General features: G+C 65.2%; 63 protein-coding genes (2 of these 63 only partly in view). 10 read left to right on the top strand and 53 right to left on the bottom strand.

The window, feature by feature from the left end:
• The 6 genes in view from cpaB to ACNQPB_RS03160 are tightly spaced (at most 8 nt apart) and all read left to right on the top strand, a layout consistent with a single transcriptional unit that may run on beyond the window.
• Positions 1–25 carry the end of a Flp pilus assembly protein CpaB gene (gene cpaB, locus ACNQPB_RS03185; protein ID WP_498749002.1) on the top strand. Its footprint begins 743 nt before the window's first position, so 25 of the gene's 768 nt are visible here — the last part of the coding sequence; the start codon falls outside the window, past its left edge; the stop codon is at positions 23–25.
• On the top strand, positions 22–1227 hold the full coding sequence (locus tag ACNQPB_RS03180; RefSeq protein WP_498749001.1) for a CpaE/TadZ family protein: 1206 nt from the start codon (positions 22–24) through the stop codon (positions 1225–1227). Before cpaB ends, ACNQPB_RS03180 begins: the two co-directional genes overlap by 4 nt.
• Positions 1224–2705 carry a TadA family conjugal transfer-associated ATPase gene (locus ACNQPB_RS03175; protein WP_498749000.1) on the top strand — a complete coding sequence of 494 codons (1482 nt, stop codon included), beginning with the start codon at positions 1224–1226 and terminating at the stop codon, positions 2703–2705. Before ACNQPB_RS03180 ends, ACNQPB_RS03175 begins: the two co-directional genes overlap by 4 nt.
• Positions 2702–3655, top strand: coding sequence for a type II secretion system F family protein (locus ACNQPB_RS03170; protein WP_498748998.1), 954 nt, complete (start codon positions 2702–2704; stop codon positions 3653–3655). The genes ACNQPB_RS03175 and ACNQPB_RS03170 overlap by 4 nt, the downstream gene beginning before the upstream one ends.
• 8 nt (positions 3656–3663) lie before the next feature.
• Positions 3664–4539 carry a type II secretion system F family protein gene (locus tag ACNQPB_RS03165; protein WP_498748996.1) on the top strand — a complete coding sequence of 292 codons (876 nt, stop codon included), beginning with the start codon at positions 3664–3666 and terminating at the stop codon, positions 4537–4539.
• Positions 4536–4745 (top strand): Flp family type IVb pilin, encoded by a 210-nt coding sequence (locus ACNQPB_RS03160; protein WP_498748995.1) that lies wholly within the window; start codon positions 4536–4538, stop codon positions 4743–4745. Before ACNQPB_RS03165 ends, ACNQPB_RS03160 begins: the two co-directional genes overlap by 4 nt.
• A 220-nt stretch (positions 4746–4965) precedes the next feature.
• Here the strand turns inward: ACNQPB_RS03160 and ACNQPB_RS03155 are convergent, their stop codons facing one another.
• From ACNQPB_RS03155 to ACNQPB_RS03075, 17 genes are all read right to left on the bottom strand, one after another.
• Positions 4966–5460 carry a hypothetical protein gene (locus ACNQPB_RS03155; protein ID WP_498748993.1) on the bottom strand — a complete coding sequence of 165 codons (495 nt, stop codon included), beginning with the start codon at positions 5458–5460 and terminating at the stop codon, positions 4966–4968.
• Entirely contained in the window at positions 5457–6560 is a 1104-nt protein-coding gene (locus ACNQPB_RS03150) for a WXG100 family type VII secretion target (protein ID WP_498748991.1), read from the bottom strand. The genes ACNQPB_RS03155 and ACNQPB_RS03150 overlap by 4 nt, the downstream gene beginning before the upstream one ends.
• A 71-nt stretch (positions 6561–6631) precedes the next feature.
• On the bottom strand, positions 6632–7540 hold the full coding sequence (locus tag ACNQPB_RS03145; protein WP_498748990.1) for a tRNA pseudouridine synthase A: 909 nt from the start codon (positions 7538–7540) through the stop codon (positions 6632–6634).
• Positions 7541–7572: 32 nt separating this feature from the next.
• Positions 7573–8127 (bottom strand): 50S ribosomal protein L17, encoded by a 555-nt coding sequence (gene rplQ / locus ACNQPB_RS03140; RefSeq protein WP_498748988.1) that lies wholly within the window; start codon positions 8125–8127, stop codon positions 7573–7575.
• Positions 8128–8190: 63 nt separating this feature from the next.
• A complete protein-coding gene (locus tag ACNQPB_RS03135) occupies positions 8191–9201 on the bottom strand; it encodes a DNA-directed RNA polymerase subunit alpha (protein ID WP_011692778.1) in 1011 nt (336 codons plus the stop codon).
• Between the two features lie 136 nt (positions 9202–9337).
• Complete coding sequence (gene rpsK / locus ACNQPB_RS03130; protein ID WP_021472435.1) at positions 9338–9739, bottom strand: 30S ribosomal protein S11; 402 nt, start codon at positions 9737–9739, stop codon at positions 9338–9340.
• 44 nt (positions 9740–9783) lie between these two features.
• On the bottom strand, positions 9784–10161 hold the full coding sequence (rpsM, locus tag ACNQPB_RS03125) for a 30S ribosomal protein S13 (protein WP_011775569.1): 378 nt from the start codon (positions 10159–10161) through the stop codon (positions 9784–9786).
• A 199-nt stretch (positions 10162–10360) separates the two neighbouring features.
• Positions 10361–10474, bottom strand: a complete 114-nt coding sequence (rpmJ, locus tag ACNQPB_RS03120; RefSeq protein ID WP_011775570.1) for a 50S ribosomal protein L36 — start codon at positions 10472–10474, stop codon at positions 10361–10363.
• Positions 10475–10541: 67 nt separating this feature from the next.
• Positions 10542–10763, bottom strand: a complete 222-nt coding sequence (gene infA, locus ACNQPB_RS03115) for a translation initiation factor IF-1 (protein ID WP_009358723.1) — start codon at positions 10761–10763, stop codon at positions 10542–10544.
• Between the two features lie 210 nt (positions 10764–10973).
• The gene (locus tag ACNQPB_RS03110; RefSeq protein ID WP_498748985.1) at positions 10974–11939 is read right to left on the bottom strand and encodes a P1 family peptidase; all 966 of its coding nucleotides are present in this window, start codon (positions 11937–11939) and stop codon (positions 10974–10976) included.
• 102 nt (positions 11940–12041) lie between these two features.
• Positions 12042–13097 carry a sugar phosphate isomerase/epimerase family protein gene (locus ACNQPB_RS03105; RefSeq protein ID WP_498748983.1) on the bottom strand — a complete coding sequence of 352 codons (1056 nt, stop codon included), beginning with the start codon at positions 13095–13097 and terminating at the stop codon, positions 12042–12044.
• Positions 13098–13182: 85 nt separating this feature from the next.
• Positions 13183–14817 (bottom strand): ABC transporter substrate-binding protein, encoded by a 1635-nt coding sequence (locus ACNQPB_RS03100; protein WP_498748982.1) that lies wholly within the window; start codon positions 14815–14817, stop codon positions 13183–13185.
• Between the two features lies 1 nt (position 14818).
• A complete protein-coding gene (locus tag ACNQPB_RS03095; RefSeq protein ID WP_498748981.1) occupies positions 14819–15664 on the bottom strand; it encodes an ATP-binding cassette domain-containing protein in 846 nt (281 codons plus the stop codon).
• On the bottom strand, positions 15661–16722 hold the full coding sequence (locus tag ACNQPB_RS03090; protein WP_498748979.1) for an ABC transporter ATP-binding protein: 1062 nt from the start codon (positions 16720–16722) through the stop codon (positions 15661–15663). The genes ACNQPB_RS03095 and ACNQPB_RS03090 overlap by 4 nt, the downstream gene beginning before the upstream one ends.
• Positions 16722–17738, bottom strand: coding sequence for an ABC transporter permease (locus tag ACNQPB_RS03085; RefSeq protein WP_498748978.1), 1017 nt, complete (start codon positions 17736–17738; stop codon positions 16722–16724). The genes ACNQPB_RS03090 and ACNQPB_RS03085 overlap by 1 nt, the downstream gene beginning before the upstream one ends.
• Before the next feature lie 8 nt (positions 17739–17746).
• Complete coding sequence (locus ACNQPB_RS03080; protein ID WP_498748976.1) at positions 17747–18634, bottom strand: ABC transporter permease; 888 nt, start codon at positions 18632–18634, stop codon at positions 17747–17749.
• Entirely contained in the window at positions 18631–19722 is a 1092-nt protein-coding gene (locus ACNQPB_RS03075) for a sugar phosphate isomerase/epimerase family protein (RefSeq protein ID WP_498748974.1), read from the bottom strand. The genes ACNQPB_RS03080 and ACNQPB_RS03075 overlap by 4 nt, the downstream gene beginning before the upstream one ends.
• 97 nt (positions 19723–19819) lie before the next feature.
• On the opposite strand from ACNQPB_RS03075, the gene ACNQPB_RS03070 reads away from it, so the two are divergent.
• From ACNQPB_RS03070 to ACNQPB_RS03060, 3 genes are read left to right on the top strand one after another with little or no spacing between them, the layout of a single operon-like run.
• Positions 19820–20497, top strand: coding sequence for a FadR/GntR family transcriptional regulator (locus ACNQPB_RS03070; protein WP_498748973.1), 678 nt, complete (start codon positions 19820–19822; stop codon positions 20495–20497).
• On the top strand, positions 20494–21954 hold the full coding sequence (locus ACNQPB_RS03065; RefSeq protein ID WP_498748971.1) for a chlorohydrolase family protein: 1461 nt from the start codon (positions 20494–20496) through the stop codon (positions 21952–21954). Before ACNQPB_RS03070 ends, ACNQPB_RS03065 begins: the two co-directional genes overlap by 4 nt.
• Before the next feature lie 28 nt (positions 21955–21982).
• Positions 21983–22540 carry a 2-oxo-4-hydroxy-4-carboxy-5-ureidoimidazoline decarboxylase gene (locus ACNQPB_RS03060; RefSeq protein ID WP_498748970.1) on the top strand — a complete coding sequence of 186 codons (558 nt, stop codon included), beginning with the start codon at positions 21983–21985 and terminating at the stop codon, positions 22538–22540.
• 124 nt (positions 22541–22664) lie between these two features.
• Here the strand turns inward: ACNQPB_RS03060 and map are convergent, their stop codons facing one another.
• The 28 genes from map to rpsJ form a co-directional block, all read right to left on the bottom strand.
• Positions 22665–23495 carry a type I methionyl aminopeptidase gene (gene map / locus ACNQPB_RS03055; RefSeq protein ID WP_498749091.1) on the bottom strand — a complete coding sequence of 277 codons (831 nt, stop codon included), beginning with the start codon at positions 23493–23495 and terminating at the stop codon, positions 22665–22667.
• A 28-nt stretch (positions 23496–23523) separates the two neighbouring features.
• Positions 23524–24450, bottom strand: coding sequence for an NAD-dependent epimerase/dehydratase family protein (locus ACNQPB_RS03050; protein ID WP_498748968.1), 927 nt, complete (start codon positions 24448–24450; stop codon positions 23524–23526).
• Entirely contained in the window at positions 24447–26189 is a 1743-nt protein-coding gene (locus tag ACNQPB_RS03045; RefSeq protein WP_498748966.1) for a class I adenylate-forming enzyme family protein, read from the bottom strand. The genes ACNQPB_RS03050 and ACNQPB_RS03045 overlap by 4 nt, the downstream gene beginning before the upstream one ends.
• Positions 26179–27399, bottom strand: a complete 1221-nt coding sequence (locus tag ACNQPB_RS03040; protein WP_498748964.1) for a cytochrome P450 — start codon at positions 27397–27399, stop codon at positions 26179–26181. The genes ACNQPB_RS03045 and ACNQPB_RS03040 overlap by 11 nt, the downstream gene beginning before the upstream one ends.
• Positions 27396–28196, bottom strand: coding sequence for a glycosyltransferase family 2 protein (locus ACNQPB_RS03035; protein WP_498748963.1), 801 nt, complete (start codon positions 28194–28196; stop codon positions 27396–27398). The genes ACNQPB_RS03040 and ACNQPB_RS03035 overlap by 4 nt, the downstream gene beginning before the upstream one ends.
• Complete coding sequence (locus ACNQPB_RS03030; RefSeq protein ID WP_498748961.1) at positions 28193–29218, bottom strand: 3-oxoacyl-ACP synthase III family protein; 1026 nt, start codon at positions 29216–29218, stop codon at positions 28193–28195. Before ACNQPB_RS03030 ends, ACNQPB_RS03035 begins: the two co-directional genes overlap by 4 nt.
• A 104-nt stretch (positions 29219–29322) precedes the next feature.
• The gene (locus ACNQPB_RS03025) at positions 29323–29892 is read right to left on the bottom strand and encodes an adenylate kinase (protein ID WP_498749090.1); all 570 of its coding nucleotides are present in this window, start codon (positions 29890–29892) and stop codon (positions 29323–29325) included.
• Positions 29893–29897: 5 nt separating this feature from the next.
• A complete protein-coding gene (gene secY, locus ACNQPB_RS03020; RefSeq protein ID WP_498748959.1) occupies positions 29898–31208 on the bottom strand; it encodes a preprotein translocase subunit SecY in 1311 nt (436 codons plus the stop codon).
• Positions 31209–31410: 202 nt separating this feature from the next.
• Positions 31411–31890 carry a 50S ribosomal protein L15 gene (gene rplO, locus ACNQPB_RS03015; RefSeq protein WP_070350376.1) on the bottom strand — a complete coding sequence of 160 codons (480 nt, stop codon included), beginning with the start codon at positions 31888–31890 and terminating at the stop codon, positions 31411–31413.
• Positions 31890–32096 (bottom strand): 50S ribosomal protein L30, encoded by a 207-nt coding sequence (gene rpmD, locus ACNQPB_RS03010; protein ID WP_115790334.1) that lies wholly within the window; start codon positions 32094–32096, stop codon positions 31890–31892. Before rpmD ends, rplO begins: the two co-directional genes overlap by 1 nt.
• Before the next feature lie 2 nt (positions 32097–32098).
• A complete protein-coding gene (gene rpsE, locus ACNQPB_RS03005; protein ID WP_171906558.1) occupies positions 32099–32773 on the bottom strand; it encodes a 30S ribosomal protein S5 in 675 nt (224 codons plus the stop codon).
• A 29-nt stretch (positions 32774–32802) separates the two neighbouring features.
• On the bottom strand, positions 32803–33186 hold the full coding sequence (rplR, locus tag ACNQPB_RS03000; protein ID WP_498748957.1) for a 50S ribosomal protein L18: 384 nt from the start codon (positions 33184–33186) through the stop codon (positions 32803–32805).
• Between the two features lie 3 nt (positions 33187–33189).
• Positions 33190–33726, bottom strand: coding sequence for a 50S ribosomal protein L6 (gene rplF, locus ACNQPB_RS02995; RefSeq protein ID WP_498748955.1), 537 nt, complete (start codon positions 33724–33726; stop codon positions 33190–33192).
• 18 nt (positions 33727–33744) lie between these two features.
• Entirely contained in the window at positions 33745–34143 is a 399-nt protein-coding gene (gene rpsH / locus ACNQPB_RS02990) for a 30S ribosomal protein S8 (RefSeq protein ID WP_498748954.1), read from the bottom strand.
• An 82-nt stretch (positions 34144–34225) separates the two neighbouring features.
• Positions 34226–34804, bottom strand: coding sequence for a 50S ribosomal protein L5 (gene rplE, locus ACNQPB_RS02985; RefSeq protein WP_070350370.1), 579 nt, complete (start codon positions 34802–34804; stop codon positions 34226–34228).
• Positions 34804–35166, bottom strand: coding sequence for a 50S ribosomal protein L24 (gene rplX / locus ACNQPB_RS02980; protein WP_498748952.1), 363 nt, complete (start codon positions 35164–35166; stop codon positions 34804–34806). The genes rplE and rplX overlap by 1 nt, the downstream gene beginning before the upstream one ends.
• Before the next feature lie 3 nt (positions 35167–35169).
• Entirely contained in the window at positions 35170–35538 is a 369-nt protein-coding gene (gene rplN, locus ACNQPB_RS02975) for a 50S ribosomal protein L14 (protein WP_074587806.1), read from the bottom strand.
• Between the two features lie 343 nt (positions 35539–35881).
• A complete protein-coding gene (gene rpsQ / locus ACNQPB_RS02970; protein ID WP_070350367.1) occupies positions 35882–36178 on the bottom strand; it encodes a 30S ribosomal protein S17 in 297 nt (98 codons plus the stop codon).
• On the bottom strand, positions 36175–36495 hold the full coding sequence (rpmC, locus tag ACNQPB_RS02965) for a 50S ribosomal protein L29 (protein WP_498748950.1): 321 nt from the start codon (positions 36493–36495) through the stop codon (positions 36175–36177). The genes rpsQ and rpmC overlap by 4 nt, the downstream gene beginning before the upstream one ends.
• Before the next feature lie 2 nt (positions 36496–36497).
• Entirely contained in the window at positions 36498–36914 is a 417-nt protein-coding gene (gene rplP / locus ACNQPB_RS02960) for a 50S ribosomal protein L16 (protein WP_076801229.1), read from the bottom strand.
• On the bottom strand, positions 36915–37736 hold the full coding sequence (gene rpsC, locus ACNQPB_RS02955) for a 30S ribosomal protein S3 (protein WP_498748948.1): 822 nt from the start codon (positions 37734–37736) through the stop codon (positions 36915–36917).
• On the bottom strand, positions 37737–38102 hold the full coding sequence (gene rplV, locus ACNQPB_RS02950) for a 50S ribosomal protein L22 (protein WP_074587810.1): 366 nt from the start codon (positions 38100–38102) through the stop codon (positions 37737–37739). It lies immediately after the preceding gene.
• A gap of 38 nt (positions 38103–38140) precedes the next feature.
• Positions 38141–38422 carry a 30S ribosomal protein S19 gene (gene rpsS, locus ACNQPB_RS02945; RefSeq protein WP_003803803.1) on the bottom strand — a complete coding sequence of 94 codons (282 nt, stop codon included), beginning with the start codon at positions 38420–38422 and terminating at the stop codon, positions 38141–38143.
• Between the two features lie 12 nt (positions 38423–38434).
• Entirely contained in the window at positions 38435–39274 is an 840-nt protein-coding gene (rplB, locus tag ACNQPB_RS02940) for a 50S ribosomal protein L2 (RefSeq protein ID WP_074587812.1), read from the bottom strand.
• A 29-nt stretch (positions 39275–39303) separates the two neighbouring features.
• Positions 39304–39609 (bottom strand): 50S ribosomal protein L23, encoded by a 306-nt coding sequence (gene rplW / locus ACNQPB_RS02935; RefSeq protein ID WP_070350360.1) that lies wholly within the window; start codon positions 39607–39609, stop codon positions 39304–39306.
• A complete protein-coding gene (rplD, locus tag ACNQPB_RS02930) occupies positions 39606–40223 on the bottom strand; it encodes a 50S ribosomal protein L4 (RefSeq protein WP_498748946.1) in 618 nt (205 codons plus the stop codon). The genes rplW and rplD overlap by 4 nt, the downstream gene beginning before the upstream one ends.
• A 4-nt stretch (positions 40224–40227) precedes the next feature.
• Entirely contained in the window at positions 40228–40878 is a 651-nt protein-coding gene (gene rplC, locus ACNQPB_RS02925; RefSeq protein WP_074587815.1) for a 50S ribosomal protein L3, read from the bottom strand.
• A 17-nt stretch (positions 40879–40895) separates the two neighbouring features.
• A complete protein-coding gene (rpsJ, locus tag ACNQPB_RS02920; RefSeq protein ID WP_003803825.1) occupies positions 40896–41204 on the bottom strand; it encodes a 30S ribosomal protein S10 in 309 nt (102 codons plus the stop codon).
• Between the two features lie 381 nt (positions 41205–41585).
• Here rpsJ and ACNQPB_RS02915 point away from each other — a divergent pair, with 381 nt between their 5' ends.
• A complete protein-coding gene (locus tag ACNQPB_RS02915) occupies positions 41586–43034 on the top strand; it encodes a GH1 family beta-glucosidase (RefSeq protein WP_498748943.1) in 1449 nt (482 codons plus the stop codon).
• Between the two features lie 38 nt (positions 43035–43072).
• On the opposite strand, the gene ACNQPB_RS02910 is transcribed toward ACNQPB_RS02915, so the two are convergent.
• From ACNQPB_RS02910 to ACNQPB_RS02875, 8 genes are all read right to left on the bottom strand, one after another.
• Entirely contained in the window at positions 43073–43207 is a 135-nt protein-coding gene (locus tag ACNQPB_RS02910; protein ID WP_498748941.1) for a hypothetical protein, read from the bottom strand.
• 100 nt (positions 43208–43307) lie between these two features.
• On the bottom strand, positions 43308–46580 hold the full coding sequence (locus tag ACNQPB_RS02905; RefSeq protein WP_498748940.1) for a hypothetical protein: 3273 nt from the start codon (positions 46578–46580) through the stop codon (positions 43308–43310).
• Positions 46526–47365 carry a hypothetical protein gene (locus tag ACNQPB_RS02900; protein ID WP_498748939.1) on the bottom strand — a complete coding sequence of 280 codons (840 nt, stop codon included), beginning with the start codon at positions 47363–47365 and terminating at the stop codon, positions 46526–46528. The genes ACNQPB_RS02905 and ACNQPB_RS02900 overlap by 55 nt, the downstream gene beginning before the upstream one ends.
• 163 nt (positions 47366–47528) lie before the next feature.
• Positions 47529–48719 carry an elongation factor Tu gene (gene tuf, locus ACNQPB_RS02895; RefSeq protein ID WP_498748938.1) on the bottom strand — a complete coding sequence of 397 codons (1191 nt, stop codon included), beginning with the start codon at positions 48717–48719 and terminating at the stop codon, positions 47529–47531.
• A gap of 233 nt (positions 48720–48952) precedes the next feature.
• Positions 48953–51067 (bottom strand): elongation factor G, encoded by a 2115-nt coding sequence (fusA, locus tag ACNQPB_RS02890; RefSeq protein ID WP_498748937.1) that lies wholly within the window; start codon positions 51065–51067, stop codon positions 48953–48955.
• 67 nt (positions 51068–51134) lie between these two features.
• Positions 51135–51605 carry a 30S ribosomal protein S7 gene (rpsG, locus tag ACNQPB_RS02885; RefSeq protein ID WP_021472399.1) on the bottom strand — a complete coding sequence of 157 codons (471 nt, stop codon included), beginning with the start codon at positions 51603–51605 and terminating at the stop codon, positions 51135–51137.
• A 1-nt stretch (position 51606) separates the two neighbouring features.
• Positions 51607–51981 carry a 30S ribosomal protein S12 gene (gene rpsL, locus ACNQPB_RS02880; protein WP_009358312.1) on the bottom strand — a complete coding sequence of 125 codons (375 nt, stop codon included), beginning with the start codon at positions 51979–51981 and terminating at the stop codon, positions 51607–51609.
• Between the two features lie 365 nt (positions 51982–52346).
• Positions 52347–54775, bottom strand: the 3' portion of a protein-coding gene (locus ACNQPB_RS02875; RefSeq protein WP_498748935.1) for a DNA-directed RNA polymerase subunit beta'. The gene runs 1471 nt beyond the window's last position; the window shows 2429 of its 3900 coding nt (coding positions 1472–3900); the start codon falls outside the window, past its right edge; it ends in the stop codon at positions 52347–52349.

Genomic DNA, 54775 nt, shown 5'->3' with positions numbered 1-54775 from the left:
GACTCTCGGCAAGGTATTCCGATGAGCCGCTTCATTCTGATCACACCGGACACCGACTTCGAACGCAGGGTCCGTTCGGCCACAGCCGGCATGAGCGGCAGCCTGCAGTGGTTCCAGGCGGACTACCTTCCGGAAGGGCCGCAGGACATCCTCAGCCAACTCCTGGGTGAGCCCCCGGAGGTCCTCATCCTTGGTCCCGGCCTGAACATCACCGAATCCCTCAAGCACGCTTCCCTGCTGGACCTGCAGTTCCCGGAAATCAGCGTGGTCCTCGCGGCCGAACAGACTCCGGAACTGGTCCTGGCGGCCATGCGCGCCGGCGTCAGGGACATCCTGTCCCCGGCAGCCGAGGCCGACGGAATCCGCGTCATGGTCGAACGTGCCAGCCTCGCAGCGGCAGGACGGCGTCGGGGGCTTGCCCCCAGCGCCATCGAGTCCCCGGACCAGGCATCGGGCGGACGGGTCATCGCCGTCATGTCGCCCAAGGGTGGAGTCGGCAAGACCACCGTAGCCACGAACCTCGCCGTTGGGCTTGGCGCTATGGCCCCGATGGGCGTCGTCATCGTCGATCTGGACCTGCAGTTCGGCGACGTCGCAAGCGGCCTGCTCCTGGAGCCGGAGCACACCATCACCGACGCCGTCCTCGGGCCGGCAAGCCAGGATTCCATGGTGCTCAAGACCTACCTGAGCGTCCACCCGGCCAGCATCTACGCGCTCTGTGCCCCCCGCAACCCGGTGGAAATGGACCGCATCAAGGCCGAGCATGTCAGCCACCTTCTGGGGCAGCTGAGGCACGAGTTCCAGTACGTCGTCATCGACACGGCTCCCGGCCTCGGCGAGCATGTGTTGGCGGCCCTTGAAAATGCGACAGACGCGGTGTGGGTCTGCGGCATGGACATACCAAGCATCCGTGGGCTGCGGACCGGCCTGCACATCCTTGAGGAACTGCAGCTCCTGCCGCAGCACCGGCATGTAGTGCTGAACATGGCCGACCCACGGAGCGGCCTGGTCCTGACTGATGTGGAGGCGACCATCGGCGTGCCCGTCGATGTCGCGATTCCGCGCTCGAAGACCCTGCCGTTCTCTACGAACAAGGGCGTCCCCCTGCTGCAGGACAACAGGCGGGACGCGGCGGCCAAAGGCCTGCGTTCCCTGGTGGAACGCTTCAAGCCCAATTGGGATGAACGAACCCACAAGCAACTTCACAGAAGGGCGGTAGTCCGGTGAACCTCTCACGCAGGCTCGAAAGCCTTCACGGTGACGAACCCTCGGGCGGTGGCGCAGCTGCTCCCGGCGAGGCGTCCAATGCCTCGTCCGCCGAAACGCCAACGCTCAGCCGTTTCCAGGAAGTCCGTGCTGCGGAAGTCGCACAGACGAACTCACAGCGCGACGACAGCATGCAATCGACTGCCCTCGCCAGCGAGGCATTGGGAAGCCTCAAGGAACGCGCAAGTACAGCTCTGTACGAACGCATGGGATCCCGTCTGACGGACTCGTCCCTGGACGAGGCGGAACTGCACCAGTACGTCCGCGACGAGCTGAAACTCGTCGTCGACGCCGAACAGGTCCCCCTCACGGCTGCCGAACGCCATCGCCTGACCTCAGAAATCATCGATGACGTCCTGGGGCACGGACCGATCCAACGTTTCCTCGACGATCCTGAAATCACTGAGGTGATGGTCAACCGCTACGACAGCGTTTACGTGGAACGGTACGGCCGGCTCTACAAGACGGAAGCGAAGTTTGCTTCGGACGACGCCTTGCGGCGCGTCATCGAACGGATCGTCTCCAGGGTGGGGCGTCGGATTGACGAGTCGTCGCCTTTGGTGGATGCCCGTCTGGCCGACGGCTCACGCGTGAACGCCATCATTCCGCCCTTGGCAGTCAATGGCCCTTCCCTCACCATCCGGAAATTCGGCCGGGAAGCCCTGACTGTCAATAAGCTCATCGAGTTCGGCAGCCTGACCCCGGAAATGGCCGAACTTCTGAGGGCCTGTGTCCTGGCCCGGATGAACATCATCGTTTCCGGCGGTACAGGTACGGGCAAGACTACCCTGTTGAATGTGCTCTCCTCCTTCATCCCGTCGGACGACAGGATTGTCACCATCGAGGACGCGGTGGAACTCCAGCTCCAGCAGGAACATGTGGTGCGTCTGGAAAGCCGGCCAGCCAACATCGAGGGACGGGGTGAAGTCACCATCCGTGACCTGGTCCGGAACTCGCTGCGCATGCGTCCCGACCGCATCGTGGTCGGCGAGGTCCGCGGCGGCGAGTCACTGGACATGCTGCAGGCCATGAACACCGGCCATGACGGATCGATTTCCACAGTCCACGCCAACTCGCCGCGCGATGCCATCGCCCGCCTGGAGACCTTGGTGCTGATGGCCGGCATGGACCTGCCCCTGCGGGCCATCCGCGAGCAGGTCGCCTCCGCCGTGAACCTCATTGTGCACATCACGCGCCTCCGTGACGGCACCCGCCGCATCACGCACCTGACCGAGGTCCAGGGCATGGAGGGCGATATTGTGACCCTGCAGGATGCCTTCGTGTTCGACTACTCGGCAGGGGTCGATGCCAACGGGCGCTTCCTCGGCAAGCCGATGCCGACAGGTGTGCGTCCGCGGTTCACCGACCGCTTTGCGGAGCTGGGTATCCCGATCTCGCCGGCAGTTTTCGGTCCCTTGGTTCCGGGAGGACGGCGATGAACGCCGCCGAGGGCTCGCCCCTCATGCTGGTGGCCGGCCTGCTCGGAGTCTATCTGGCCCTGCTGTTCGTGGTGCTGCTGGTGCTCAAGCCCACCCGCTCCCTCGACATCCAACGCCGGCAACCTGGGATCCAGATCCGGCAGTCGGCCCTGACGGTGCTCACGGACACCGCAAAGGGAGCCATCGACTCGAGGATCCACATGGGATCCGGCGGCTTACTCTCGCAGGCCCGGCTGGATGCGGCCGGCCTGAAGAAGCAAACGTCGGACTACATCCTGATTTCCGGCGTCGTGGTGCTCATTGCCGGGGTCGCCGGTTTTGTCCTGGCAGGCTTCATCTTCGCCGTCGTGATGTGCGTACTTGCCGTCATCGGGCTGGTGCTGGCCTTGAAATTGATCACTGCCCGCCGCCAGGCACACTTCGATGAGCAGGTCCCGGACACGCTCCAGATGCTCACCGGCGGAATGCGTGCCGGGCACAGCCTTCTCAGGGCAGTCGATGCCGCGGCCAGGGAAAATGAAACCCCGATGTCAGAAGAACTGACGCGGGTTGTCAACGAAACCCGGATCGGCCGGGACCTCGGCGAATCGATGCATGAGGTCGCTTTCAGGACATCGAACGAGGACTTCACCTGGATTACCCAGGCCATCGAAATCCACCGGGAAGTCGGCGGAGATCTGGCAGAGGTCCTCGACCACGTCGGTGAAACCATCCGTGACAGGAACCAGATCCGCCGGCAGGTCCGGGCGCTCAGCGCAGAGGGCAGAGTATCCGCGATCGTGCTGGTGTCTTTGCCCGTGGTCATGTTCGTCATTCTCTGCTTCATGAATCCCCTGTATGCGACCACCTTCACGTCGACGCTTCCCGGTTTCATCCTGATCGCCGTCGCGGTGATCATGCTGACCGTGGGATCGTTCTGGCTGAGCCGACTCATCAAGCCGAAGTACTAGGAGGAGCCATGCAACCCTTTGCTTATGCTGCCATGCTGGCAATCATCGCACCGGTCTCCTGGATGGTGTGGCTCGCTTTCACGGACGACCGCGTCGCAATGCGCAACATCCGGAAGAACCTCGGCCAGAAGGCAGCCGTCGCCGCCCGACCGGCGAACGCCGCCCAATGGTTGTCTGAAAAGTCCCGGCAACTTGCCCCCGTTGGCTACGTAGCCTGGCTCGACAAACAACTTGCCGGAGCGGGTCGGCCCAAAGACTGGCCGTTGCCCCGGGTCCTCATGGTCAAGCCCCTCTTGGCCCTGGGCGGAGCCGTCCTTGGCGCCATGCTCTTCCTTGTCGATCCTTCTGCCGGCAAAGCCTTGCTGGGCCTTGGAGTGACGGTGTTCGCGTACTTCGTTCCGGACATCCTCATCCGTAACAACGCGCAAAAGCGTCGGCAAGCAATGAAACTTGCACTGCCGAATGTGCTCGATCAGATGCTGATTTCGGTCCAGGCAGGCCTCGGGTTCGAAGCCGCGATGGCAAGGGCCGCCGAAAACGGAAAAGGACCGCTCTCGGACGAACTCATCCGCACCCTTCAGGACATCCAGGTGGGGCGCAGCAGGAAGGATGCCTACCTGGCCTTCGCCGGGCGTGCGGACGTCCCCGACGTGCGCAGCTTCATCCGGTCGGTTGTGCAGGCCGATGAATACGGCATCGCCATTGCCAAAGTACTCAAAGCACAGGCTCAGGAGATGCGGCTCAAGCGCCGGCAGCGCGCCGAGGAACATGCCATGAAGATCCCGGTGAAGATTCTTTTCCCCTTGATCGTCTGCATCTTCCCGGCACTTCTCGTCATCGTCCTTGGGCCGGCCGCGCTCTCAATCGCAAGGCTGTTCCAATGAGCGCCCAAGGCGCGGACCGGGACCCCTCGGTTCCGCAGGGCGGGCACCAGAACGGCGAACGCGGAAGCACGGCCACTGAATACTCGATGTTGGCAGGCTTCATCGCAATCGTCATCGTCATCGGAGTCGGACTGTTCGGTGCCGCGCTTAATCAGTACTACGGCGCCCTCACCAACACCCTGAAGGCAGCCCTCGGTCTCCCCTGACACCAACCACCCGACCGCCTGTCTGGGCAGGCACCTGGAGTACCTCGACGCCACCACCGGCAGCTGCTGGAACTGCCGGAGGGAGGTACCCGATTTGGCACCCTTTGCGAGGGGGCGCCGCCACACCGACCACCCGGTACCCAGAGCCGCAGTGGTCATCCCGACCCCCTTCCGGTACCCAGAGCCGGAAGGGGGTCTCTCACGTCCGGGAAGTGGCCGCTCAGCGCCCCGTCGGCAGTTGGTAGACGGCCACGTAGACAGTCCCGGCCTCGGACGGCGGGACGACCACCCGGAAAGCCGGGCCACGCCCGGAGTCCGAGTCCTTCGAGCAGAGAGTGGAACCCTCCTCCAACTCGGCGCCCCGGAGGACCTTCGCGTCCTGTGCGCCGATCTTGGCATCCGGGCTGACCATGGCGCCGGCCGATTCGCACACAGCCATCATCCTGGCTGTGCCGGCCTTGAAGCTGGTCAGGGACGCGTTCTCGAATGGCTCGAGGGGACTGTCGTCCACAGTGATGTCCCTTGCGTCTTCCGGCAGTGAAAGCCCCACCGTTTCGAAGAGGGAAAGCGCGACGGCGCGTGCATCGGCAGCTGCCGTGGATTCGGTTTCCATGTCTGTTCCTGTCGTCGTGGTCGGCGGGACGCCTGCGGGTGCAGCGCAGCCGGCAAGCAGGATGCCAGCCATGGCCAAGGGCGCCAAGGTACGCCTGTTCATTTCACGCTTCCCGAGCCGTGGTGTGTGGAGGATTCACCGGTCATGTTGTAATTCTGTGCGATTCCCACTTGGTTAAGCCTTCCAAGCTGTTCATCGGACACGTTAAGCGGCCCAATATCCGTGGACTTGCCGCCATCCCAGTTGTACCGGTCACGGTAGCTCACGGTGGTCTCTGTCTTGTACGTCCATTCGCCGCCGGGTGTGCTGGGCGGATACACCGTTACCTGCCCTTGGGTGCTGTAGCTGATGCCGCCGCTGGCGTAAAACCAGTCCGCACTTTCTTCCTTGCCGATGTAGTAACCCTTCCAATCGGTGTTCACTGGATAGGTAACCGGCCCGGTCGCGCCGGTGTTGTGGGCGTCCTGAACGGCGCGCTTGGCAAGGTTCTCGATGTCGGCATCGGCTTGGTCGGAAAAGTCCGGACAGTCTTCGAGTATCTGGTCCACATCCTGTTCGAGCGGCTCGCCGGAGTTTCCCAGGAAGTGCAGCAAGTTCCGGGAAGCGTTCGGAATCAGCGGCGTCGCGGCGTTGGCAGCCGCTTCTACTCCCAGTTTTGTGGCGTGATCGCCGAATCCGGCGTCCTCGGAACCGTGTTCCTGCGAGTCCGGATCCGATTTCCAGGGAGGGGCCTCGGGCTTGGGAACCGATTCTCCGGGCACCGGAGCTCCGAGCCCGCCGGGATAGGCGTCGTCACCCGGTGTCTGTCCACCGGGGTCGCCACCCGCGCTGCCGCGTCCGGTGCGTGAACCGGCAGAACCCCGGGACTCATCCCGGCGATCGCCCTTGCCGGTTCCACCGCCGTCGGACCCACCGCCATCCTTGCCCCCGGCGCCCTGGCTGGCCTTCTCCTGTTCATCGGCGTTGGCCTGCAACGCCTTGGACGCTTGCAGCAAGCTCTGCACAACAGATTTGGAGCGCGGCATCAGCTCGCCTTGCCAAGACTGCCGAAATCCCTGCATGTCCGGGCCCAGCCAAGAGCCCGGCGCGTCCAGCAAGGAGGACAGCGTCCGCACGGAGGAGCCGATCCGGTCGGCGCTCTTGGCCATCTGCTTCGCGAGGGCACGCAACTGCGCAGGGTCAGCGCCCACAAATTGAGTCATGGCTGCATCCTGCCAAGATCGCCTGCAAACGGCCATGGGCAGGACTTCCCGTGACGGCGGCAGGAGAAAAACTACTCCCGTTTCGCCCGGGTCAGCTCGGCCCGGGCGAGCAGCTCGCCGTCGGCCGGATACGCCACATGCTCCAGCACCAAAGGGTGGGGCGCGGCGAGCACCGACTTCGCATCCCGGACCCCGGCGAGCAGGCGTTCGTGCATCCACTGCGGGGTTTCCAGGCCCTCCCCCACGCGCAGCGCCGCCCCCACCAGGGACCGCACCATGTTGTGGCAGAAGGCGTCAGCCTGGACCCTGGCCACCAGCACGCCGTCGACGCCGCGCTCGAATTCGAATGCCTGGAGTTCCCGGATGGTCGTGGCGCCCTCCCTTGGACGGCAGTATGCCCGGAAGTCCTGCAGCCCCAGGAGCTCGGCTGCGCCCTGGTTCATGCGGGCTTCGTCCAGGGAGGCCTTGTGCCAGAGGGTCAGTCCCCGCAGCAGCGGGTCCCAGCGTTCCGGGCCGTCGGCAATCCGGTAGCTGTAACGGCGCCACAGCGCCGAAAACCGGGCGTCGAAGCCCGACGGCGCCGGGCCGGCGTCGTGAATCTCAATGGCACCGCGAATTCCACCAGCACCGTGGTGCCCCTCCAGGACCCTGCCGAGCGCACCGCGCAGCTTCCGCTGCAGGGCTGCAGCCGGCTCGTACAGTCCCCCGCGGGACAGCCGGGACCACTCCTCCGCAGACAGGTCCACATGGACCACTTGACCGCGGGCGTGCACGCCGGCGTCGGTGCGGCCCGCCACGGTGACACGCACCGGCCGGCGGATCACCAGCTCCAGAGCGGACTCCAGGCAGCCTTGCACGGTGCGGAGTCCCGGCTGCACGGCCCAGCCGCTGAACGGGCCGCCGTCGTAGGACAAATCCATCCGGATACGCAAGAACCCACCACCCCCGGAAACGGGGGCAGCGGGTTCTTGTTCGTTCATGGACCCAAGTCTATCGGGAAGAATTCAGCGAATTACTTCTCGTCCTTGGCAGCCTCTTCGGCCGGAGCCTCGGCAGCTTCCTCAGCAGCCGGAGCCTCTTCGGTCTCGGCAACCTCGGCCTCAGCAGCTTCGGTCTCGACGACCTCTTCAGCGGCAGCTTCCTCAGCAACCGGAGCAGCCTTCTCGGCGGCCTGGGTGGCTTCGGCTACAACGGCCTGCTTCGGGGACAGCGGCTCGAGAACCAGCTCGATGACAGCCATGGGAGCGTTGTCGCCCTTGCGGTTGCCGATCTTGGTGATGCGGGTGTAGCCGCCATCGCGGTTCTCCACAGCCTGCGCGATGTCGGTGAACAGCTCGTGGACAATGCCCTTGTTGCTGATCAGGCCGAGAACGCGGCGGCGGGAGGACAGGTCGCCACGCTTGGCGAAGGTGACCAGGCGCTCTGCGTACGGCTTCAGGCGCTTGGCCTTGGTGACCGTGGTGGTGATGCGCTTGTGTTCGAACAGCGATGCTGCCAGGTTCGCGAGCATCAGGCGCTCGTGAGCCGGACCGCCTCCGAGGCGCGGACCCTTAGTGGGGGTAGGCATAGTAATTTCTCCTGTAATGAAGGCCGTACTGGTCCGTCCGGGACCCGATGGCCAAGATCTGTGTTAGAGCTCGTCGTCGCTGAACGCGGCGTCGTCCTCTTCGATGGCTGCGGCGCGGGCTGCAAGGTCGAAACCGGGAGGCGAGTCCTTCAGGGACAGGCCCAGTTCCACGAGCTTTGCCTTGACCTCGTCGATGGACTTGGCACCGAAGTTGCGGATGTCCATCAGGTCAGCCTCGGAGCGGGCAACGAGTTCACCCACGGTGTGGATGCCCTCACGCTTGAGGCAGTTGTAGGAACGGACGGTCAGGTCCAGATCCTCGATCGGCAGTGCCATGTCGGCAGCCAGGGCTGCGTCGGTGGGCGACGGGCCGATCTCAATACCTTCAGCTGCGGTGTTCAGCTCGCGGGCCAGACCGAACAGTTCCACCAGGGTGGTGCCTGCGGAAGCAACGGCATCGCGCGGGGCGATGGCCTGCTTGGTCTCGACGTCGACAATCAGCTTGTCGAAGTCGGTGCGCTGCTCAACACGGGTGGCTTCCACGCGGAAAGTCACCTTCAGGACCGGCGAGTAGATCGAGTCGACCGGGATGCGGCCGATCTCGGAGTCGCCGGACTTGTTCTGAGCTGCCGAAACGTAGCCGCGGCCGCGTTCGATGGTCAGTTCGAGTTCGAACTTGCCCTTCGAGTTCAGCGTGGCAATGTGCAGATCCGGGTTGTGGAATTCGACGCCGGCGGGCGGAGCAATGTCCGCTGCCGTGACGACTCCGGGACCCTGCTTGCGCAGGTACGCGACAACCGGCTCATCGTGCTCGGAGGACACGGAGAGGTTCTTGATGTTCAGGATGATCTCGGTGACATCTTCCTTGACACCCGGAACCGTCGTGAACTCGTGCAGCACGCCATCGATCCGGATGCTGGTAACAGCGGCACCGGGGATGGAGGAGAGCAGGGTACGGCGGAGGGAGTTGCCGAGGGTGTAGCCGAAGCCCGGTTCCAGCGGTTCAATGATGAAACGCGAGCGGTTCTCGGAGACTACTTCTTCAGACAGAGTGGGGCGCTGTGCAATAAGCACTTAGGTTTCCTTTCGGCGAGCATCCGCTATATGACGCAACACAGGTGGTGGAAATCGGCTGGTTTCCGGAGCTGCCGGCCGTGCCGGACGGACAGAATACTGTCCGACGGCGGCACGGCCGGCCGCAGCGGGTCAACTAGACGCGGCGGCGCTTCGGCGGGCGGCAACCGTTGTGGGCGCTGGGGGTGACGTCCTGGATGGAGCCAACCTCGAGGCCAGCGGCCTGCAGCGAACGGATTGCGGTCTCGCGTCCGGATCCCGGGCCCTTGACGAAAACGTCGACCTTGCGCAGACCGTGCTCCTGGGCGCGCTTTGCAGCAGCCTCGGCAGCCATCTGGGCAGCGAACGGGGTGGACTTACGGGAGCCCTTGAAGCCAACCTCACCGGCGGAAGCCCAGGAGATCACAGCACCGGTCGGGTCCGTGATGGACACGATGGTGTTGTTGAAGGTGCTCTTGATGTGCGCCTGGCCGAGCGCAATATTCTTCTTATCCTTGCGACGCGGCTTACGGACCGCTCCACGAGTCTTGGGGGGCATGTTTTCTCCTACAGAAAGTTATCGGGTGAAGGCAAGCGCTATTTCTAGCGGCCGGCCTTCTTCTTGCCGGCGACGGTGCGCTTCGGGCCCTTGCGGGTACGAGCGTTGGTCTTCGTACGCTGACCGCGTACGGGCAGGCCCTTGCGGTGGCGCAGGCCTTCGTAGCTGCCGATCTCAACCTTGCGGCGGATGTCGGCGGCTACCTCGCGGCGAAGGTCACCCTCAACCTTGTAGTTGCCCTCGATGTAGTCACGCAGCTGGACCAGCTCGGCGTCGGTGAGGTCCTTGACGCGGACGTCAGCGCTGATGCCGGTGGCAGCCAGGGTTTCGTGTGCACGGGTCTTGCCCACGCCGTAGATGTAAGTAAGCGCAATTTCCAACCGCTTTTCGCGGGGAATGTCTACGCCAGCGAGACGAGCCATAGTGGCGGTACTCCTTGAATAAACCGGAGGTCGTAGGCAGTACACCCACACTTTCAGTGTGGCCCCAGCCTCCGACCGGGGGTTCGCTGTCCGGGCTCTGTGTAGCTCAATGTCCCAGCGCAGCTTGTGCTGCCTTTATTTACTTGCGTGGGCACAGCCCAGGTTTGCCCTTGCGGGCGCTGATTCCCTTTGCGGGGAATTAGCCCTGGCGCTGCTTGTGGCGCGGGTTCTCGCAGATCACCATGACCCGGCCATTACGGCGGATCACTTTGCACTTGTCGCAGATCTGCTTAACGCTCGGCTTGACCTTCATGGCGTTCCTTTGCGTGTTGCAGGTGGTCTGCTGGAACGGCGTGGGCTACGCCCTGCCGTCCAGCAATTTACTTGTAGCGGTAGACGATGCGACCACGTGTGAGGTCGTAAGGGCTCAGTTCCACCACTACGCGGTCCTCAGGGAGAATCCTGATGTAGTGCTGGCGCATCTTCCCCGAGATGTGTGCGAGAACGATGTGCTTGTTGGTCAGCTCAACGCGAAACATCGCGTTGGGCAGAGCCTCGGTCACAACGCCCTCGATCTCAATGACCCCGTCCTTCTTGGCCATATCCTCCGCTAACTGTTGTTTGCCGCAGTCCTTCCCAAGGGAATCCCTGCGGACGTTTTTGGGTTTTCGGTTGCCGCTGCCTTCCCCTCAACGGACCCGGAAATCCGGATCTGTAAATGGGCGTGGCTGTGCAGACAACCAACAGACAACACTACGCCAAAGCGGGCGGAATGTTAAATCCGCTCATGCTAGCGCAGGGGCATCCTGCTGTCACCCCTGCCGGCCGCCCCCTCCCGCGGCGAAAGCGGGGAACTCCCCTGCCGGCGTCGTAATGGTTTCCGCTGCGGCGACGCCGTCCAGGATGGCCAGCCGCACCGCTTCCGCGGCTGCGCTCTGCAGCGTGATCAGGGAAATCTGCCGCGCCTGTTCCGTGCTCCGGTCAAGGGCCACGGCGCCGGTCGCCAGCGCGAAGACGGTGTCGCCGTCGGCAAGGGTATGGGAGGGATTGAGGGCCCGGGCGAGTCCGGCGTGGGCTGCGCCCGCGGTGCGCTTGCATTCCGCCGGGTCCAGGGCCGCGTTGGTGGCGACGACGGCGAGGGTGGTGTTCGGCTGAGACGTTTCCGGTGGGTCCACCGGCACCCGTTCTCCGGCCGGAAAACCCAGTGCGTTCACCACGGCGATGGCGCCTACCACCACGGGACCGTCCGGGGAAATGCCATCGAGGGTGAGCGACGCCGTGCCGACCCCGCCCTTGAAGGCGCCCCTGCCGAGCACCGCTCCGGTACCGGCCCCGGCGTTTCCGCGGACGACGTCGGCCTGCTCGCCGGATGCGGCCGCGGCGGCTGCCGCCTCGTAACCCATGTCCGCGCCGGGCCGGGCGGCGAAGTCCCCGCCGCGGCCGAGGTCGAAAATGGCAGCAGCCGGAACGATCGGCACGACGCCGCCGGGCACCGCGAAGCCACGGCCCTGCTCTTCGCACCAGCGCTGGGCGCCGTGCGCTGCGGCCAGTCCGTAGGCGCTGCCGCCGGTCAGCACCACCGCGTCCACGGTGGGCACCAGGGTGGTGGGGTCGAGGGCATCGGTCTCGTGGGTGCCGGGCCCGCCACCCCGCACATCCACCGAGCCCACGGTTCCCGGCGGCGGCAGCACCACTGTGACCCCGGACAGCCAGCCTTCGCCGACCTTCTGGACCTGCCCTACGCGGATTCCGGGAACATCGGTGATCTTGGATGCCATGAGGACATTGTGCTCCACGGCGGCCGGGAATACGCACGAACGTACACCTGCGACCCCTTCTGCAGCAGATTTGGGGACGCAGGTGTACGTTCGCGCTCATGGTCAGCGGGTGGTGACGCCCTCCGAGATGCCGAGCCGGGCGAGGGAGGCACGCAGCGCCTGGGCCGACTCGAGGATGAAGCGTTCGCCGTCGTACGGGATCGCGCGGAGTTCCGTCAGCGGGAGCGCCTCGCCGCGGTCCACGCGCGCCTGGAATCCGGCGGCCATTTCGCGGATCCGGGCCACCTCGGCCGGGTCCAGGTCCGGGTGCACGGCAAGCCACTCCGGATCGTCCAGGCCGATCGGCAGGTGCAGGGCGGGGCCGGCGTTCTCAATGGAGAGCGGCAACTCCGGGTTGGCCGCGTGCAGGATGCCCAGAACGGCGTCCCAGTCGATGGAGCCTTGGCCGATGGGGGCGAAGATGCGCCCGAACACGCCGTCCTGCTCGCCGAGCACGAAGTCCCTGAGGTGCGTGGCACGGGTATAGGGCGCCACGCGCCGGGCCGCCGCCACGGGATCCTCGCCGCGCACCACCACGTTGGCGGTGTCGAAGGTGACTCCCAGGACGTCCGGGCCCACGGATTCGACCAGGCGCACCACCTCGTGGCTGGTGATCTCCTCGTGGGTCTCGATGTTCAGGTGCACACCATGTTCGCGGGCCACCGGGGCGAGCAGGCGCAGGAACTTCTCGATAGCCACCAGCTGGTCCGGCCAAGGGGCGTCCGTGCGGAAGCGATCGAAGACGTAGTAGCCGGGCATGCCGCGCTGGTAGTTGGCGCAGGCCACCCACAGATCGGTGACGCCGGCCGCCTCGTGGGCCGCCTCGATCATCCTGACCATCCCCCGGGTGTAGTCGCCGTCGCCGAGACGGCGCACTTGGGGCGCCTCGGAGGCCGCATAGGGGTTGACCTTGGCCAGGCCCATCTGCAGGTAGAGGCCCAGTTCATCGGCGCAGGAGCGCACTTCGGCGAGCAGGCCACGGTCCAGGGTGGGCGAAACGTCCATCACGGTACGGAAGTAGACGCCTTCCATGCCCATTGCGTGGGCGCGTTCGAGGATACGGACTGCGGAGTCATCCGCCTCGTGGGGAATCTTGCTGCCATCAACACCAATTCGCATTTTTCTTGTCCTTTAGCTGGTTCCGGATGTCTTGTGGTGCCCGCGCGGGAGCCGGACAGACCGGTCCCGCACGGGCTGGGCGCCGCTAGCGCCCCCAGTTATAGAAGGAGAATGTCGGCGAGTACTCGAAGTGCTTGACCGAGCCCGAAAGCACCGCCGTGAACTGGGCACGGTAGAGGATGATGGTGGGCGAGTTGGCCCGCCACGCGTCCACCAGCGCGTTGATGTACGGCAGCTGCGAATCCAGGTCGGAGGCTGCGTTGAGCTTGTCCATGAGCTCGGGGGTTCCGGGAATGCAGATGTGCTGGTTGTTGAAGGTGCTGCCGCAGGTCATCTTCTTGCGTAGCTCGTACGCGGCCACCACGCCGCCGGTTTCAAACAGCAGGGCCGACTGGTACTTGCCCGTATTGAACCTGGTGGCGAAGGCGGTGGGGGTCTGCGAGTCGATGTTCACGCGCACCCCGATGTCCTCCCAGGAGGACTTGAGGATGGTCGCGAGCGTGGACACGCCGGGCGAGGAGGGGTTGATCATCAGGTCGATCTGCGGATCCTTCAGCCCTGATTCCCTGACCAGCTCCCGTGCCCGGTCCGGGTCCAAGGGCCGGGGTACCGAACGCTTGGCATCGAAGCCCGGGATGCCGGGAACGAAGGGGCCATAGAAGCTGTCCGCGTAGCCGTAGGCGACGCTTGCCTTGATCTGCTCGTACGGCACGGCGTAGGTGAGTGCTTCCCGCAATTTCGGATTGGCCGTGGTGCCCGAGGAATTGTCCAGGGACACTGTCACCGGTGCGAAGGCCGGAGCCGTGGTGACACGGCAGCAGTCCTCCTGGCTCAGCTGGTGCACCACGTAGGGCGGCAGGCCCAGCGTCACATCGGCTTCGCCGCGGCGGGCCTGCAGCATCAGCGTGGGGATCGAGGTGATGAAGTTGACCCGCACCTGTGCTTCCTTGGCCGGTGCTCCGTAGTAGTTCGGGTTCCGGGTAAGGACGGCGTAGTTGTTGGCCACGTACTCGTCCAGCACGTAGGGGCCGCTGCTGCCGGCAGTGTGCGACGCCAGCCACTGGTTGGGCACGCCCTTCTTATCCTCGCCGTGCTCCTTGATGACCTTCGGGTCATAGATCGAGCCGCGGCTCTGGGCCAGGGTCACCAGGATGGCCGGGTAGGCCCGGGAGAGCTCCAGGCGCACAGTCTGCGGGTCCACCACGACGACGTTGCTGATCAGCGGCGGATCCGTCAGGCCGATCTGCAGGCCCAGGGCCCCGCAGCCGCCGATGGTCAGGTTGCGCATGATCGAGTACCGCACTGCTTCGGCGTCCAGCGGGTTGCCGTTGGCGAATTTCGCCCCGGGGTGCAGGGAGAAGGTGTAGGACTTCCCGTCCGGGGAGACCTTCCACGAGGTGGCCAGGTCGCCCTTGACCCGCTCGGGCTCGTTGATGGCCACGAGCGTGCCATCCTGCTGGGGCGCTTCGTCGAGCCGGACCAGGCGGGCGTAGAAGTTGGTCGCGAAGCTGTTTTCGTTGCCCGCGCACACGAATGCGGGGTCGATGTTGGTCAGGGACGCGGCCCAGTTCACGGTGAAGGGCCTTGCGCCCGCGCCGGAAGGCGCCGCGGGCTGGGCACAACCGGCGAGGGCGAGCAGGCCCACGGCGGCGAGCGCCGCCGTCGTCCGCTTCATGGCTGCCGTCTTGCCTAGCGCCGTCCATTTCGGGAGGGTCAACATGTCACTTTCCTTCCATGGCGTCGGCCGTGCCCGCCGGGGCGAGCGCCTTCGCCCGCCGGCGGGCACCCGGCACGGCATCCAGCAGCGCGCGGGTGTACGGGTGGGTGGTGTTGTCAAAGACGTCCGCGGAGGTGCCCGCTTCCACGATCTCCCCGGCGTTCATGACGGCGATGTTGTGGCTCATGAGCCGGGCCACCGCGAGGTCGTGGACGATGAAGAGGTAGGTCAGGCCGAGCTCGTCCTGCAGGTCGCTGAGGAGGTTGAGGACCTGCGCCTGGATGGAGACATCCAGGGCGCTCACGGGTTCGTCCAGCACCACAAGGTCCGGGTTCAGGACAAGGGCCCGGGCGATCGCGATGCGCTGGCGCTGGCCGCCGGAGAACGCGAAGGGGTAGCGCTGGGCCTGCTTGACGCTGATTCCCACCCGGTCCAGGACCTCCGAGACCCGGCGCGAACGTTCGGCCGGATCGGTGACGCCGTGCACGATGAGGGGTTCCTCCACGAGGTCCGCCACGGTGAAGCGGGGGTCGAGGGAGCCGTTGGGGTCCTGGAAGACCATCTGGATCCGCCGGCGCATCCTGCGCATCTCAGGCTTGGAAAGGGTGGTGAGGTCGACGCCGTCGAACTCGATCAACCCGCTGTCCACGCCGGTCAGGCCCATCACACAGGCGGCGGTGGTGGACTTGCCGCTGCCGGACTCCCCCACCAGGCCCAGGGTCTGGCCGCGGCGCAGTTCGAAGGAGACATCGCGCAGGATCTGCGTGCGGTGCCGGTTTCCGATGCCCTTGGCATAGGACTTGTTCAGCTTCTCCACCCGCAGGAGCGGGGCGGCGCTTGCGATGCTCATGCTGTCTCTCCCTGGGGGTCGTAAGCGAAATGGCAGCGGACGACGGCGCCATTGGACAGGGTGCGCGGCTCCGGCCTTTCGATCGCGCAGCGTTCCTGGTCCCGGCCGATCGGGCAGCGTGGCGCAAAGGGGCATCCGGGTTCATCCACCGAGAGGTCAGGCGGGGAACCCGGGATGGCCGGCAGCGCACCGCGCCGGGCGGTGGCGGGGTCGATGACGCAGTCCAGCAGGGCCTTCGAATACGGGTGGCCCGGCGAGGCGAACAGCGCCTCGGTGCTGGTGCATTCGACGAAGCGCCCGGCGTACATGACGTTGACGCTGTCGCACAGTTCTTCGACGATGCCCAGGTTGTGGGTGATCATCACCAGGGCGTTGCCGCGTTCATCGCAGATCTTGGCCAGCAGGTCCAGCACCTGTGCCTGTGTGGTCACGTCCAGTGCGGTGGTGGGCTCGTCCGCGACCACCACGGAAGGATCATTGGCGATGGCCATGGCGATCAGCACGCGTTGGCGCATGCCGCCCGAGTACTGGTGCGGGTAGTCGGAGATCCGGCGGGCGGGCTCGTTGACGCCCACCTCGCCGAGGAGATCGCAGGCCAGCTTCCGTGCGGCCCTGACGGACACGTCCTGGTGCACCCGGATGGTTTCGACGAACTGGCTGCCGATGGTCTTCAACGGATCCAGTGCGGCCATGGGGTCCTGGAACACCAGTCCGATGTCCTTGCCGCGGATCCTGGAGATCCCGGCGTCGTCCAGGCCGACGATTTCCTTGCCGTTGAGCTTGACGCTGCCGCCAACCACGCGGCCCGGCGGGGGCACAAGGCCCATCAGGGACATGGCCATGGCGGACTTTCCTGATCCGGATTCGCCCACGATCGCCAGCCGCTGCCCCTTGCGCAGGTCAAAGGAGACGTCACGGACGGCATGCACGGTTCCCAGCGCCGTGAGGAAGTCGGTGCGCAGGCCGCGGACGCTGAGTACAGGGCCTCCGGACTCAGGGCCAGGGCCGCCGTCGCCCGCTACTCGGGGTGCGGGAAGGGAGAGTGCGTTGCTTTGCATCAGCGTGCTCCTACTCGGGTGCGGGGATCGGCTGCGGTCATGAGGAGGTCGGCCAGGAGGCTGACCACCACGTAGAGGACGGCCGCCAGCAGGAGCACGGCCTGGACCACCGCGAAGTCCTTCTGGATGATGGCGTCGGCAGTCATGGAACCAATGCCGGGCCAACCGAACACCTTCTCCACCAGCAGGCTTCCGGCGAGGAGGTCGGCGAAGAGGAGGGAGGCGGCCGGCAGCAGGGACAGCAGCCCATGCGGTGCCACGTGCCGGTTGTAAACCGGGAACCGGCGCAGGCCATGGCTCTGGGCGACGGCTACGAAGGTTTCCCTGAGGGTGCCCCGCAGCTGGTTGCGGTAAAGCCTGCTGAGGAAGGCGAAGGGGCCCAGTGCCACGATGGTCGCCGGCAGGAGCAGGTGCCACCACGCGTTCGCGAAAGTGCCCCATTGGCCGGCCAGGAGGGAGTCCACGGTGAACATCCCGGTGACGTTCGGCGGCTTATGCATCCCGGGTGACAGCCGGCCCTCCGGTCCCGGAAAGACGCCGAGCTGGATGGAGAAGACCATCAGGGCCAGCAACGCGATCCAGAACGGCGGCGAACCCATGGCCAGCGAAGAGGCGAAGCGGACGGCCTGGTCCGGCCACCGGCGTCGTGAATAAACCGCGAAGCTTGCGGCAAGCACAGCGGCCACGATCGCGATGATCACGGACAGCAGCCCCAGTTCAAGGGTCGCGGGAAGCCGCTGCCCCAGGAGGGTTCCCACGCTGTTTCCGGTGCTGTACGAGAAACCGAAGTCGCCACGGAGCAGGGAACCCATGTAGTTGCCGTACTGGACCAGGAGGTTGTCATCCAGCCCCATGGACTTGCGCAGGGCGGCGATGGTTTCCTCGGTTGCGGTGTCGCCGGCGATGGCCCGTGCCGGGTCGCCGGGGACTTTGCGGAGCAGTACGAAGGTGAAGATCGATGCCCCGAAGACGGTGGCCAGGGCCACGCCGAGGCGTTTGAGAATGGTGCTGGTCATCGCGATCCTCACTTCGCCTGGATGAATTCGCCGCGGGGGTCCAGGACTTCCCGGGCCCGGTCCGCGATGACGGTGGTCAAGGTGACGGCGGTGAGCAGTCCAAGGCCCGGGAAGCCGGCGATCCACCATTGCCCGGTCAGGAAGAACTGCTGGCCTTCGGTGATCATTTCGCCCCATTCGGCGGTGGGCGGCTGGGCTCCCAGTCCGAGGTACCCGAGGGCGGCCAGGGACAACACGGCGGCGCCGAACACGGCCGCCATCTGCAGGATCATGATCGGCACCAGGTGCGGGAGCACGTGCCGGAACAGGACCCGGGCAGGGCGGGCGCCGATCGCCATGGTGGAGCGGATGAAGTCCTGGCCGTACAGCCGCATCACTTCGCCGCGGAGTGTCCTCATGTACCAGGGGAAGGAGTGCAGCGAGAGGCCGATCACCGCCGCCGTAACGCCTGGCTTGAGCGCCATGGCGATGGCCATGGCGAGCAGGATCGCAGGGAAGCACAGGATCGAGTTGGTCAGCCAGGTGAAGAGGGTGTCCACCCAGCCGCGCATGGAGCCGGCCAGCAGGGCGGCCACACAGCCCACGATGGCCCCGATCAGCGCAATGGTCAGGCCGGCCAGGATCGAGGTCTGTCCGCCGGCAAGGAACCGGGACAGCACGTCGCGGCCCGTGTCGTCCGTGCCCATCGGGTGCCCGAAGCTCGGCGTCTGGAGTACCGCGCCAAGGTTGATGGCTTCGGGCTGGACGCGCCAGAACAGCGGGCCGAGCAGCGTCAGCACCACCAGGGCGGCCAGCAGGGACAGGGCGAGGGTGAGCTTCCGGTCGCGTTTAAGGAAGCTTCTGAAAGGCCGGCGCCTGGCCGGGACAACGGCCTGCGGGGCAGCTATTGCTGTCATGAGAGTCCTTCCTCTCCGGAGAGGATCGTTGCCGGAGCGGCAATGCCGGCGCCGATCGATGTGAGGATCCGCCGCAGTGTTGCGGCGCTGTGGAGCAGTTGGCGACGGCGTTCGGCCGGGGCGGGGTCGTCGTCCCAGCCGGTGAGGGGCGGGATTTCCCCGCGCGCCACGCCGTCGTGAGTCAGGGCCCCGAGCCGGGCCAGCTGGCCGATCTCCGGGGCGTCGAGGTGGGCTTCGTGACGGAACCATGAGCGGTCGAAAACGGGTGTGTCGAACTTTCCGCGGTGCTGTTCGAGGGTGAAGTCGCGCACCCCGGAGGCCAGCAGGCCGGCCAGGAGTAGGTCCCAGTCGAGGACGCCTTCGCCGAGGGCGCGCAGCCGGCGCCGGTAGCCCTGCGGCACCGCGAAGAGGACCAGGTCCTCCAGATGGGTCATGCGGGTGGAGGGGCCCAGTGCCGCGGCCACGGCGAGTGGATCTTCGCCCCGGACCACGAGGTTGGCCACATCGAGCCCGATGCTGAAGACTGCAGGGTCGAGGCCGTGCACCAGGGACAGCACCTCGGCCGAGGCGAGGTCCTCGTGCGTCTTGACGTTGATCCGGACCCCGGTGTCCCTGGCTTTCGCGGCAAGGGATTCAAGGTTTGCCCGGACCACGCGGAGCTGTGCGGGATGGTCCAGGAAGCGTCCGTGCTCCACCAGGCCTTCCCGCACGGAACGGGTGTAGACGAAGAACTCCGTGATGCCGAGCTCCAGCCCCCGCGCCAGGGCGCTGTGCAGTTCCCGGCGGACGGCGGCCGGTTCACCGGCCGGACCCGCGCAGCCCAGTCCCAGTTGAAGTTCGACGCCGGCGCGCCGGGCTTCCGCTGCCACCTCGTCCAGGCTGTCCGCCACTTCGCCCGAGAGTTCCGCGGCGATGTTGTTGAGGACCAGGAGGGTGAAGCCGTCCTCCACGGCCTGGCGGAGCGAGGCAAGCAGCGGCAGCTGCTCCATTCCGGGGTAGCGGGTGAATTGGATGCCGAGTCGGACGGCGGGAAATTCCCTGTCATCGGGAGACCTCGAGCCAGGAAATTGTTCTGTGATCTGGGCCATAGCGAACAAGATACACTCGTAAGACGTCTTACGAAAGAGTGGATTTTCACGCAGCCGTATGAGACGCTTCGTGGACGTAAGAACCAGAGGGGGCACCATGGCGGTGAACGGACGGCGCAGTGTGGTCGATGAGGCAATCGACGACATCCGCCAACGGATTCGGCAGGGCGAATGGGGTCTGGGCGACCGGATCCCGCCCGAACCCGAGCTGGGCAGGGCTTTGGGACTGAGCCGCGCTCCTTTGCGCGAGGCCCTGCGTGCGCTGGTGCACGCGGGCCTGCTCGTGACCCGGCAAGGCGACGGGACGTATGTCGCCGCCGTCGATGAACAGGAGATCGCCCTCCGCAAGGGCTTCCAGGACGCGGACCCCTTCGAGGCGGTCGAGGTCCGGCGCAGCCTTGACGTGCCGGCGGCCGCCCTCGCCGCCCAACGGCGGGACCAGTCAGACCTGGACAAGCTCGAAGACGCGCTCCACCGCCGTCGTGCCGCTGCGGAGGCGCGGGACGACAACGGGTTCCGCGAGGCGGACATCGACTTCCACCGCGCCGTGGTGGACGCCGCGCACAACCAGCTCCTGGCCGGGATCTACGGCTCCCTGGCTGCGAACATCGACGGCGCCTGGACCTCCCCCGCCGGTCTCGACCGTGCCGCTCACGCCGGGCATGACAACCACGACGACCTTTTCGAGGCCATCCGGGACGGCTCCGTACAGGACGCCATGCTGGTGGCCGGATCCATCCTGGATAACCAGGCACACGATTTGGAGAATAAATGATCACACGCATCAAGGCGGCCTTCGTGATCGGCTACGCCGACGGCGACCATTGCATCCTGCCCGACGCCGAGCTGGTCCACGAGGACGGGACCATCCTCTTCGTCGGCCGGAACTACACCGGCCCAGTGGACGTCGAGGTAGACGCCGGGCAGGCCGTGGTCTCCCCCGGCTTCATCGACCTCAACGCGCTGGCCGACATTGACCACGCCATCTTCGACTCCTGGCCCGACGCCTCCAGCCGCCTCGGGCTGGTCTGGTCCGAGTCCTACCTCAAGGACCACGGCGCCGTTTTCACCCGCGAACAGGCCCGCTTCCGCCGCGAGTTCGCGCTCTCCCAGCTGGTGCGCAACGGCATCACCACGCTCATGCCCATCGCCTCGGAGAGCTACCACGAATGGTGCGAGGACTACCAGGACATGGCTGACACCGCCGAGGCCGTTGAAGCCCTCGGCGTCCGCGCCTACCTCGGACCCAGCTACCGCACAGCCGTGCCATATACCGACGGCACACGCGTGCTGCTCCACGAAGACGAGCGCCGCGGTCTCGATGGCCTCGAAGATGCCATCCGCTTCGCGCAGGACTACGAAGGCCGGGCGAACGGGCTGATCCGCACCGCCCTGCTGCCCGCCCGGATCGAAACCCAGACCGAACAGACCCTGCGCCTCACCCGCAAGGCAGCGGACGAACTGGACGTCCCGGTGCGCCTGCATGCCGCCCAAGGACTCTCCGAAAACGAGATCATGGTTGCCAGGACGGGCAGGCGTTCACTGCCGTACCTGGCGGATCTTGGCTTCCTGGGCGAACGGACCTTCATCCCGCATGCCTGGACCATCCCGGGGCACCGCCACATGCCCGGGTCGCTGGGCGAAGGGGACGACCTCGCCCTGCTGGCCGATTCCGGAACGTCCGTACTCTTCTGTCCCATCCCCAGCGCCCATTACGGCAGCCCGCTGGACAACTACGATTCCTACCGCGAGCGGGGCATCCGGATTGTGCTGGGCACAGACTCTGCGCCGCCGAACATGATCCGGGCCATGGACCTCGCCATGGGCATGACCAAGGCCGCCACCGGCAGCCGCACCAGTGCGCGCGCCGAGGACCTCTTCCGCTCCGCCACCCTGGACCCGGCCGAAGCACTGGGCCGCCCGGACCTCGGCCGCCTCGCCCCCGGGGCACAGGCTGACTACTTCGTGCTTGACCTCACCGGGCAGCACATCGGCCCATACGGCGATCCAATCCGCACCATGGTGATGAACGCGGACGGCCGGGACATCACCCGCGTGGTGGTGGCCGGACGCACCGTGGTCGACGGCGGCGGGATCGTCACAGTGGACACCGGAGACTACCGCGAGCGGGCCCAGGAATTCCTGGAGCTTTACATCGCGTCGCTGAGCGTCTCGGACCACGCCCGCCGGTCCGCGGAAGAACTCCTGCCGCCAAGCTTCCCGCTCCGCTGAGGCCCTGCAGAAACGAAAGGAAACTGTCTTGAACACCTCTGTTGAAATGCACGGAGTCAAACGGCTCAACGACCTCCCCCGGGACGAGTTCATCAAAGTGATGCCCGAATTGTGCCACCTTCCCGTGGAAGACTGGGCAATCGACGTCGACCGTCAACGGCCGTTCAGTGACTTCGAAGACCTGATCGAAAAGGCGCGCTCATCCGTCACAGCCCTGAGTGACGCCAACGTGGTCGCCTCCCACGTCGGGTTGAGGCGACTGGGGTCCCGGCACGACGGCTTCACCGGTCGGCGGCTGCGGTGGGCCAGGCAGGAATCCGCCCGCATGGACAGGGACGACGAAGCCCTTCAGGCTCTGAACGAGGCCCAGGACGCCTACGAAACAAAATTCGGCCATGTCTTCCTCATCAGCGCAACTGGACTGACGAACGATGAGATGCTGGCCGCTCTCCGCACGCGCTTGGCGAATTCGCCCGAAGCGGAGTGCGACGCTGCAAGGGAGGAACTGCGCAAACTGGTCGCCATTCGCCTTACGAAGCTCGTTGAAGAGTTGGAAGATCCGGAAACCCCCCTCGCTGAGGGATAACCGGCTCGCTGTGGCATGACCGGCTGTTCGACCGTCCGCTCACGGAAGCCGAAGAACCGCGACGGCGAGGTGCCCCCGCGGGGGCACCTCGCCGAAGTTGTCTGGTTGGTTCAGCCCGGAAGGCTCAGGCCGGGATCGGCACCGGGGTGACGCCGAACTGCGCCAGGCGCTCCGCACCGCCGTCGGGCGCGGACAGGACCCAGATCCCCTTTTCGTGCACGGCTACGGAGTGCTCCCACTGGCAGGAACGTTGGCCGTCGGTGGTGACCACGGTCCAGTCGTCCTCGAGGGTGACGGTCTCGATTCCGCCGCGGACCAGCATCGGCTCGATCGCCAGGCACAGGCCGGGGCGGATCTTCGGCCCGCGGTGGCTGGTGCGGTAGTTCAGCACGTCCGGCGCCATGTGCATCTCGGAACCGATCCCGTGGCCCACGTAGTCCTCCAGGATGCCCAGCGGCTTGCCGGGGACGGCGGAGACGAAGTCATCAATGGCGTTGCCGATGTCGCCCACGAACTTGCCCTTGGCCAAGGCCGCGATGCCCCGCCACATGGCTTCCTCGGTGACATCGGAGAGGCGCTGGTCTTCGGGGTCGGCGGTGCCCACGATCACGGTGCGGGCCGAGTCGGAGTGCCAGCCGTCCACGATCGCGCCGCCGTCGATCGAGATGATGTCGCCGTCCTGCAGCACGCGGTCGCCCGGGATGCCGTGGACCACTTCCTCGTTGATGGAGGTGCAGATGGTGGCCGGGAAGCCGTGGTAGCCGAGGAAGTTGGACTTGGCGCCGGCATCGTTGAGCACAGCGGCGAACACCGCGTCCAACTCCCGGGTGCTGACGCCGGGCTTGGCGGCGGCCACTGCGGCGTCGAGGGCACGGCTGAGCACCAGCCCGGCCTCGTGCATCTTGCGCATCTGCTGGTTGGACTTGTATTCGATACGGGGCTGGCCGAACGCCATGGTCTCCTCGGGGGTTGCTCTCAATGGCTCATGCAGGGCGCACGTGCCTTGGCTCTGCCATCCATTTTCCCGCATCGGCGAGCGTGGTCGAAATCGGCTCCACTCCGAGCTCTCCGCGGAGCCGGTCCAGGCGGTAGCTCCGCTGCATTCCGAGCTGACTGACGGCGTAGCGGGTGAGCCGCGGCGGCCGGGCCGTAGCAGCTGCGGCTGCCTCGGATACCCCGGCCAGGGCCATGGCCAGCGGACACGGAACGTACCTCACGGCAACCTCGCCGCGGCCGGTGGCGTCCAGGACGGAACGCAGCACGGCGCCGAGCGGCACCGGGGCGGCGTCGGCCACGTTCACGGCGCCGCGCACGCCGGACGTGCAGGCTGCGAGCGCCGCCACCGTCAGGTTGCCGATGTGCGTCAGCTGGTGCAGGATCCCGGAATGGCCCACGCTCAGCAGCGTGCCGCGGCGGATGTTGGACAACAGCCGCGGCAGCAGGGTCCGGTCGCCCGGCCCGTACACGGCGTGCGGGCGCAGTACCAGGGCATTCGGATGGCGCCGGGCCTCGACGTCGGCGAGCGCCTTGCTGCGGCCATAGGCGCCCAGGTGCCGCGCAGCGACTTCCTCCTCGGCCCGGTCGATGCAGGGCTCCCACCAGGGGTAGACGCTGGAGCTGGAAATGTGCACCAGCCGGGTGCCCGGAAAGGCCTCCGCGACGGCGCGCGTGCCCAGGACGTTGACGCTGTGGAACAGCCGCGCCGGTCCCCAGTCCGCCACATGGGCCCCGGCATGCACGACGGCGTCCACCGCCGGCGGGCGCGCGGGCGGCGGACCGGCGAGGTCCCAGGCGAGGATCCCGGGTGCCGGCCGCCGGCCGAAACGGACCACCTCCCAGCCGCGGGCTTCTGCTGCGTCCGCGATGGTGCCGCCGATGAACCCGCCGGCTCCAGTGACTGCGATCCTCATGCGCGATCTCCTGCTTGCTCAGCCGTGGCCACCCGCCCGGAACCGGCGACGGCGGCTGCGGCGGCGGCTGCGAAGTCCTCCCGCAGCTTTGCCCGGTCGGTCTTGCGGTGCCTGCCGCCCACGGGAAGTTCCTGCATGGTTTCGATCCGGTCCGGCAGTGCGGACCCATCGATCAGCCGGGGCAGTTCGCGGGCCAGCCGTGCCTTCACCTTCGCAGGCTCTTCCCCGGACGCCGGCACGATCGCCAGCCACACGGCCTCGTCGCCGCATCCGTCCGGCACACCCACCATGGCGGCCTGCGCCACGCCGCGGACGTTTGCGATGAGCGGCTCGTACAGCGCCGGGTAGATGTTGGTCTTGCCGCGGATGATCATGTCCTTCTTGCGTCCGATCATCACCAGCCGGGGCCTGCCGTCCGGGCCGCCACGGTCCAAGCGGACCAGGTCTCCGGTAGCGTGCTCGGACATGTCCGGCTGTCCGAGGTAGCCGCGGCACATGTTCGGCCCGCTGGCCAGCAGTTCGTGGTCCTCCGCCACCCTGATCCGCACTGCCGGCAAGGGTGCACCCAGCAAGTCGCCTTCGCCGGTTCCGTCCGGCGCCTTCAGCTCCGCCTCCGCGCCGGACGCGAAGGCGAGCTTTTCCGCACCGTCGGCAATCGCGATCGGCAGCAGTTCGGTCATGCCGTAAATGAGCTTGAAGCCGACGCCGGGCAGCACCCGCATCGCCCGTTCCAGGAACGGTGCCAGGACCGGCGCCGCGCCGAGCATCACAGTCCGCAGCGTTTCCGGAAGCGTCACCGCGCCGGCCTCCACGGCGTCCAGGATGGGCGCCAGCTGGGCCGGCACCAGGAAAAGGTGCGTGGCGCCGTCGTACTTCCCGGAAACCGGGCCCAGCTCGGCGGCCAGCCGCAGTGGGTCGATATGGGCGGACAAGCCGTAGGCGGGCATGGTCCAGTGCGCCCCGGCGATCAGGGCCGGCAGGCCCATCATGAGCTGCTCCGAATGGATCCGGTCCCCGGCGTCGAAGGTGCAGCGCTGCATCAGCTGACCAAAGCCCGCCGCGAGCGATCCGCGGGTGTGGACCACGCCCTTCGGGTGGCCGGTGGTCCCCGAGGTGAAGATGGTCACCGCCTCCTGCTCCGGTGCGGATCCGGGCAGCTTCACGGCACCCGCCGAAATGCCCGCCGACATGTTTGCGCCCGCTCCCGCGCCTGCAAGCGACTTGACCGGGCGTGCCCCGCGCGGCACCCCCGGGAGCCACGGTCCGGAGTAGAAGTGGCGCACGTTCATGGCGGCGTAGTCGGGGAGCAGCAGCCCGCGGCGACGGGCGATCGGGCGCAGCGGACCTTTGGCACTCAACGCGTACAACAACGATTCGGCGGCTGCCCAGCGTGGCGCCGCGAGATCCGCGCGGTCCTTGAACAAGGCCGGGCCGATCCCCGGATCGATAAAGACAATTGAGCCGCCTGCCCTGACCGCACCCAGCGCCAGGACAAACGCATCCGGCCCCGGCCGCACCGAGAACAGCATCCGCTCTCCAAGGCCGAAGCCCTCGGCGCGCAGCGCGCGGGCAGTGGACTCGATCCCTTCCACGAGGGCGGCGTAGCTGATGGTGCGCCCGGGGGCCGGGGCCTTCCGCAGCCGGGTTCTCCTGCCCGGTGCCGTGATGGCGGGACGCTCCGGCCAGCGCCGGGCGGATTCGTAAACCCCGGCGATCAGGTCCGTGCAGTCATCGGTCATTGGCCAGCTCCATGGTCTCGTATCCGGGGATGAGCACCCGCCGTTTGACGCGCCGGGACACGATCCGCCACGGCTGCCGGGCGTAGAGGTCCAGCAGGCTCTCCAGCGTGGAGTTGATCTGCGCCATGGCCAGCGGCATGCCGATACAGAAGTGCGGGCCGGCGCCGAACCATAGCTGCCGGGCGTGCGGCGGGACGGTCCGCTCCGGGTCGAAACCGCCCAGGCTCTTGGCTGCATGGACGGTGGACAGCAGCAGCCGGTCCCCCGCCCGGAACCGCACCCCGCCCAGCGTCCCGGCGGCGACGGCGTCGCGCAGCATCATCGGCGAGGGCACCGTGAAGCGGAGGCCCTCGTTGACTGCGGCGGGCAACGCGGCACGGTCCGCTGCCAGCGCGGGCAAGCTCCCGGCGTCGGCCAGCAGCGCGACAATCCGCGGGATGAAGGACACCAGGGTCTCGGTCCCGACGATCACGAACGCACTGACCACCCCCACGGCTTCCTGTTCGCTCATGCCCAGCTCCCGCAAACGCCCGGGAAAAGTTTCCGGCAGACCGTTGCGGTAGGCCGTGCGGGCGGGTCCGGCCAGGCGCTCGACGGCGGAACGCGCCCTGGCGGCCTGCGCCGGCGTCAGTTCGTGGCGGCCCAGCCGGACCAGCGAGGTGATGGAGGAGCCGAGGTCGAACAGTTCCCTGTCCGGCAGGCGGCCCGGAGCGTCCTCCGCGAGGCCCAGGATCCTGGCGATCACACCGCCCGACAGCTCCTTGACCGCCCCGACGAGGTCTACTCGCCGGCCTGCCGGCAGCTCGCGTGCCAGCTGTTCCCGGAGCCTTGCCGCGGCGGGCTCCACGATGCCTGCCACGGAACGGGCCGTGAACACCCCGCCGAGGCGGCGGCGCATTTCCAGGTGCGCGGCGCCGTCCATGTTGAGCAGGGCCTTGGGGCCCACCACCGGGGTCCACAGGCCGCCGGACGCGGACGGTCCCTGCTTGACGAAGCGCTCATTGTCCATCAGGACTTCACGCAGGAGCCCCGCTTCGCTGACCAGGATCCCGAGCCCGGGGATCCGCTGCACCGGGCGCCGGTAGCCGAGTCCGCGGATCAGGGGGTACAGCACCGGATGGGCGCCCAGGTGAACGCGCCGCTCCCAGCGCTCCAATTGCCTGTGCTCCCGCTGCCTGTGCCGCAGTTCCAGGTGGTCAAGGGAAGTCACCGGATGTCCACCACCTCGGGCTTGTACCGGTGGTCTGCGTACCAGGCGAGGGTGTTTCCCAATCCCCAGGCTTTCACCCGCCGGGAGGAGCCGTAGACCACCACGTCGCGGCGCAGCGCGTAGTCCCGGGTGAGCCTGCGGACCCGGTTGGACAAAGCCCTGTCCTCGTGGAGCTCCTCGATCCTGGTCCGCGGGAAGCCGCCCGAGCGGCGGTACATGTCTGCCGTGATCGCCATATTGCAACCGGGCAGCATCAGGTACGGCCCCAGGTAGCCCTCGCCCTTGTTTCCGGGCCGGATCCGGCCGAAGAAGGAAGCCACCTCAACGGCCAGCAGCATCATGCGTCGCTCGGTGGCGGTCATTCCCTCGTCCTCCCGGGGCAGCAGCTGGCCTGCCACCAGTTCCAAGCCGTCGTCGAACGCCGCCAAAATCCGCGCGGTCCAGTCGGGGGCGGCCAGGCAGTCCGCATCCGTGCGGGCCAGCCACGTGGCCCCGTGCCCGGCGCCGAAGCGCATGCCCGTATCAGCCGCGGCCCCGGTGCCTTTCCGGCTTTCGTGGATCAGCCGGATGTCCATCTCCGGGTGCTCCGCCGCGAAGCCGGCCACTATTCCGCCAGTGCCGTCCGTGGAACCGTTGTCCACCACGACCACGGTGAAATCCTTGTGCTGCTGGACAGCGAGCGATTCGAGGGTATGCCGGATCAGCTTCTCCTCGTTAAGCGCCGGCACCGCGATGCTGAGGGCCCGGGTCGCCGTCGTGCTTGACAGGCCTGCTGCCGTGGAAGGGCCGCCGCTCATAGCCGCACCACGGCCATGCCCAGGCTGACGCCGCCGGCCAGGCCCACCAAGGCCACCAGGTCCCCCGGACCACAACGCCCGCTGTCCAGCGCAAGCTTCAACTGCAAAGGCAGTGTCACGGAGGCGAGGTTCCCGTAGTCCTCTACCGTGGGGACCAGCAGGTCCCAGGGCACACCTGCACCACGGGCAAAGACTTCCCGGTAGGGTGCGCTGACCTGGTGCACGCAGACAACCGCGAAATCCTGCCAGGTCAATCCCAGTCGTTCGAGGGTCGAATGCAGGATGCCGCTGCCGAGGTCCAGGAAGGCATCCTTGAGTTTCTCCCCGTCCATCGAGAAGTACGTCGCTTCCGGGTCCCGAGGGTAGGCCGAGCCTCCCCCGGCAAGTGTGCCCACCGACCAGTGTGTGCTCTTCGCGGAGAAGCCCATGCCCAGGATGCCGGCCCCTGAACCGTCCGAGGGCTCAATCAGGGCGGCGTACCCGCCGTCGCTCATGGTGTATCCCGGGAAGGACGCTGCGAACGTCCCGAAGTCTTGCACCGCCCAGCGGACAGCCCGCGACGGCGACTCCCCGCCCGCTACGAGGACCCTCCCGTAGCGTCCGGTGGAGACGAATGAATCGGCCACCTCAAGTCCGTTCAGGTAGCTGTTGCACGCGTTCTTGACGTCCATCGCCGGGCAGTGGAGGCCCAGTTTCGCCGCGACCATATGCGCGGTGGCCGGTTCAACCATGTCCTGGCTGGCCGAGGCAAAAATCAGCAGGTCCACGTCGCGGGGCTCCAGGCCCCGCTCGGCGAGGACTTTGGCCGCCGCGTTGACGGCAAGGTCCGAGGCCTGCTCCGATGCGGCCATGATGCTGCGCGTGCGGATTCCGGTCACCCGGCCGATCAGGCCGCGCGGAACCTTGAAGCCGCGGCTTTCGAGCCTGATGCGTTGCTCGACGGCGGTCGTGTCCAGGCGCCCGGGCGGCAGGTAGACCTCTACACCGGTGATCCGGCTCTGTCCCTGCGCTGCAGCGGCCATCCGCTCCCCCATATCCAGTCCGCGGCGTGGGAAATACAAAAAGGGTGCATCCCGCACTCATGGTACGGGACGCACCCTTTCAGGAAGCGTCAGTTGCGCCGTGTTCAGACAGCCTTGGCAGCTTCGATGGCCAGCAGCACGCGGTCGGTGACCTCGTCGATCTCGCCGATGCCGTCCACCTGGGTCAGGATGCCGCGCTCGGCATACTTGGCCACCACGGCTTCGGTCTGCTCGTGGTACAGGTCCAGGCGGTGGCGGATGACGGCTTCGTTGTCGTCCGAGCGGCCGGTTTCCTTGGCGCGGCCCAGCAGGCGGTGGACGAGTTCCTCGTCGTCGGCGGTCAGCTGAAGCACCACGTCGAGCTTCTGCTGTCCTTCCGCGAGGATCTGGTCGAGGTAGTCGACCTGGGCCGTGGTGCGCGGGTAGCCGTCAAGCAGGAAGCCGTTCTCGACGTCGGACTCGCCCAGGCGGTCGCGGACCATCTTGTTGGTGACCGCGTCCGGAACGAAGTCGCCGGCGTCCATGTACTTCTTGGCTTCGATGCCCAGGGGAGTTTCGCCCTTGACGTTGGCACGGAAGATGTCGCCGGTGGAGATGGCGACTACGCCCAGGCGCCCGGAGATCCGGTCGGCCTGGGTACCCTTGCCCGAACCCGGAGGTCCAATGATCAGCATTCTCGTCATCGCAAAAGCCCTTCGTAGTGACGTTGTTGTAGCTGCGCATCAATCTGCTTGACGGTTTCCAGGCCGACGCCCACCATGATCAGGATCGAGGTGCCACCGAACGGGAAGTTCTGGTTGGCGCCGATCAGGACCAGGGCGATCAGCGGGATCAAAGCCACGAAGCCGAGGTAGAAGGCTCCGGGAAGGGTGATCCTGGAAAGCACGTACTGCAGGTAGTCCGCGGTCGGTTTACCCGCCCGGATGCCCGGAATGAACCCGCCGTACTTCTTCATGTTGTCCGAGACCTCTTCAGGGTTGAAGGTGATCGCGACGTAGAAGTAGGTGAAGAACACGATCATGGCAAAGTAGAGCGCCATGTAGATGGGGTGGTCACCGCGGGTCAGGTTGTTGTTGATCCACTCGACCCATGGAGCCATCTGCTCCCCCGCCTTCGGCTGGTTGAACTGCGCAATCAGTCCGGGCAGGTAGAGCATGGAGGAAGCGAAGATGACGGGCACGACGCCGGCCATGTTCACCTTGATCGGGATGTAGGTGTTGGTGCCGCCCACCGTGCGGCGGCCGACCATGCGCTTGGCGTACTGCACCGGGACACGGCGCTGGGACTGCTCGACGAAGACAACCAGCGCCACGGTCACGAGGCCGATCACGAGCACCGTGAAGAAAGTGCCGGGGCCCTTGGACGTCCAGATGGCCCCCAGGGAGGTGGGGAAGGTCGCCGCGATGGAGGTGAAGATCAGCAGGGACATGCCGTTGCCCACACCCTTTTCGGTCACCAGTTCACCCATCCACATGATGAGGCCGGTGCCGGCCGTCAGCGTGATGACGATCAGGATTGTGGCGATGATGCTGCTGTCCGGGATGATCGGCAGCTGGCAGTTCGGCAGGAGCTGGCCCGAACGGGCGAGCGATACCAGGGTGGTTGCGTTCAGGAGGCCGAGCGCAATCGTCAGGTAGCGCGTGTACTGCGTCAGCTTCGACTGGCCTGAAGCGCCTTCTTCGTACAGCTGCTGGAACCGCGGGATCACCACGCGGAGCAGCTGCACGATGATGCTTGACGTGATGTAGGGCATGATGCCCAGCGCGAAGATGGATACATGCAGCAGCGCGCCGCCGCTGAACAGGTTCACGAGCTGGTACAGGCTCCCTTGTGCCTGACCGCCATGCAAACACTGCTGCACATTCTGGTAGCTCACACCAGGCGAGGGAATGAATGCACCCAAGCGGAAGATTGTGATGATTCCCAGCGTGAACAACAGCTTGCGTCGCAAATCAGGCGTCCGAAACGCCCGGCCGAATGCGCTAAGCAAGCGTCCTCCTGAGTAGAAAAATCCAAAGGTAACTGTGGGCCCAATGAAACCCAACACCCGAGTCTAGCTGTTGTATGCGCCATGCGAACAATCGGGAGTCCTTGAAAATGAAAAAACTCCCGGTGTGCCGGGCCGAAGCCCCGCACACCGGGAGTTGCTTCACAACAGGGTGGAACCCCGCTGCTTCTTCGGGATCAGTCCCTTAGAGAGCGGTGGTGGTGCCGCCTGCTGCAGCGATCTTTTCCGCAGCGCTGGCGGAGAAAGCGTGGGCGGTGACGTCAACCTTGACGGTGATGTCACCGGTGCCCAGCACCTTCACGGGCTGGTTCTTGCGAACGGCACCCTTCTCGACCAGAGCCTCGACGGTTACTGCGCCGCCTTCCGGGAACAGCTCGTTGAGCTTGTCCAGGTTCACAACCTGGAACTCGACCCGGAACGGGTTCTTGAAGCCGCGCAGCTTCGGCAGGCGCATGTGCAGCGGCAGCTGGCCGCCGGCAAAGCCAGCCTTGACCTGGTAGCGGGCCTTCGTACCCTTGGTACCGCGACCGGCGGTCTTACCCTTGGAGCCTTCACCACGACCAACACGGGTCTTGGCAGTCTTGGCACCCGGGGCGGGACGCAGGTGGTGGACCTTCAGCGCGTGCTGCTTCTCAGCAGCCTCGGCGGTCTTGTTCTCAGCCATTACTTCGCCTCCTCAACATTCACGAGGTGCGGAACCGTGTTGAGCATGCCCACGGTCACGGCGTCAGCGGTACGGACAACAGTGTGTCCGATGCGCTTGAGGCCGAGGGAACGCAGGGTCTCGCGCTGGTTCTGCTTGGCGCCGATGACGCCCTTGATCTGGGTGATCTCCAACTTGGCGTCGGAGGGAGTCAGGTTCTTAGCCATGACTAGGCACCTGCCTTCTGGTTCTGGATGGCGCGCACCAGGGCAGCCGGAGCAACCTCGTCCAGCGGCAGGCCACGGCGGGCTGCCACGGAAGCGGGCTCTTCCAGTCGCTTCAGGGCGTCAACAGTCGCGTGAACGATGTTGATGGCGTTGGAGGAACCGAGCGACTTGGAGAGGACGTCGTGGATGCCGACGCACTCCAGTACTGCACGGACCGGACCGCCGGCGATAACACCGGTACCCGGGGAAGCCGGACGCAGCATGACGACGCCGGCTGCGGCCTCACCCTGCACGCGGTGCGGGATGCTGTTACCGATGCGCGGGACGCGGAAGAAGGACTTCTTGGCCTCTTCGACACCCTTTGCGATGGCGGCGGGAACTTCCTTGGCCTTGCCGTAGCCGACGCCGACCAGACCGTTGCCGTCACCGACAACGACGAGGGCGGTGAAGCTGAAGCGACGACCACCCTTGACGACCTTGGCGACACGGTTGATGGTCACAACGCGCTCTACGAACTGGCTCTTCTCGGCCTCACGACCGCCGTCGCGGCCACCACGGCCACCACGGTCGCCGCGGCCCTGGCCACGGTCGCCACGCTCGCCGCCGCGACGTCCGCCGCGGCGGTCGTCGGTGGCAGCAGCGGTCTCAGTTGCCTCAGCAGCTGCAGCTTCAGTCACCTGAATGTCCTTTTCGTTATTTTCAGCGGTCACAGTGCCAGCCCACCTTCGCGTGCACCGTCAGCGACGGCGGCGATGCGGCCGTGGTACTTGTTACCACCGCGGTCGAACACAACAGCTTCGATGCCTGCAGCCTTCGCGCGCTCTGCAACGAGCTCACCAACGCGCTTGGCCTTGGCGGTCTTGTCGCCGTCAAACGCGCGCAGGTCGGCTTCCAGGGTGGAAGCGTAGGCCACGGTGACACCCTTGCTGTCATCGACAACCTGGACGAATACGTGGCGTGCGGAGCGGTTGACCACCAGGCGGGGGCGGACAGCCGTGCCGGTGATGCGCTTGCGGATACGAAGCTGGCGGCGGCTGCGGGCAGCTGCCTTGCTCTTGTTCGTGCGCTTCTTGTTAATTGCAATGGCCATGGTTTACTTACCAGCCTTTCCGACCTTGCGGCGGATGACTTCGCCGGCGTAACGGACACCCTTGCCCTTGTAGGGGTCGGGCTTGCGCAGCTTGCGAATGTTGGCAGCAACCTCGCCGACCTGCTGCTTGGAGATACCGGCGACCGAGAACTTGGTCGGGTTTTCCACGGTGAAGGTGATGCCTTCCGGAGCGGAAACGTTGACCGGGTGGCTGTAACCCAGAGCGAACTCGAGGTCGGAGCCCTTGGCCTGGACGCGGTAACCGGTACCGACGATCTCAAGCTTCTTCTCGTAGCCCTTGGTGACACCCTCGATCATGTTGGCGATGAGGGTACGGGTCAGGCCGTGCAGCGAACGCGAGGCCCGCTCGTCGTTCGGGCGGGTAACCGTCAGGGTTCCTTCGTCCAGGGTGACCTCGATCGGGCTGGCAACAGTGTGGCTCAGCTCGCCCTTGGCGCCCTTGACGCTGATGACCGAGCCATCAACCTTGACATCGACGCCGGCGGGAACGGTGATGGGGAGACGTCCAATACGTGACATTATTCTCTTCCTTTCCCGTTACCAGACGTACGCGAGGACTTCGCCGCCCACGCCCTTCTTGCCGGCCTGCTTGTCAGTCAGGAGGCCGGAAGAGGTGGACAGGATTGCGATACCCAGGCCACCCAGCACGTGGGGCAGGTTGGTGGACTTCGCGTAAACGCGCAGACCCGGCTTGGAAATACGGCGGACACCGGCGATCGAACGCTCGCGGTTCGGACCGAACTTGAGGTCGATGGTCAGCTTCTTGCCAACTTCAGCTTCCTCTTCCTTCCAGGCGGCGATGTAGCCTTCTGCCTTCAGGATGTCGGCAACGCGTGCCTTGAGCTTGCTGTACGGCATGGTCACGGAGTCGTGGTATGCCGAGTTGGCGTTGCGCAGACGCGTAAGCATGTCTGCGACAGGATCTGTCATAGTCATTTGGGCTCTTGCCCTTCCTCGTAGCGGTTTCCGCCGTTCTTCTCCCTAGGGAGACAGGTCAGCGGACCTCTTACGTAGTTGATTAGTCTTCGGATTTGAACGGGAAGCCGAGTGCCTTAAGCAGGGCACGGCCTTCGTCGTCGGTCTTGGCGGTGGTGACAACCGTGATGTCCATGCCGCGGACGCGGTCGATGGAGTCCTGGTCGATCTCGTGGAACATAACCTGCTCGGTCAGACCGAAGGTGTAGTTGCCGTTGCCGTCGAACTGCTTGCCGTTGAGGCCGCGGAAGTCGCGGATACGGGGCAGGGCGAGGGTGACCAGACGGTCCACGAATTCCCACATGCGGTCGCCACGGAGGGTGGCGTGCGCACCGATCGGCATGCCTTCGCGCAGCTTGAACTGGGCGATGGACTTACGGGCCTTGGTGACCTGCGGCTTCTGGCCGGTGATCAGGGTCAGATCGCGGACAGCGCCGTCGATCAGCTTGGAGTCCTTGGCGGCATCTCCAACACCCATGTTCACAACGACCTTCACGAGGCGGGGAACCTGGTTCACGTTCTCGTACTTGAATTCCTCAAGCAGGGACTGCTTGATGGATTCGGCGTACTTGGTCTTCAGACGCGGAACGATCTTTACCGGAGTCTCGAGAGTCTCAGTCATTAGATGTCCTTCCCGGTGGCCTTGGACACGCGGATGCGGACGGTCTTCTGCTTGCCGTCCTTCTCAACGGTCTCAACACGGAAACCGACGCGGGTGGGCTTCTTGGTCGAGGGGTCAACGAGGGCCACGTTCGAGATGTGGATCGGAGCCTCAACGATTTCGATGCCACCGGTCTTGGTGCCGCGCTGCGACTGTCCGACCTTGGTGTGCTTGGTCACGCGGTTGATGCCTTCCACGAGGACGCGGTTAGCCTCAGGGAATACGCGAAGAACCTTGCCCTGCTTGCCACGGTCGCCGCCGCGGTCCTGCTTGGCACCGGTGATGACCTGAACGAGGTCACCCTTCTTGATCTTTGCACCCATGGGTTACAGCACCTCCGGAGCCAGGGAGACGATCTTCATGAACTTCTTGTCGCGAAGCTCGCGGCCAACCGGGCCGAAGATACGGGTACCGCGGGGGTCACCGTCGTTCTTCAGGATCACAGCTGCGTTCTCGTCAAACTTGATGTAGGAACCGTCCGCACGGCGGCGTTCCTTCTTGGTGCGAACGATGACAGCCTTGACGACGTCACCCTTCTTTACGTTGCCGCCCGGGATAGCGTCCTTGACGGTTGCGACGATCACGTCGCCAATGCTTGCGTAGCGACGGCCGGAACCACCGAGAACGCGAATGGTAAGGATTTCCTTAGCACCCGTGTTGTCGGCGACCTTCAGTCGCGACTCCTGCTGAATCAATTTTTTACTCCTTGCGTCGCGCCGGTTCTCAAACCGAAAACGTGCATACGGAATGAGCCTTGCGGAACGGTTGATCGGGGTGTCTCTGGACCTGCCTGGATTTTGCCAGAGCAGGCCTAAACGCCCATGCCGGAAGCATCAGCTTCCCTTGCCGGGGAAACCGGCGCGGGGCGGTATGCCATGGCACGATTGTTTACGAGGTGGTTGCAGACGCACAAACGGCGCCATACAAACTCAATATCCTAGCATGTTCCGGCCCCAGGACCGAAACGCGGAAAGGCCCGCATCCCTTGCGGAATACGGGCCCTTCCAGTGAATCCCTGCCGGCACGCCGGCGTCGGATTTACTTGGCCTTTTCGAGGATCTCCACCAGGCGCCACCGCTTGGTAGCGGACAGCGGGCGGGTCTCGGCGATGAGGACGAGGTCGCCGATGCCGGCGGTGTTCTCTTCGTCGTGAGCCTTGATCTTCGAGGTGCGGCGAATAACCTTGCCGTACAGAGCGTGCTTCACGCGGTCTTCAACCTGGACAACGATGGTCTTTTCCATCTTGTCCGAGACAACGTAGCCGCGACGCGTCTTACGGTAACCGCGCTGTTCAGCGCTGGCTGCTGCTTCCGTCACAGTTTCCTTCTCGCTCACTTGGCGTCCTCTCCAGCTTCAACCTCAGCCTTTTCAGCCTTGGCAGCCTTCTTGGACTTCTTTTCTTCCTTGGCTTCCGCAACCGGTGCGGCAACCTCGGCACGAATGCCCAGCTCGCGCTCACGGAGAACGGTGTAGATGCGTGCGATGTCCTTCTTTACCGCGCGCAGACGACCGTGGTTCTCCAGCTGGCCGGTGGCGGACTGGAAACGCAGGTTGAACAGCTCTTCCTTGGACTTGCGGAGTTCTTCAACGAGACGCTCGTTGTCGAAACCGTCCAGCTGTGCGGGTGCGAGATCCTTCGACCCTACTGCCATTTCTATTCACCACCTTCGCGACGCACAATGCGTGCCTTCAACGGCAGCTTGTGGATTGCCAGGCGCAGGGCCTCGCGAGCTACCTCTTCATTGACACCGGAGAGTTCGAAGAGAACCCGGCCCGGCTTGACGTTTGCGACCCACCATTCCGGAGAACCCTTACCGGAACCCATGCGGGTTTCGGCCGGCTTCTTGGTCAGCGGACGGTCCGGGTAGATGTTGATCCAGACCTTACCGCCACGCTTGATGTGGCGGGTCATCGCGATACGGGCGGATTCGATCTGACGGTTCGTCACGTATGCCGGGCTCAGGGCCTGGATACCGAACTCACCGAAGCTGACCTTGGTGCCGCCCGTCGCAGCGCCGGAACGACCCGGGTGGTGCTGCTTACGGTGCTTGACTCGACGTGGGATAAGCATTTAAGCCTGTCCTCCTTCTGCTGCCGGAGCAGCAGCTTCAGCGGCCGGTGCTTCAACGGCAGCGGGTGCTGCCTCAGCTGCCGGACGGTCGTTACGACGACGGCGGTCGCCACCCGGGCGGCCCGGGCGGTCGCCGGCACGGCCACGGGACGGAGCAGCAGCTGCCTGCTGAGCCAGTTCCTTGGCAGTGACGTCGCCCTTGTAGATCCAGACCTTCACGCCGATGCGGCCGAAGGTGGTCTTGGCCTCGTAGAAGCCGTAGTCGATGTTCGCGCGCAGGGTGTGCAGCGGCACACGGCCTTCGCGGTAGAACTCGGAGCGGGACATTTCCGCGCCGCCCAGTCGACCGGAGCATGCAATACGGATACCCTTGGCACCCGCACGCTGTGCGGACTGCATGGCCTTCTTCATCGCACGGCGGAATGCCACGCGGGAAGTCAGCTGCTCAGCAACGCCCTGGGCAACCAGCTGTGCTTCCATCTCGGGGTTCTTGACCTCGAGGATGTTCAGCTGGACCTGCTTGCCGGTCAGCTTCTCGAGCTCGCCGCGGATGCGGTCGGCTTCGGCGCCGCGGCGGCCGATGACGATACCCGGACGTGCCGTGTGGATGTCCACGCGGACGCGGTCGCGGGTGCGCTCGATCTCGACCTTGGCGATGCCGGCGCGCTCCATGCCCGTGGACATGAGCTGGCGGATGCGGATGTCTTCGCGGACGAAGTCCTTGTACCGCTGGCCGTTCTTGGTGCTGTCAGCGAACCAGTGCGATACGTGATCGGTGGTGATACCGAGTCGGAACCCGTGCGGGTTTACTTTCTGTCCCACTTAGCGAGCCTCCTCTTTCTCCGGGGTAGCGACTACCACGGTGATGTGGCTCGTGCGCTTCTTGATCTGGTAGGCGCGACCCTGTGCACGCGGCTGGAACCGCTTCATGGTCGGGCCCTCGTCAACAAACGCTTCGCTGATGTAGAGGTCGCCCTCGTCAAAGGCAACGCCGTCGCGGTCCGCGAGGACCCGGGCGTTTGCCATTGCCGACTGAACTACCTTGAATACCGGCTCCGAAGCTGCCTGCTGGGCAAACTTCAGAATTGCCAGAGCCTCGTTCGCTTGCTTGCCACGAACAAGGTTGACGACGCGCCGGGCCTTCATAGGCGTTACGCGGATGTGACGCGCAATAGCCTTGGCTTCCATTGCTTTCCTTCTCTCGTCTTAGCCGTAGAGCGAGCGCCTTAGCGGCGCTTGCCCTTACGGTCGTCCTTGACATGGCCGCGGAAAGTCCGCGTGGGAGCGAATTCGCCGAGCTTGTGCCCGACCATCGACTCAGTGACAAACACCGGGATGTGCTTGCGTCCGTCGTGAACGGCGATCGTGTGACCCAGCATGTCCGGGATGATCATCGAACGGCGGGACCAGGTCTTGATGACGTTCTTGGTGCCCTTTTCGTTTTCCCTGGCGACCTTCACAAAGAGGTGCTGGTCAACGAAAGGACCTTTTTTCAGGCTGCGTGGCATGTGTCCAGGCTCCTATCGCTTGTTCTTGCCAGTACGGCGGCGACGAACAATAAGCTTGTCGCTCTCTTTGTTGGGGCGGCGGGTACGGCCCTCGGGCTTGCCGTTGGGGTTGACCGGGTGACGACCACCGGAGGTCTTACCTTCACCACCACCGTGCGGGTGGTCAACCGGGTTCATTGCCACACCGCGGACGGTCGGGCGGACGCCCTTCCAGCGCATACGGCCGGCCTTGCCCCAGTTGATGTTCGACTGCTCGGCGTTGCCGACCTCGCCGACGGTTGCGCGGCAGCGCACGTCGACGTTGCGGATTTCACCGGAGGGCAGACGCAGCTGGGCGAAACGGCCTTCCTTGGCAACAAGCTGCACCGAGGCACCGGCGGAGCGGGCCATCTTGGCGCCGCCACCCGGACGCAGTTCAACTGCGTGGATCACGGTACCAACGGGGATGTTGCGCAGGGGCAGGTTGTTGCCCGGCTTGATGTCAGCGTCCGGACCGGCCTCAACGAAGTCGCCCTGGGACAGCTTGTTGGGGGCGATGATGTAACGCTTGGTGCCATCAACGTAGTGCAGGAGGGCGATGCGAGCCGTGCGGTTCGGATCGTACTCGATTTCGGCAACGCGGGCGTTGACGCCGTCCTTGTCGTGGCGACGGAAGTCGATCAGACGGTACTGGCGCTTGTGTCCACCACCCTTGTGACGGGTGGTGATCTTACCGGTGTTGTTACGGCCGCCGGTCTTGTGCAGCGGACGCAGCAGCGACTTTTCCGGAGTCGATCGCGTGATTTCAGCGAAGTCGGCTACGCTCGAGCCACGGCGGCCCGGGGTAGTCGGCTTGTATTTACGGATTCCCATAATTTATTTCCTCGTTAAAGTGGTCTCCGCTACGCGAGCGGACCGCCGAAGATGTCGATAGTGCCTTCCTTCAGGGTGACAATCGCACGCTTGGTGCTCTTGCGCTGTCCCCATCCGAACTTGGTGCGCTTGCGCTTACCGGCACGGTTGATGGTGTTGATCGATTCGACCTTGACGGAGAAGATCTTCTCCACGGCCAGCTTGATCTCGGTCTTGTTCGAACGGGGGTCCACCAGGAAGGTGTACTTGCCCTCGTCGATCAGGCCGTAGCTCTTTTCCGAAACGACGGGTGCGATGACGACGTCGCGCGGGTCCTTGATGGTGGTGACGCTCACTTGGCGGCCTCCTCGTTCTTTGCCTTGTCAGCGACGAACGCTTCGAAAGCAGCCTTGGTGAAGACCACATCATCGGAAACCAGAACGTCGTAGGTGTTCAGCTGGTCCACGTAGAGGGTGTGGACGTCGGCGAGGTTGCGCACGGACAGTGCAGCAACATCGTTGGCGCGTTCGATCACGACGAGCAGGTTCTTGCGCTCGCTAACAGCCTTCAGCGTCGCCAGGGCGTCCTTGGTGGACGGCTTGGTGCCGGCAACCAGTTCAGCGACGACGTGGATGCGGCCGTTGCGGGCGCGGTCCGACAGGGCGCCACGGAGAGCAGCGGCCTTCATCTTCTTGGGGGTGCGCTGGGAGTAGTCACGCGGGGTCGGGCCGTGGACGACGCCACCACCGGTCATGTGCGGAGCACGGATCGAGCCCTGACGGGCGCGGCCGGTACCCTTCTGCTTGAACGGCTTGCGGCCTGCACCGGAAACTTCAGCGCGGGTCTTGGTCTTGTGGGTACCCTGGCGTGCGGCAGCGAGCTGGGCGACGACGACCTGGTGCAGCAGCGGCACGTTGGTCTGGACGTCGAAGATCTCTGCAGGCAGGTCTACCTTCACAGTGCTAGTCATTGAACTAGGCTCCCTTCACGGCGGAACGTACGAGTACGACCTGGCCGCGGGCACCGGGGACGGCACCCTTGATAAGGAGCAGCGACTTCTCAACGTCAACGGCGTGAACGGTCAGGTTCAGCGTGGTGTGACGTACGGCGCCCATGCGGCCGGCCATTTTCAGGCCCTTGAAGACGCGGCTCGGGGTGGATGCGCCACCGATGGAACCAGGCTTGCGGTGGTTCTTGTGCGCACCGTGGGAAGCACCGACACCGGAGAAGCCGTGACGCTTCATAACACCGGCAAAGCCCTTACCCTTGCTGGTGCCGACGACGTCGATCTTCTGGCCGGCTTCGAAGAGCTCAACAGAAAGCTCCTGGCCCAGCTCGTAAGACGCGGCGTCTGCAGTGCGCAGTTCGACGACGTGGCGGCGGGGGGTCACGCCGGCCTTTTCAAAGTGACCAGCCAGCGGCTTGGTGACCTTGCGGGGATCGATCTGGCCGTAGCCGATCTGAACGGCGACGTAGCCGTCGGCCTCTGCGTTGCGCAGCTGGGTGACGACGTTGGAGTCAGCCTGGACGACAGTTACCGGGATGAGCTTGTTGTTCTCGTCCCAGACCTGGGTCATGCCGAGCTTCGTGCCCAGCAGGCCCTTTACGTTACGGGTTGCGGTCATAGTCTCTCAGCACCTCCCTACAGCTTGATTTCGATGTTCACGTCGGCCGGCAGGTCGAGACGCATAAGCGAGTCGACAGCCTTCGGCGTGGGGTCGATGATGTCGATCAGACGCTTGTGAGTACGCATTTCGAAGTGCTCACGGCTGTCCTTGTACTTGTGGGGAGAGCGGATAACGCAGTACACGTTCTTCTCCGTCGGAAGCGGCACGGGGCCTACTACCGTTGCGCCTGCGCGCGTGACCGTCTCAACGATCTTCCGCGCTGAAACATCAATGACCTCGTGGTCATATGACTTCAGCCGGATGCGGATCTTTTGTCCCGCCATGTCGCCTGACTCTCTTTCAGTCTGTGCTTCCCTGGGTTAGGGCTGCCCTGTTTACTTGCGTTCCGTGGCTGCCGAAGCAATTGAGGTTCTACCACCACCCACCGCACGGCTTGAATCCGGAAATCCGGGTTCCTCAAACCGCCGATGCTCCGACCCCCGCGGTCGGGCGTGTCGCGATTTTCACGCAAAACGACCCGTAGTTCCTTTGGGGATCTGGGTTATGTTTGGGCTCCAGCCTGGACCCTGCGTCCGGCATTATCCGGATCGGGACGCGAAGGAGCGCTTGAACAACTCACCTAGTATGCCGGAATTCCACGGCAGATGCGAATCGGGCGGCCGGGACCCGTTGCCATAGTCCGCGGCGGTCAGCATGATGGGGTCATGACCGTCCAGGATGGACACACCGTTGAGCATCTGGCACGGCTGCTCCCTGCCGGGTTCATCCTCGGAGTCGCCACCGCCGCCTTCCAGATCGAAGGTTCCCTGGATGCGGACGGCCGGGGTCCGTCCAGCTGGGACGCGTTCGCGGAGAAGCCCGGGACAATCAGCGACGGCGGATCGGCAGCGGTCGCCTGCGACCACTACAACCGCAGCGGCGAGGACATCGCCCTGATGCGTGAGCTCGGCGTCGACTCCTACCGTTTCTCCCTGTCCTGGCCCCGGATCCAGCCAAACGGCAGGGGTGCCGCGAACGAACAGGGCCTGGATTTTTACGACCGCCTCATCGACAAACTGCTCGCGGCGGGCATTTCGCCCATGGCGACCCTCTTCCACTGGGACACGCCATTGGCTTTGGAACACGACGGCGGCTGGCTCAACCGGGTGACGGCCGAGCGCTTCGGTGACTACGTCTCCCTTGTGGCCGCCCGGCTGGGCGACCGCGTAACCCAGTGGGTCACTCTGAATGAACCGGTTTCAGTGGCCCTGCAGGGATACGGTCTCGGAATCCACGCTCCCGGCCGCCGGCTCCTCTTCGATGCTCTCCCGGCTGTGCATCACCAGTTGCTGGGCCACGGACTCGCGGTCCAGGCGCTCCGTGCCGCAGGGGCAGCCGGCCGCATCGGCGTAGCGAACATGCATGCCCCCGTCAGCTCCGCCGGAACCGGATACCGGGACGGCCTGATGGCAACCACCTTCGACCTGCTGGTGAACCGGATTTTCACGGATCCGTTGCTGACCGGCGCCTACCCGACACCGCCTCTGCTGGTGCGCCCCTGGTTCAGGATGCTCAGCACTGCCTCCGACGACGACATGCGGCTGATCCACCAACCCTTGGATTTCTACGGGGTCAACTACTACTACCCGGTCAAGATCGCGGCCGGCGGTGGTACTCACAGCACACCCGCCGGCGACAGCGACATGATGGCCAAGCTGCCCTTCCACCTGGTGCCGTTTCCCGAGTACGGGGTCACCGGTTTCGGATGGCCTGTGGCCCCTGAGCACCTGGGGCCGATGCTCCGCTCGCTCAAGGACCGTTACGGGAATGCCCTGCCTCCGGTGGTCATCACCGAAAGCGGCGCCAGCTTCCCGGAACCCGCCCGTGTGTCGGGCACGCTGCGGGACCAGGAACGGATCGATTACCTGGCGGGGCACTTGGGCCAGGTACTTGCTGCTACCGGCCCGGGCGGCATTGCCCATGACGTCGAAGTCCTCGGATACTACGTCTGGACCCTGCTGGATAATTTCGAATGGGCTGCCGGGTATTCGCAGCGCTTCGGCCTGGTGCACGTCGACTTCGAAACCCTGCAGAGGACACCCAAGGAATCCTTCTACTGGTACAGGTCGCTCAGCCGGGCAAGGCGCAACCGCCTGCGCAGACAAACCGGCTAAGGTCACGGCAGACTTGGCACGACCGTGCTGAATCCGGGCTATTGCCCCTTGTTTGCCCTGCGGATCCGCTTGGCCCGCTCGATCTCGTGGCGGAAATACTTCCGGCCCCACAGGACACCGGCGGCCGCCACCGCAAGGACGCCCAGCACAACAATCACAATCAGGAATTCCACGGATGCCTCCTTTCTCCGGCAACAACGCTACCAAGGACAGGGCTGAAGCGGCGGTGGCCCACTCCCCTGCCTGACGTTGGACGCCCGGCCCTCCGGCGCATTACCCCCGAGTCTGCCCGCCCGCGGCGGCGTCCTTGGTCCGGTTCAGCCGCCAAACCGCGAAGGCGATGAGTGCCAAGGCCGTCAACGCGAGCATGGCGAAGGCATAGGAACGCAGCGCCCACAGCACGCTCAGGGCGACCCCCAGCGCACCCCACCAAGTGAAGGTGCGCTCGCTCAGCAGCAGGCCGGCGAGCAGCAGCAGGGCGCACCCGGCCAGGATCCACAGTTGCTGGGACGGCGTGCCGGACAGCAGGGTCGCGGCGGCGGACACAGTCAGCAGGACGGAGCTTGCCACCAGCCAGGCCCAACCCCTGGCCCTCGCCCCGCGCACGTAGCACAGCATTGCTACAACCGCGCCGAGGACCACGAACCATTGCGCCGCCCAAAAAAGGGCCGGCGTTTGTCCGTGGACGAAAAGCAGTGAGCGTTGCACGGCGGCCACCACCAGGATCGATCCCGCTTCGCAGTAACTCCAGGCATGTTTCCGAGGGACCTCCGCGACGGCGATGGCCACGGCCGCCGCGAGCAGGCCGGCCCCGGTGAGCGAGGTTTCGTCACGCAACAGGCCGTCCAGCGCGGATGCTCCAAGCCCGACGGCGGCGCCGGCTGCAAGGGAGTTCCGCCGCCAGGGCGCCTGGCGGATTGCCGGCACGCCGGAACGGCATAGTCCGTAGAGCAAGAGCGCAGCACCGGCGCAACCATAGAGCCAGGGCTGGAACTGCGCCCAGGCGCTGCCTGAAGCGAGCGGGCGGAATTCCACCCCTGGAAGGCCTGCCACCAGGGCCGGTGCTCCGGCGAGGGTGAGCGGCACCGCTGCGCCGTATGCTCCCGGGATGTGCTCAACATGCGAGGCCTCGAAGCACAGGAACGCGGCGAGCAGGACCGCAACGCCGAAGGCAGTCCGGGGCAGATCCAGTGAGAGGACGGAGGCTGCACCGGTGAACCCCACCGCTGCGAACAACCAAAACCACCGCCCACGCGGCGAAGGACCGGGCGCGAAGCGCAGCCTCGCGGCCATTGCCGCGAGGGCAAGGACAAGCAGGGTGAAGAACATTCCTTCCTTCGTGAGGAACGGAGCGCCAAGCCAATCCCCGCCGTGCAACGGTGCCTCCAGCCCGGCAGCAAATATAGCGACGGTCGCCGCCGGGACCGCGATGTACTCAGCCCCGCGGGCGGCAAGCCAACGGCTGGCGCCAAGCGCGCTGCAGCCCAGTAGCAGGAGTTCCAGCACCAGGACCCAGCGTCCGCCGTCGTCGGGTTGCTGGAAGGCATAGCCGCAAGGGAGCACGGCTTGCGCGGCGAGCGTGATCCAGACGGCGGCCTGCTGGAAGGGGAACGCAGCCAGGCGCTTGCGCATGCCGTAGCTGAGCACATGCTGAAGGAGGAGCACGGCCGCAAAGGTCAGCGAAACCCCGGTGGCCGAGGCCGAGGCGTCCTGCGCGAACACTCCGGCCAATATGGCCATGAGCACCCTCGCGGCAGCGAAATATATTCCCTTAGCGGTTCGCCGGGCCGATGCCGGAACCATGACGGCACTGAAGGCTGCGAAGATCACAAGGATCAGTTCAAGCTCGTGAATCCAGCCTCCGCGAAGCGCGCCAAGCAGGAGGAACGCGGCCGGCGCGAAGACCGCCGCCCCGGCATGCCGCCGAAGAAGGAAGCCGGCCGCTGCAGCCGCGATACCCAGGACCGCCGTCAGGGTGCCGGGCTGCCAGCCGCCGGGCCCCAAGACGGCAAGGAACGCCCACGCGCCGGCCATGAACGGCAGCACCACCGCGGCCTCGGCCACGGCAACGGAAAGTTGCCGCCCTGATTTCGCCAACGGAGGAAGCAGCTGGATGGCACACGCCAGGAATGCAATGCTAGACAGCTGCAGCGTTTCACCGGCGAGCTGCAGGCTGCCGCCAGCGTCGAGGTATTGCCGGTAGCCAGTGCACAACAGGAGGGTAAAGAGCGCCCTGGCACCCCACGGATAGATCAGGCGCCGCCACGCTCCTCCGAGCCGGATCGACTGGACCGTGAAGTAGCCCAGACTGAAGGCCAGAGCAAGGTTGCACCAGCCCAGCGGCAAGGCGATGAAGGAGAACGCAAACGAGGCGAGCATCAGCCCCGGAGGCAGGATTTCACGGATGACGGGACCCCAGTCGGCTTCCGGTACCGCCCTGACGCCTGCACGCACAACAAGCAGGCCCACAACCGCCGCAGAGCCAACAAGCCCCAAGGCCGCGATCGCACTCAGTTGCAGATCCGCCGAGTGGTCCAGGACCCGCAGGACAGGAAGCAATGCCAGGGCCGCCCCCGCGAAGCCCGCCAGGCAGGCGTCCGGCGCGAACAATGCCAGACCGGTCCTCGCGGCAGCTGCCTCAAGCAACACCTGTACCTGGCACACCCCGACGAAGACCAATACGACCAGCGCCGCCCGCTCCGGCGACGCAGGAAGAATCCCTGCCGCGAGGGCAGGCGCCGCCAAGGTGAGGGCAATCCGGGCGGCAAGGATAAAACTGCCGCGGAGGTGTCCCGCGGTACCGGGAAGGGAGGCGCGCAGCAGCCAGGCCGCCGCAGCTCCGGCGAGCAGGGCCGCCGTCGGGAGTCCGCCAAGGGATGTAACGAACGGAGCTGCGGCAAGCAGCACGGCCGCCGGGAGGAACTCACCGGGGCCGCGCAGTTTCCAGGCCAACACCACCGCGCAGGCAAGCGACGCAAGGAGCGGAACGCCCAGTGGCAGCCCGGGCCCGAAAAAGAGCGCGACTGTCGCAGTCATGGCAAGGGCAAGGTGCAGGCCGAAGGTTAACATCGCGTCCTGCACCCATGGCGGCCCGGACGGGAACCATCGGGACAGCAGACCCGCCCCGAATGCCACCGCAAGCGCCTGGGCCGCCAGCAACAGGGATGCCACGAAGAGCGTGACGGCCAGCCCTGCGCCGGCATCCGAGACTGCAGTCGCGACCGCAATCGTCAGGCACACACGTGCGCCGTGGAAGTGCAGCAGCCTGAACTGTGTCCTGGGGAACGCCGCAGCCACTGCGAGGTACAGCCCGCACATTGCCATCACCAGGGCATATTCGCCGCGACCCAGGAAGTGCGGCACGAAGGTCACGGACAGCGCAACAAAGGGAACAACGCCGGGATGCAGCACCTGCAGGGGCCTGAGGTACACGGACGGCACACCCCGCAGCCCGGTCATCGTGGTGGCGCCCAGGACCACGGCCAAGCCGATCAGGCAGATGAAGTACCAGACGAGGGCGCCCCCAGCAGGGAAATGCCCGACCATGCGGAGGAGACCAGGAAGGTCAGCGAGAGGTAGGCCAGCACGCGGCTGTCCAACCGCACGGCTGCGAAGACGTAGGCGACGGTTCCTGCCAGGGACGTCACCAACCACGCTGTCGGCCCGTGGTGGAGCACGAAGTTGTACATGGCGAGGCCGGTTACGGGCAGGAGTGCCAGGCCGGTTCCGGTAAAGGCAAGCGCTGCAGGGCGGAGCCGGGGAATCCTTGCTTCGAGGACGAAACCGCCGGCGTACAACATCACGGTGATGGTCCAGACGCCGGCGAACCGCAACGCGGCCGGCAGGCCGGAACCAATGAACAAGGCCGAGGACGCCAGCAGCAGCAGGCTTGCGACGTAGAGCGTGATGTTGATGTTCTGCCGGTCACGCTTTTCCTTGCGGACCGCGGCGGCAGCCAGCTCTGCTGCAGTCGGCGGCGCCGGCCGGCGCGGCGTCGTCGCCACCGGGCGGAGCACGGGCGGCAGGCCAGGCCGGAGCAGGGGCTGCGGGCCAGGGACGACGGTGGACGAAGACATGACGGCCGGCCGTGCCGGCTGCGGTACGGAAGCCGGCGCCGCATTGGCCTGGCCGAGGCGCGCCGCGGCATCCTGCCATCCAGCGAAATGCCCGGCCAGGTACCCAGTCCGGTAACGCTCCTCCCCCGCCCTCACGGAAAGGGCGCCCTGCCGCCTTCCTTTGGCAAGGCCGGTGGTATACCCCGTCGCGGCCGCGGCCGCGACGATCAGCAGCAAGAGGACCCCGAACCACGCATTGGCCAGAACACTCAACATCGCCACGCTCCTCTGTCCGCGACACGTTTCCTACGCCCCGCTTTAATCCATTCGATTGAATAATCGTAACAAAAGAGAACCCCGCCGCATAAGCGACGGGGTTCTCTTCAGGTGCTCGGCCAAACGGCGCGCGCCTAGCCTCCTACCGATCTACAAGCAGAAACTACTTGATGATCTTGGTAACACGTCCCGAACCAACGGTGCGGCCGCCTTCGCGGATTGCGAAGCCGAGGCCCTCTTCCATGGCGATGGGCTGGATGAGCTCAACGGACATCTCAGTGTTGTCGCCCGGCATGACCATTTCGGTGCCCTCGGGGAGGGTGATGACGCCGGTCACGTCGGTGGTGCGGAAGTAGAACTGCGGGCGGTAGTTCGAGTAGAACGGGTTGTGGCGGCCGCCTTCGTCCTTGGAAAGGATGTAGACGTTGGCCTCGAAGTCGGTGTGCGGGGTGATGGAACCCGGCTTGACGACAACCTGGCCACGCTCGACATCGTCGCGCTTCAGACCACGGAGCAGGAGGCCACAGTTTTCGCCGGCCCATGCTTCGTCGAGCTGCTTGTGGAACATCTCGATACCGGTAACGGTGGTCTTCTGGACCGGGCGGATACCGACGATCTCAACTTCGGAGTTGATGGCGAGGGTGCCACGCTCGGCCCGGCCCGTAACAACGGTGCCACGGCCGGTGATGGTGAAGACGTCTTCGATCGGCATCAGGAACGGCTTGTCGCGGTCACGAACCGGGTCCGGAACGGACTCGTCGACAGCTTCCATCAGGTCCTCAACGGACTTGACCCAAACCGGGTCGCCTTCCAGAGCCTTCAGGCCGGAAACGCGGATGACGGGAGCGTCGTCGCCGTCGAAGCCCTGGGAGCTGAGCAGCTCGCGAACTTCCATTTCGACGAGGTCGAGGAGTTCCTCGTCCTCAACCATGTCGGACTTGTTCAGCGCGACCAGCAGGTAGGGAACACCAACCTGGCGGGCGAGCAGAACGTGCTCGCGGGTCTGAGCCATCGGGCCGTCAGTAGCGGCAACCACGAGGATTGCGCCGTCCATCTGGGCAGCACCGGTGATCATGTTCTTGATGTAGTCAGCGTGACCCGGGGCGTCAACGTGTGCGTAGTGACGCTTCTCGGTCTGGTACTCAACGTGGGAGATGTTGATGGTGATACCACGCTGGCGCTCTTCAGGAGCAGAGTCGATCGACGCGAAGTCGCGCTGCTCGTTGAGAGTCGGGTACTTGTCGTACAGCACCTTGGAAATGGCGGCAGTCAGCGTCGTCTTACCGTGGTCAACGTGACCGATGGTGCCGATGTTGACGTGCGGCTTAGTCCGCTCGAACTTTGCCTTTGCCACAGGTTCCTCCTAGAACGATTTCAAGTGACTTGCTCCTCGGCCGCGCTTTTCGCGGCAGAAACTCCAGCAAGTCTACTTGGGGGCTTTGGTTTTGGTGAAATTCTCAGATCCTAGGACCGAAATCAGTCCCGGAATCCGTTGATGCAGGGCCGGAACGGAGCCGGAGCCCAGCCCCGGCCACTGCATCGGATGCGCTCCCGGACGGCGCGCACCCTTGGTTTTTCCGAAGCTGATTACTCGCCGCGGGTCTTCTGGATGATCTCGTCGGCAACAGCCTTCGGGACCTCCGCGTAGCTGTCGAAAGTCATCGAGTACACAGCGCGGCCCTGGGTCTTGGACCGCAGGTCACCGATGTAACCGAACATTTCGGACAACGGAACGTTCGCCCGCACAACCTTCACACCGGCGGCATCTTCCATGGACTGGATCATGCCACGACGGGAGTTCAGGTCGCCGATGACGTCGCCCATGTATTCCTCAGGGGTACGGACCTCAACGGACATGAGCGGCTCAAGAAGGACGGGGTTGGCGCGGCGTGCGCCTTCCTTGAAGACCTGGGAGCCGGCGATCTTGAACGCCATTTCCGAGGAGTCGACGTCGTGGTAAGCGCCGTCGATCAGGGTGGCCTTGACGCCCACCATCGGGTAGCCGGCAAGGATACCGAACTGCATGGCGTCCTGGATGCCTGCATCGACCGAGGGGATGTATTCACGCGGAATACGGCCACCGGTGACGGCATTCTTGAACTCGTAGAACTCGCCATCGGAAGTGTCCAGCGGCTCGAAGGAGACCTGCACCTTTGCGAACTGACCGGAACCACCGGTCTGCTTCTTGTGGGTGAAGTCGACCTTTTCGACTGCCTTCTTGATGGTTTCGCGGTACGCAACCTGGGGCTTGCCGACGTTGGCCTCGACCTTGAATTCGCGGCGCATGCGGTCCACCAGGATGTCCAGGTGGAGCTCGCCCATGCCGGCGATAACGGTCTGTCCGGTGTCTTCGTTGAGGGAGACCTGGAAGGTCGGGTCCTCAGCGGAGAGCTTCTGGATGGCCGTGGAGAGCTTCTCCTGGTCACCCTTCGAGTTCGGCTCGATTGCCACCGAGATCACCGGCTCCGGGAAGCTCATGGACTCGAGGACGATCTGGTTCTGCGGATCGCACAGGGTGTCACCCGTGGTGGTGTCCTTCAGACCGATGGCTGCGTAGATGTGGCCTGCGGTAGCGCCCTCAACAGGCATTTCCTTGTTGGCGTGCATCTGGAACAGCTTGCCGATGCGTTCCTTCTTACCCTTGGTGGAGTTGACCACCTGGGCGCCGGCTTCGACGTGACCGGAGTACACGCGCACGAAGGTCAGCTGGCCGAAGAACGGGTGGGCGGCAATCTTGAAGGCGAGGGCGGAGAACGGCTCGTCAGCGCTGGGCTTGCGGACCAGTTCCTCTTCCTCGTTACGCGGGTTGTGACCGACCATGGCCGGAACGTCCAGCGGGTTCGGCAGGAAGTCCACCACGGCGTCCAGCATCGGCTGCACACCGCGGTTCTTGAACGCAGAACCACAGAAGACCGGGTAGATCTCGGAGTTGACGGTCATCTTGCGGATGCCGGCCTTGAGCTCCTCGACGCTGATTTCTTCGCCTTCGAGGTACTTCTCCATGAGTTCCTCGGAAGCCTCGGCAACAGCCTCAACGAGCTGTGCGCGGTATTCCTCGGCCTTTTCCTTGAGGTCGGCAGGGATTTCCTGGACCTCGTAGGAAGCACCCATGGTCACGTCGCCCTTGGCATCGCCGGGCCACACGAGGGCGCGCATTTCGAGCAGGTCGACGACACCGACGAAGTCGTTCTCGGAACCGATCGGCAGCTGCATGACCAACGGCTTGGCACCGAGGCGGCTGATGATGGTGTCCACGGTGAAGTAGAAGTCAGCGCCGAGCTTGTCCATCTTGTTGACGAAGCAGATACGCGGAACGTTGTACTTGTCAGCCTGGCGCCACACAGTCTCGGACTGCGGCTCCACGCCTTCCTTGCCGTCGAACACGGCAACAGCACCGTCGAGGACGCGCAGGGAGCGCTCAACCTCAACCGTGAAGTCAACGTGGCCGGGGGTGTCGATGATGTTGATCTGGTTCTTGTTCCAGAAGCAGGTCACGGCGGCAGACGTGATGGTGATGCCGCGTTCCTTTTCCTGTTCCATCCAGTCGGTCGTCGAAGCGCCGTCGTGCGTTTCGCCGATCTTGTGGTTCACACCCGTGTAGAACAGGATGCGCTCGGTAGTGGTGGTCTTACCGGCATCGATGTGCGCCATGATGCCGATGTTGCGGACCTTGTTAAGGTCAGTAAGCACGTCCTGTGCCACGGGGTCTCCCTTTCGGATGAACTACGCGTGCGCCGCCGGCTCGGTGAGCCGGCGGCGAACGGAAGTATTACCAGCGGTAGTGGGCGAAGGCCTTGTTGGACTCGGCCATCTTGTGGGTGTCTTCGCGACGCTTCACAGCGGCACCGAGACCGTTGGAGGCATCCAGGATTTCGTTCTGGAGGCGCTCGGTCATGGTCTTCTCGCGGCGGGCCTTGGAGTAGCCCACGAGCCAACGCAGAGCCAGGGCGGTGGAACGGCCCGGCTTGACCTCAACGGGAACCTGGTAGGTGGCGCCACCGACACGGCGGGAGCGGACCTCGAGGGAAGGCTTGACGTTGTCCATGGCCTTCTTCAGAGCGGCAACGGGGTCGCCGCCGGTCTTGGCGCGGGCACCTTCAAGAGCACCGTAAACGATGCGCTCTGCAGTGGACTTCTTGCCGTCGATCAGGACCTTGTTGATCAGCTGGGTGACCAACGGGGAGCCGTAAACGGGATCGGAAACGAGCGGCCGCTTGGGGGCCGGACCCTTGCGAGGCATATTACTTCTTCTCCATCTTTGCGCCGTAGCGGCTGCGGGCCTGCTTGCGGTTCTTCACACCCTGGGTGTCGAGTGCACCACGGACGATCTTGTAGCGGACACCCGGGAGGTCCTTAACACGACCACCGCGGACGAGCACGATGGAGTGCTCCTGCAGGTTGTGGCCAACACCGGGGATGTAGGCGGTAACTTCAACGCCACCGTTCAGGCGCACACGTGCGACCTTACGAAGGGCCGAGTTCGGCTTCTTCGGGGTGGTGGTGTAAACGCGGGTGCAAACACCGCGGCGCATCGGGCTGCCCTTCAGCGCGGGAGCCTTGGTCTTGGAGACCTTCGGCGTGCGGCCCTTGCGGACCAGCTGGTTAATCGTAGGCACTTTCGTGTTCTCCGTAATTTGATCTCTGCCACCACACCAGGCGCCAGCCCGGGACGTGGAAGCTTTGGCGTTGCTCATGCAGCTTCCGGACCCAAAAGTCCGGTGGGCGTGCAAAAGTGCGGCATTCGTTGCGCAAGTTGCCCGCAACCCGGAAACAAGCTCCACCCGGCATCATGAGAACAAAACCAAAATGACGCCGTGGCGGCCTTCATCCACTGCCACACAGAACAATTACGAAAAGTCTAGCATGGCTTGCCGAGCCGCCCTGAACGGTGTACGACCGCGCGGCAGACACAGGGAAGCCCCCGTGTCCGGTGGACACAGGGGCTTCCCTTCTTGCCTGACAGCCTGGTTCAGGCTTCCGATCAGCGGAAGTCGTTGCCCAGGTCGTAGTCATCCAGCGGGATGGCGTGGAACTCGGGAGCTCCATCGCCGCCCAGGGCGTCGTACGAGAAGTCGGTGAAGGCGCTGGGGCCTGTGAACAGGCTTGCCTTTGCTTCTTCAGTCGGCTCCACGGTGACCTCGGTGTAACGGGGCAGGCCCGTACCGGCCGGGATGAGCTTACCGATGATGACGTTCTCCTTGAGGCCCAGCAACGGGTCGCTCTTGCCTTCCATGGCCGCCTGCGTCAGGACGCGGGTGGTCTCCTGGAAGGAAGCAGCCGACAGCCAGGACTCAGTTGCCAGGGACGCCTTGGTGATACCCATGAGTTCCGGACGGCCGGAAGCCGGGGTAAGACCCTCGGACACCACGCGGCGGTTCTCGTCTTCGAAGCGTGAGCGCTCGGCGAGCTCGCCCGGAAGCAGCTCGGAGTCGCCGGATTCGATGACGGTCACGCGGCGCAGCATCTGACGGACGATGACTTCCACGTGCTTGTCGTGGATGCCGATGCCCTGGCTGCGGTAAACGCCCTGGACCTCGTCCACCAGGAACTTCTGGGCGGCACGCGGACCCATGATGCGCAGAACCTGCTTCGGGTCCACCGGACCGTTGATCAGCTTCTGGCCGACGCTGACGTGCTCGCCGTCCTCGATGAGGAGGCGGGAACGGCGCAGCACCGGGTAGGCGATCTCCTCGGAACCGTCGTCCGGGGTGATGATCAGGCGCATCTGGCGCTCGGACTCTTCGATGGAGATGCGTCCGGCCGCTTCGGCGATCGGCGCAACACCCTTCGGAGTACGGGCTTCGAAGAGCTCCTGGATACGGGGCAGACCCTGGGTGATGTCGTCGCCGCCGCTGGCGGAGACGGCACCACCGGTGTGGAAGGTACGCATGGTCAGCTGGGTACCCGGTTCGCCGATGGACTGTGCGGCGATGATGCCGACTGCCTCGCCGATGTCCACGGTCTTGCCGGTGGCCAGCGAGCGGCCGTAGCAGAGCGCACAGGTACCGACCTTGGACTCACAAGTGAGCACGGAGCGGACCTTGACCTGGGTGATGCCGGCGGCCAGCAGTTCGCCGATGACGACGTCGCCGCAGTCGGTGCCGGCCGGGGCCAATACCGTTCCCTTGGAGTCGACGACGTCGACAGCCAGGGTGCGTGCGTACGCGCTGTTCTCGACGTTCTCGTCCAGGATCAGCTCACCGTTGGAGTCCGGCACGGCGATCGCGGTCATGAGACCGCGCTCGGTACCGCAGTCCTCTTCGCGGACGATGACGTCCTGCGAAACGTCCACCAGACGACGGGTCAGGTAACCCGAGTTGGCGGTACGCAGGGCGGTATCGGCAAGACCCTTACGGGCACCGTGCGTGGCGATGAAGTATTCCAGCACCGACAGGCCCTCGCGGTAGGAGGACTTGATCGGACGCGGGATGATTTCACCCTTCGGGTTGGCCACAAGACCACGGATACCCGCGATCTGGCGGACCTGCATCCAGTTACCACGTGCACCGGAGGACACCATGCGGTTGATGGTGTTCATCGGCGACAGGCTGTCGCGCATGACCTGGGCGATCTCGTTGGTTGCCTTGTTCCAGATCTCGATCAGTTCCTGGCGACGCTCGTCGTCGTCGATCAGGCCCTTGTCGTACTGGCCCTGGATCTTGGCAGCCATGGTCTCGTAACCGGCGAGGATTTCCGGCTTGGCCGTCGGAACCTCGATGTCGGAGATGGCCACGGTCACGCCCGAGCGGGTTGCCCAGTAGAAACCGGCATCCTTCAGGTTGTCCAGGGTGGCAGCGGTGACGACCTTCGGGTAGCGCTCGGCAAGGTCGTTGACGATGCGCGAGAGCTCGCCCTTGTCCGCAACAGCCTCGACCCAGGGGTAGTCCTCGGGCAGGGTCTGGTTGAAGATGACCTGGCCCAGGGAGGTCTGGACGAGCGCCGGCTGGCCGGGCTCCCAGTCTTCCGGAGCTTCCCAGCCGGCGTACGGCACGAAGTTCTCCAGGCGGATCTTCACCTGGGAGTTCAGGTGCAGCTCGCGGGCGTCGTAGGCCATGATGGCTTCGGCGACCGAGGAGAACACGCGGCCTTCACCGGCCGAACCAACCCGCTTGGTGGTCAGGTGGTACAGGCCGATGATCATGTCCTGCGAAGGCAGGGTCACCGGGCGGCCGTCGGACGGCTTCAGGATGTTGTTCGAGGACAGCATCAGGATGCGTGCCTCAGCCTGGGCCTCGGGGCTCAGCGGCAGGTGCACTGCCATCTGGTCGCCGTCGAAGTCGGCGTTGAAGGCGCCACAAACCAGCGGGTGCAGCTGGATGGCCTTGCCTTCAACAAGCTGGGGCTCGAATGCCTGGATACCGAGGCGGTGCAGGGTAGGTGCACGGTTGAGCAGCACCGGGTGTTCGGTGA

It is taken from the genome of Curtobacterium sp. LFS079 (genome assembly GCF_047977865.1).
GTDB lineage: Bacteria > Actinomycetota > Actinomycetes > Actinomycetales > Micrococcaceae > Arthrobacter.
The sequence above is the reverse complement of the archived record's forward strand: the minus strand, read 5'-3'. Positions and strand labels throughout refer to the sequence as shown.

Excerpts from the sequence above, each read along its gene's own strand:
- rplD (WP_498748946.1), bottom strand. The coding sequence starts at position 40,223 with ATGACTAGCACTGTGAAGGTAGACCTGCCTGCAGAGATCTTCGACGTC.
- rpsH (WP_498748954.1), bottom strand. The coding sequence starts at position 34,143 with ATGACTATGACAGATCCTGTCGCAGACATGCTTACGCGTCTGCGCAAC.
- ACNQPB_RS03025 (WP_498749090.1), bottom strand. The coding sequence starts at position 29,892 with ATGCTGATCATTGGACCTCCGGGTTCGGGCAAGGGTACCCAGGCCGAC.
- ACNQPB_RS03100 (WP_498748982.1), bottom strand. The coding sequence starts at position 14,817 with ATGTTGACCCTCCCGAAATGGACGGCGCTAGGCAAGACGGCAGCCATG.
- rpsM (WP_011775569.1), bottom strand. The coding sequence starts at position 10,161 with ATGGCTCGTCTCGCTGGCGTAGACATTCCCCGCGAAAAGCGGTTGGAA.
- ACNQPB_RS03155 (WP_498748993.1), bottom strand. The coding sequence starts at position 5,460 with ATGAACAGGCGTACCTTGGCGCCCTTGGCCATGGCTGGCATCCTGCTT.
- ACNQPB_RS03085 (WP_498748978.1), bottom strand. The coding sequence starts at position 17,738 with ATGACCAGCACCATTCTCAAACGCCTCGGCGTGGCCCTGGCCACCGTC.
- rpmC (WP_498748950.1), bottom strand. The coding sequence starts at position 36,495 with ATGGCAGTAGGGTCGAAGGATCTCGCACCCGCACAGCTGGACGGTTTC.
- rplB (WP_074587812.1), bottom strand. The coding sequence starts at position 39,274 with ATGGGAATCCGTAAATACAAGCCGACTACCCCGGGCCGCCGTGGCTCG.
- ACNQPB_RS03165 (WP_498748996.1), top strand. The coding sequence starts at position 3,664 with ATGCAACCCTTTGCTTATGCTGCCATGCTGGCAATCATCGCACCGGTC.
- ACNQPB_RS03145 (WP_498748990.1), bottom strand. The coding sequence starts at position 7,540 with ATGAACGAACAAGAACCCGCTGCCCCCGTTTCCGGGGGTGGTGGGTTC.
- ACNQPB_RS03110 (WP_498748985.1), bottom strand. The coding sequence starts at position 11,939 with ATGGCATCCAAGATCACCGATGTTCCCGGAATCCGCGTAGGGCAGGTC.
- rpsS (WP_003803803.1), bottom strand. The coding sequence starts at position 38,422 with ATGCCACGCAGCCTGAAAAAAGGTCCTTTCGTTGACCAGCACCTCTTT.
- ACNQPB_RS03065 (WP_498748971.1), top strand. The coding sequence starts at position 20,494 with ATGATCACACGCATCAAGGCGGCCTTCGTGATCGGCTACGCCGACGGC.
- ACNQPB_RS03090 (WP_498748979.1), bottom strand. The coding sequence starts at position 16,722 with ATGCAAAGCAACGCACTCTCCCTTCCCGCACCCCGAGTAGCGGGCGAC.
- rpmJ (WP_011775570.1), bottom strand. The coding sequence starts at position 10,474 with ATGAAGGTCAAGCCGAGCGTTAAGCAGATCTGCGACAAGTGCAAAGTG.
- rpsK (WP_021472435.1), bottom strand. The coding sequence starts at position 9,739 with ATGCCCCCCAAGACTCGTGGAGCGGTCCGTAAGCCGCGTCGCAAGGAT.
- ACNQPB_RS03035 (WP_498748963.1), bottom strand. The coding sequence starts at position 28,196 with ATGAGCGGCGGCCCTTCCACGGCAGCAGGCCTGTCAAGCACGACGGCG.
- ACNQPB_RS03170 (WP_498748998.1), top strand. The coding sequence starts at position 2,702 with ATGAACGCCGCCGAGGGCTCGCCCCTCATGCTGGTGGCCGGCCTGCTC.
- ACNQPB_RS02915 (WP_498748943.1), top strand. The coding sequence starts at position 41,586 with ATGACCGTCCAGGATGGACACACCGTTGAGCATCTGGCACGGCTGCTC.
- ACNQPB_RS03180 (WP_498749001.1), top strand. The coding sequence starts at position 22 with ATGAGCCGCTTCATTCTGATCACACCGGACACCGACTTCGAACGCAGG.
- rplE (WP_070350370.1), bottom strand. The coding sequence starts at position 34,804 with ATGACTGAGACTCTCGAGACTCCGGTAAAGATCGTTCCGCGTCTGAAG.
- rplO (WP_070350376.1), bottom strand. The coding sequence starts at position 31,890 with ATGGCTGAGAACAAGACCGCCGAGGCTGCTGAGAAGCAGCACGCGCTG.
- rplF (WP_498748955.1), bottom strand. The coding sequence starts at position 33,726 with ATGTCACGTATTGGACGTCTCCCCATCACCGTTCCCGCCGGCGTCGAT.
- ACNQPB_RS03045 (WP_498748966.1), bottom strand. The coding sequence starts at position 26,189 with ATGACCGATGACTGCACGGACCTGATCGCCGGGGTTTACGAATCCGCC.
- rplC (WP_074587815.1), bottom strand. The coding sequence starts at position 40,878 with ATGACCGCAACCCGTAACGTAAAGGGCCTGCTGGGCACGAAGCTCGGC.
- ACNQPB_RS03050 (WP_498748968.1), bottom strand. The coding sequence starts at position 24,450 with ATGAGGATCGCAGTCACTGGAGCCGGCGGGTTCATCGGCGGCACCATC.
- ACNQPB_RS03030 (WP_498748961.1), bottom strand. The coding sequence starts at position 29,218 with ATGGCCGCTGCAGCGCAGGGACAGAGCCGGATCACCGGTGTAGAGGTC.
- map (WP_498749091.1), bottom strand. The coding sequence starts at position 23,495 with ATGGCGTTCGGCCAGCCCCGTATCGAATACAAGTCCAACCAGCAGATG.
- ACNQPB_RS03150 (WP_498748991.1), bottom strand. The coding sequence starts at position 6,560 with ATGACTCAATTTGTGGGCGCTGACCCTGCGCAGTTGCGTGCCCTCGCG.
- infA (WP_009358723.1), bottom strand. The coding sequence starts at position 10,763 with ATGGCCAAGAAGGACGGGGTCATTGAGATCGAGGGCGTTGTGACCGAG.
- ACNQPB_RS03080 (WP_498748976.1), bottom strand. The coding sequence starts at position 18,634 with ATGACAGCAATAGCTGCCCCGCAGGCCGTTGTCCCGGCCAGGCGCCGG.
- ACNQPB_RS02905 (WP_498748940.1), bottom strand. The coding sequence starts at position 46,580 with ATGGTCGGGCATTTCCCTGCTGGGGGCGCCCTCGTCTGGTACTTCATC.
- rpsG (WP_021472399.1), bottom strand. The coding sequence starts at position 51,605 with ATGCCTCGCAAGGGTCCGGCCCCCAAGCGGCCGCTCGTTTCCGATCCC.
- rplR (WP_498748957.1), bottom strand. The coding sequence starts at position 33,186 with ATGGCCATTGCAATTAACAAGAAGCGCACGAACAAGAGCAAGGCAGCT.
- rplQ (WP_498748988.1), bottom strand. The coding sequence starts at position 8,127 with ATGCCTACCCCCACTAAGGGTCCGCGCCTCGGAGGCGGTCCGGCTCAC.
- rpsJ (WP_003803825.1), bottom strand. The coding sequence starts at position 41,204 with ATGGCGGGACAAAAGATCCGCATCCGGCTGAAGTCATATGACCACGAG.
- rplV (WP_074587810.1), bottom strand. The coding sequence starts at position 38,102 with ATGGAAGCCAAGGCTATTGCGCGTCACATCCGCGTAACGCCTATGAAG.
- rplP (WP_076801229.1), bottom strand. The coding sequence starts at position 36,914 with ATGCTTATCCCACGTCGAGTCAAGCACCGTAAGCAGCACCACCCGGGT.
- ACNQPB_RS03075 (WP_498748974.1), bottom strand. The coding sequence starts at position 19,722 with ATGGCCCAGATCACAGAACAATTTCCTGGCTCGAGGTCTCCCGATGAC.
- rpmD (WP_115790334.1), bottom strand. The coding sequence starts at position 32,096 with ATGGCTAAGAACCTGACTCCCTCCGACGCCAAGTTGGAGATCACCCAG.
- ACNQPB_RS03105 (WP_498748983.1), bottom strand. The coding sequence starts at position 13,097 with ATGCGAATTGGTGTTGATGGCAGCAAGATTCCCCACGAGGCGGATGAC.
- ACNQPB_RS03160 (WP_498748995.1), top strand. The coding sequence starts at position 4,536 with ATGAGCGCCCAAGGCGCGGACCGGGACCCCTCGGTTCCGCAGGGCGGG.
- rplX (WP_498748952.1), bottom strand. The coding sequence starts at position 35,166 with ATGGGTGCAAAGATCAAGAAGGGTGACCTCGTTCAGGTCATCACCGGT.
- ACNQPB_RS03070 (WP_498748973.1), top strand. The coding sequence starts at position 19,820 with ATGGCGGTGAACGGACGGCGCAGTGTGGTCGATGAGGCAATCGACGAC.
- ACNQPB_RS02900 (WP_498748939.1), bottom strand. The coding sequence starts at position 47,365 with ATGTTGAGTGTTCTGGCCAATGCGTGGTTCGGGGTCCTCTTGCTGCTG.
- ACNQPB_RS03095 (WP_498748981.1), bottom strand. The coding sequence starts at position 15,664 with ATGAGCATCGCAAGCGCCGCCCCGCTCCTGCGGGTGGAGAAGCTGAAC.